This window comes from Luteimonas viscosa (assembly GCF_008244685.1).
GTDB lineage: Bacteria > Pseudomonadota > Gammaproteobacteria > Xanthomonadales > Xanthomonadaceae > Luteimonas > Luteimonas viscosa.
Map to the genome: position 1 here is coordinate 971821 of NZ_VTFT01000001.1, position 55569 is coordinate 1027389.

Sequence of the window (55569 nt, forward strand, 5' to 3'; positions counted from 1 at the left end):
ACTGGCTGCCTCGTTGATGCCTTCCAGCTGCTTGGCGATGATCTCCGAACGGTCGCCGGACACCAGCTGCTGCAGGGTGCGACGGTTGATCTCGTTGCGCAGCGAGTCCTTGATGATCGGGGCCAGGCGTTCGCTGGCCAGGTCCATCTGCCCGCCGGTGGCGCGGTAGAAGTCGGCGACGTCGCTGATCAGGCCGATCGCGACGAAGTCCACGCTCACGTCCTTGCGCTCGGAGGTGAGGTAGCGCTCGGGCGAGAATTCGGCGGCGTAGAAACGGCGGTCGAACACGCGCGCCGATTCGATCAGCGGGATCTTGAAGTGCAGGCCGGGGCCGATGTCGGTGCGGGCGACGCGGCCGAGGTTGAGCACCAGCCCCGTCTGGCCCTCGCGCACGACGTAGACCGAGCCGAGCAGGCCCAGCAGCACGATCACCGCGATCGGGATGATCAGGTTGAGTCTCATCGGGTGCCTCCTTCGCCGCGCGCGGCCCGGGTCGGGCGCGGCAGGCTCTCGTCGGGCGTGGCGCCGACCGGGGGCGACACGATGTCGGCCGGCAGCACCGGCGGCGCCGAACTGTCGCTGCTGCCGCCGCCGGCAGGCTGGTTCATCGGCACGTAGATCAGCTGGCGGCCGTCTCCGCCGATCACCTTGCGGTTGTCGGCCAGCACCTGCTGCAGGGTCTCCAGCCACAGGCGCCTGCGGGTCACGTCCGGCGCGTTGCGATAGGCGTCGAGCAGCAGGGTGAAGCGTTCGGCGTCACCGGTGGCGCGGGCGACCGAGGCGGTCTTGTAACCCTCGGCGGTGGTGCGCAGGCGCTGGGCGTCGCCGCGCGCCTCGGGCACCACGCGGGCGGCGTAGGCGCGCGCCTCGTTGACCAGGCGCTCGTTGGTCTGCTGGGCGCTGTTGACCTCGTCGAAGGCGGGCTTGACCTGTTCCGGCGGGCGCGCGTCCTGCAGGTTGAGTTCGGTCACGACCAGGCCGGTGCGGTAGGCCTCGAGCGAGGCCTGCAGCGCGGTCGAGGCGGCCACCGACAGCGGGCCGCGCGCGTTGAGCGCGGTGTCGAGGTCGGCGCGGCCGATCTGCTCGCGCACCGAGCTCTGCGCGATCTGCTCGAGCACGCGCACCGCGTTCTGGGTGCCGAACAGGAACATTTCCGGATCGGCCACGCGGTACTGCACGTTGAACGAGACGGTGACGATGTTCTCGTCGCTGGTCAGCACCGGCAGGCTGTTGCTGAAGGTGCGCACGCTGGTGGCGTCGACCTTGGTGACGCGCTCGATCGGCCACGGCATCTTGAAGTTCGGACCCGGCTGCATGACCCGCGCCACCTCGCCGAAGCGCAGCACCACGCCGCGCTGCTGTTCGCCGATCAGCACGAAGCAGTTGAACACCAGCCACACCACCAGGGCGATGCCGATCCAGCGCAGCGGGTTGCCGCCGCCACCGCCGCCGCCGAACAGGTCGCGCAGGCGGTTGCCGATGTCGCCCAGTCCGTTGCCGCCACGGCGCCGCTTCGGCGGCCAGGGATTGCGGCCGTTGTTGCCCGGGCGCTCGCGCTCGGGTGGGCGGTCGTCGTTGTTCTTGCCGGGAATGTTCCAGGCCATGCCTGCTCCAGTCGGGTGGTCGCGCCGCCCCCGGGAGGGGATGGCGCTGCTTGCAGCGGCTCGCGGACGCGGGGGTCGCATGGCGCGGATGCCGGCATCCGGCGCGTCATGCCCACCCTGCGGCAGCGGGTCGATTAGTTTACAGGGTGGGGTCGGCGGCGAGTTCGGGCAAGAGCGGACGCAGGGCGGCGCCGTCGGGCTGCGCGGCCAGTCGCGCGGCATCGGCCTCGGACAGGTCGATGCTCAGGCGCCAGCCGCTCTCGTCCTGCGACTCGCCGCGCACCGCGTCGAGCTGGTGCAGGCGGGCGCGCAGGCGGCCGGCCGCGGACGGCAGGTCGATGTCGGCGACGATCCGCCGCTGCGCCAGCCGTGCCGAGAGCGCGTTGCGCAGCAGGTCCAGGCCGAGGCCGTCGCGGGCGGAGATCCACACCCTCTCGCGACCGGGGCCGGAGAGCGCGTCCGGCGCGTCCGGTCCGGTGCCGGCGTCGGCACGGTCGTGGCGCGCGACCGCGCCTTCGATGCGGTCGATCTTGTTGAACACCAGCAGCTGCGGGATGTCGCCGGCACCGATCTCGCCCAGCACCGCCTCCACCTGTCCCATGCGCTCCTCGCGCAGCGGGTCGGCGGCGTCGATCACGTGCAGCAGCAGGTCGGCCTCGCGCGCCTCGGTGAGGGTGGCGCGGAACGCGGCGACCAGTTCATGCGGCAGGTCGCGCACGAAACCGACCGTATCGGCCAGCACCACCGGTCCGCTGGGCAGCCCGATCCGGCGCACGGTGGGGTCGAGGGTGGCGAACAGCTTGTCGGCGGCGTAGGCGTCGGCGCCGCTCAGGGCGTTGAACAGGGTCGACTTGCCGGCGTTGGTGTAGCCGACCAGCGCGACCCGCGGCATCTCGCTGCGCACCCGCGCGCGCCGCATCTGGGTGCGCTGCACTTCCACCTTGTCCAGGCGCTTCTGCAGCTGGTCGACGCGCTTCTGCAGCAGCCGGCGGTCGGTCTCGAGCTGGGTCTCGCCGGGGCCGCGCAGGCCGATCGAACCGCCGCGCTGGCGCTCCAGGTGGGTCCAGCCCCGCACCAGGCGCGTGGCCATGTGCTTGAGCTGGGCCAGTTCGACCTGCAGCTTGCCCTCGGCGCTGCGGGCGCGCTGGGCGAAGATGTCGAGGATCAGGCCGGTACGGTCGACGACGCGCCGCTCCAGCAGCTTCTCGAGGTTGCGCTCCTGGCCGGGGCTCAGATGGTGGTTGACCAGCACCAGGTCGGCGCCGGACGCCTCGCAGGCGGCCTTGACCTCTTCGAGCTTGCCGCTGCCGATCAGGGTGGCGGGATTGGGCTTGTCGATCCGGGCGGTCAGCAGGGTGGCCACGCTGGCGCCGGCCGAACGCGCGAGTTCGGCGAACTCCTCCAGCTCGGCCTCGTCGGGTGCGCCTCCGGCATGGGGCTGGATCAGCAGGGCGTGCTCGCCCTTGCGGGAGCGTTCGAACAGTTGGGTCGGCATCGGGACTCGGCGGGTGGCTCAGCCACTGGACATGGAGGCCGCCGGGCCCGACTTCAACCACGGGCGCGCGATGCGCGCCCGCATCCGGCCGCTCAGGCGGTTTCGGCGGTCAGGTCCTCGGCGCCCTCGCCGGCCTGGACCACGCCCCCGCCCGGCCCCACGCGCACGTTGCGCGCCGGTACCACGGTGGAGATGGCGTGCTTGTAGACCATCTGGCTGACCGTGTTGCGCAGCAACACGACGAACTGGTCGAAGGACTCGATGACGCCCTGGAGCTTGATGCCGTTGACCAGGTAGATCGACACCGGCACGCGTTCGCGCCGCAGCGCATTCAGGAAAGGATCCTGCAAGGATTGCCCCTTGGACATTGCTGTTTCCCCAGCTTGGTTATTGTTGTGTCCGGCGGGGCACCCTTGGCAGGCCTCCCCGGCCGCATCGCCCGACCCGCGTTCTTCCCCGACGGCGGCGACATACGGATGGTACACAACCCGTACGCGCACGCGCGGCGCGGGGGTGATTCGAATCACGGATTGCGCCTGCCGGGCGTCGGCCGGGGCTGAAGGCGGGGCATTTCGGGGATCCGGGAGGCCCGACCGCCCTGTGGCTGCCGCCAGCGCAGGGACGCCGCCACGTGCGGCCCGGGGAATGCTGCGGGCGCGCAGCGCGGAACTGCGCGACCGGGCCGGTCGAGTGCGTCGGGTGACTTACGAGGTGCCGAGGAAGCGGCGGACCGCGGCGTCGAGGTCCGCGCCCTGCGCGGCTGGGTCGAACCATCGCGCGTCGAGCTCGCCGCGCAGCCAGGTGAGCTGGCGTTTCGCGAGCTGGCGGGTGGCGAAGATCGCGCGCTCGCGGAACTGCGCGGCGTCGCCTGCGCCGTCGAGGTGTTCCCAGGCCTGGCGGTAGCCGACGGCGCGGATCGCCGGCAGGTCGAGCGGCGCCGGATGGGCGCGCAACTGCGGCAGGGCGCGCAGGGTCCGCACCTCGTCGAGGAAGCCGGCGGCGAGCATCGCGTCCAGGCGCGCGGCGATGCGCGCATGCAGCACCGTGCGCTGGTGCGGTGCAACCACCAGCTTGAGCACCTTCACCGGCAGGCGCGGCGATGCCGGCGGCCCGCGCTGCCAGTCGCTGATCGCGCGGCCGCTGAGGCGGAACACTTCCAGTGCGCGCGCGATGCGCTGCGGATCGGCGGGCGCGATCCTCGCGGCGGCGGCCGGATCGACGGTCGCGAGCTGTGCGTGCAATGCCGGCCAGCCGCGCTCGCGCGCCTCGGCCGCGATTGCGGCGCGCAGGGCCGGATCGGCGTCGGGCATCGGCGACAGCCCGTGCAGCAATGCGCGGAAGTACAGGCCGGTGCCACCGGCGAGGATCGGCAGGCGGCCGCGGGCGAGGATGCCGTCGATCGCGGCGCGGGCGTCGCGCGCGAACTCGGCGGCGGAATAGGCCTGCCAGGGATCGCGCAGGTCGATCAGGTGGTGGGGTGCGCGCGCGCGTTCGGCGGCGTCGGGTTTAGCGGCGCCGATGTCGAGCCCGCGGTAGACCAGGGCCGAATCGACGCTGACGATCTCGCCGCCGAAGCGCTGCGCCCAGTCGAGCGATAGCGCGGTCTTGCCCGAGGCGGTGGGGCCCATGAGGGCGATGGCGGGCGGGCGGGTGTCGACGGGCATCGGGGGGATTATCGATGCCGGGGCGGTGGAAGGGGTCCGGATTGCGGGAAGAATCGCGCTGGACGCGGAATCCAGGGGGCCTGCACTGCCGCAACGTTGCCGTGAAGGCTGTGCTTTCAGAGCTGTCGCGCCGGGGAGCGCCCCCATCCGCCTTCGGCACCTTCCCCCGCAAAGCGGGGGAAGGAACAGCCAGGTTCGTCGCGACATCTCCAACTTCTCGACGTCGAACACCCTAGCTGTCCTTCCCCGGTTTTACGGGGGAAGGAACAGCCGGGCTTGTCACGACATCACCAACTTCTCGACGTCGAGCACCCTTGTTGTCCCTCCCCGTTGTTGCCCCCGCCCCCGTTTCACCGGGGAAGGTAGTTGCGCGCAAGCGGTGGAAGGGTTGCCACCGGAAGCGGAAGGGACCGGCACTGGCGCAACCCCACCGTGACGGCTCGCGCGTTCATCGCTGCGTCCACCACGGGAGTCCCGCCATGCAACGCACCGTCCTCGCCGCTGCCCTGTTCGCCGCCATCGCCCTGTCCGCCTGCAGTTCCGCGCCGGACGGGCGCGGGGCGCAATCGCCCTCCTCCGCGCCCGTCGACGACCTGGAACGCCAGGCATCTGTGCCGCCTCCTCCCCCGCCCGTGCCACCCGCCCCGCCGGCCGAAATTGCGCTCGCCAAAGCCCGAGGCGCCGAAGCCCGCGACGCGGATGCCGCACGCGCGCACCTCGACCAGGTCGTGGTGAGCGGCACACGGATGCGCGCCGAAGAGGCCATGGCCGTGGGCATGCTTGCCGCGCCGGCGCCAGCCTCCGCGCCGCTGCTCTACGAGATGGTCGCGCCGCCGCCGCAGTCGCAGCCGGCGAACACCGAGAACTACGCCGAGCGCGAGGACAACCCGGTGCAGCGCGTGGCCGAGCAGCCGGTGTCCACCTTCTCGATCGACGTCGACACCGGCAGCTACAGCAACGTGCGGCGCATGGTGCGCCAGGGCGTGCGGCCGCCGACGGACGCGGTGCGCGCGGAGGAGTTCATCAACTACTTCGACTACGGCCATCCCGGCCCGGATTCGCTGGACACGCCGTTCCGCGCCACCACCGAGGTGGCGCCGGCGCCGTGGGACGCGCGCCGGCACCTGCTGATGATCGGGATCAAGGGCTTCGACGTGCCGAAGGCCGAGCTGCCGCCAGCCAACCTCGTGTTCCTGTTCGATACCTCGGGTTCGATGAATTCGCCGGACAAGCTGCCGCTGCTCAAGCAGTCGTTCGCGGAACTCACCGGGCAGCTGCGGGCGCGGGACCGGGTGTCGATCGTGGTCTACGCCGGTTCCGCGGGCCTGGTGCTGCCGCCGACGGCCGGCGACCGCAAGGACGAGATCCTCGCCGCGCTCGACCGGCTCGAAGCCGGGGGCAGCACCAACGGCGGCGACGGCATCCGCCTGGCCTACGCGATGGCGCGGCGCGGGTTCGTCGAGGGCGGCGTCAACCGCGTGATCCTGGCCACGGACGGCGACTTCAACGTCGGCACCGTCGACGGCGGTTCGCTGGAGACGATGGTCGCCGACCAGCGCAAGTCCGGCATCGCCCTGACCACGCTCGGCTTCGGCACCGGCAACTACAACGACCACCTGGCCGAACGCCTGGCCGACGCCGGCGACGGCAACCACGCCTACATCGACACCTTGCAGGAGGCGCGCAAGGTGCTGGTGGAGGAAATGTCCTCGACCCTGCTGACGATCGCGCAGGACGTGAAGATCCAGGTCGAGTTCAACCCCGCGCAGGTGGCCGAGTACCGCCTGATCGGCTACGAGAACCGGATGCTGGCGCGCGAGGACTTCGCCAACGACAAGGTCGACGCCGGCGACATCGGTGCCGGGCACGAGGTCACCGCCCTGTACGAGATCACGCTGGCCGGCTCCGGCGCGGAGCGGTTGCCGCCGTTGCGCTACGGCGAGGCGCAGCCGGCAACGCGCAGCGCGCAGTCCGGCGAACTGGCGCACCTGCGCCTGCGCTACAAGCGCCCCGGCGAAACCGCGAGCCGGTTGATCGAAACGCCGATCCTGCGCAGCGCGATCCGCGCGCAGCCCGGCGAGTCGATGCGCTTCGCGGCGAGCGTGGCGGCCTGGGCGGATGCGCTGCGCGGCGGCGAGAACCTGGCGCAATGGGACTGGACCGCGATCGCCGGCGGCGCGCGCGCGGCGCAGGGCGCCGACCGCTGGCGCCTGCGCGCGGAGTTCGTGGACCTGGTGGAGGCCTCGCGGGCGCTGGTGGCCGACGGCGAAGGCGCCGCCGGCGAACCGCAGGTCAGCGCGATCTCGCGCTGACGGCGGCAGGCCGCGCCTTCGGGGCGCGGCCTTCGACCTGCGCCACCGGCCGCCCGAACAGGTAGCCCTGGCCGTAGGCGCAGCCCAGGCCGGTGAGCAACTGGCGCTGGTGCTCGGTCTCCACGCCCTCGCCGATGGTGTCGATGCCGAGCGTGCCGGCCAGGGCGAGGATGGCGCGCACCAGGGCCAGGCTCTCGGCGTGGGTTTCGCCGGACAGGCCGGCGATGAAGCTCTGGTCGATTTTCAGCGCCTGGATCGGGAACCGGTGCAGGTACGACAGCGCCGAGAAACCGGTGCCGAAGTCGTCGAGCAACGCCAGCACGCCCTCGGCACGCAGGGTATTGAGGATGCGCGCTGCGCGCGGCGCGTCGTCGAGCAGTGCGCCCTCGGTGATCTCGATCCGCAACCGGTGCGGATCGACCCGCGCGTCGCCGATGATGCGCAGCAGGCGCTCGGCGAAGTCGTCGGCGTGGAAGTGCCTGGGCGACACGTTGATCGACACGTAGCCTTCGAGGTGCCGCCCCATCCACGCTACCACGCGCTGGTACAGCAGCCAGTCGACCTGTTCGATCAGGCCACTGTCCTCGCACACGCGCAGGAACTCCGACGGCGGCAGCGCGCCGTGCAGTTCGTGCTTCCAGCGCAGCAGCGCCTCGTGCCCGACCACGACGCCGTCGGCCAGGCGCACGATCGGCTGGAAATGCGGCTCGAACGCGTCGCGCTGGATCGCGCGGCGCAGGTCGGCCTCGAGGTCGAGCAGGCGCATCGCCTCGGCGCGCATCTCCTCGTCGAAGCGCTCGCTGCGGTCGCGTCCGCGCGCCTTGGCGCGGTACATCGCCGCGTCGGCGTCGCGCAGCAGCTCGTCGGCGTGGCGGTAGCGCGGCTGCCACAGCGCGATGCCGATGCTGGCCGAGGGGAAAAGCTCGCGCCCGGCCACCCACATCGAGCGGCCGAGCTTCTTCAGGATCTTGGTGGAGATGTCGGTGGCGACGTCGGCATCGGCGACCGCATCGAGCACGATCGCGAACTCGTCGCCGCCCAGCCGCGCGACCACGTCCTCGACCCCGATCGCGCCGCGGATGCGGCGGCCGACCTCGATCAGCATCGCATCGCCGGCGGCATGGCCCATCGAATCGTTGATCAGCTTGAAGCGGTCGAGGTCGAGGAACAGCACCGCGAACGGCAGCCGGCCCGGCTCGTACATCTGCAGCATCATGCTGTCGAGGCGGTCGAGCAGGAACACGCGGTTGGGCAGGCCGGTGAGGTGGTCGTGGCGCGCCTGGTGGGTCAGGCGCTGCTGCGCGCGCACGCGCTCGCCGATCTGCGCGCGCAGTTCGCGATTGGCCTGTTCCAGTTCGCGGGTACGCGCCTCGACCCGGAACTCGAGCTCGGCATGGGTGGCCTTGAGCGATTCCTGCGCACGCTTGCGCGCCAGCGCACCGTCGACGTGGTGGGCGACGAAGGTCAGCAGTTCCTGGTCGGCGGGAGTGAAGGCGACGTCCGCGCTGTAGCTCTGCACCGCGATCACGCCGACCGTGGCGCCGTCGCGCGTCAGCGGCACCCCCAGCCAGCAGTGCGCGAGCGAGCCGTGGCCGCGCATCTGCCCGGCGCTCTCGAGCTGGGCCATGCCGTAGCGGTCGACCAGCAGCGCCTGCCCGGTGCGGATCACGTACTCGGTCAGGCCGCGGCCGAGCCGGCGCGGCCGCCGCACCGGATCGCGCTCGTCCACCGAATAGGGGAATTCCAGCCGCGCGCCGTCCTCGCTCAGCAGCGCGATGTAGAAGTTGCGCGCGTCGAGCAGTTCGTCGATCACGCCGTGGACCTCGGCGTAGAAGCGCTCGATGCTGCCGGCGGTGATCGACAGTTCGCTGATCCGGAACAGCGCGCGCTGCAGGCGCTCGGCGCGCTCGCGCTCGACGATCTCCGCCTCCAGCACCCAGTTGGCGTGCTGCAGCTCGCGGGTGCGCTCGTCCACCCGCCGTTCCAGGTCGTCCTGCGCGGTCTTGCGGTCGAGCGCGGTGAGGATGTGCTGGGCGACGAATTCCAGCAGCGCCCGGTCCTCGTGGGTGTAGCGCCGTGGCTGGTCGTAGCTCTGCACCACGATCGCGCCGCTGACGTAGCCTTCGCGGCGCATCGGCACCCCCAGCCAGTCGGCGCTGTCGGGGCCGTGCGCGGGATCCTTGTCCACGCCCAGCGAGCTGCGGATCTGCGCCGACGGCCCCAGCATCGGCTGGCCGTGGCGCAGCATCGCCACGGTCAGGCTGTTGGGCATCTCGCAGACGGGGATCTCCTCGTCGGGATCGGCCACCCACGGATCGCGCTCGTCGACGAAGTACAGGAAACGGACGGTCTCGCGCACGTCGTCATAGCGCACGATGTAGAAGTTGTCCGCCGGCATCAGGGTGCCGACGACGGCGTGGATCCGCGCCAGCATCTCCTGCATGTCGAGGCTGGCGCCGGACAGGTCCGCGATCTCGAACAGCGCCTGGCGCAGGCGCTCGGACTTGCGCAGCCCTTCGATGCGCGACTGCGCGCGCGCGCTGGAGAAGGTGGCGTCGATGGTGCTGCGGGCCAGCGCCAGCCAGCCCTCGCGCAGGGCGTTGGGAAGCTGCCGGCCGGGCTGCGCGACTAGGGCGACGCGGGTGGCGTCGAGGGTCCAGGCGGCGCTGATGTCGTAACCGTCGGCGCCGGGCGGCTCGCCGCCGAGCATGCCGTCGACCGCCGCGGCATGCGCCGGCGTGGCGGCTGCGCTGCGCGAGGCGCCGGCACCGAGCAGCGGATCGTTCCAGCCGACCGCGACGGTCGCGCCCGCAGGCAGGGTGCGCGCGAGCAGCGGCGCGATGGCGTCCAGTCCCGCGTCCGTCTGGGGACCGGGCAGGTTCGCCTCGGTGGCTGGGACATTCACGGGTTCGGCATCTCCATTCAGGGAGCATAACGAGATTCGGCCCCGGCTCCGGCAACCCCTCGGCCGGCGCCGATCCGTTAGCTTCGACATGTCGATCGCCATCGCCCACCTGCCCCTTCCCCGATGGTCCCGGCGCCGCGGCCCCGGCTTCCCGCCGGCCGGGGCAGGCCTTACCCTGCTGCGGGTGAACGAGGCCGCCCCCGACGATCCGCCCGAGCCCGGCGACGAAGCGCTGATGCTCGCCTATGCGGCCGGCGACGTGGGCGCGTTCGAATCGCTCTACGGGCGCCACCGCCTGCGCCTGTACCGCTACCTGCTGCGGCAGCTGCGCGACGGCGCACTGGCCGACGAGCTGTTCCAGGACATCTGGCAGAAGGTGATCAGCGCGCGCGCGAACTGGACGCCCGAGGCCGCGTTCGCGACCTGGCTGTACCGGATCGCGCACAACCGCCTGGCCGACCACTGGCGGGCGCTGCAGCACCGTCCGCCGGCGCCGGTGGACGCCGACGAGCGCACCGCGCGCGTGCCCGACCCGGACACGCCGGAGCGGCAGCTGTCGGAATTCGAGCAGCGCCGGCAGTTGCAGGTGGCGCTGGACGCATTGCCGCCCGAGCAGCGCGAGGTGATCGTGCTGCGGCTGGAGCAGGAACTGAGCCTGGAGGAGATCGGCGAGGTGACCGGGGTCGGCCGGGAAACGGTGAAATCGCGCCTGCGCTACGCGATGGACAAGCTGCGCGCACAGCTCGGCGCGGGGGTGGGGGCATGAGCCGCCGCGACCACGAGCCGCTGACGCCGGAAGAACGCGAACTCGCCGCGCGGCTGTCGCGGCTGGATCCGCATGCGGCGCCGCCGGCGGCGCTCGACGCGGCGATCCTGGCTGCGGCGCGCGCGCAGCCACACGGCGAGGGCGCGCCCGCCACGCGTGCGCAGAGGCGACCACGTCGCCCGCGCTGGCCGGTCGGGCTGGGGATCGCGGCCTCGCTGGCGGTGGCGGTCGGCGTCGCCTGGCAACTTCGCCCCTTGCCCGAGAGCCGGGCGCTGTCCGCGCCTTCCGAACTCGAAATGCCGCAGGCCGTGATCGCCGAGCCTGCGCCGGCGGGCGCCGCGATCACGCCGCCGGAGGCGACCGGCGAGGCCGAAGACACGCCTGCGGCCGAAAACGGCGGCGCCACCGTCGCGGCAGACGAGGCCCGGGCCCCGTCCGGACCTGAAGGCTCCGCGCCCAGCCGCAGCCCCCCCGCCGTCGCGCGCGACCAGCACGAAATCGCGGTGGCCGCCGACCGGGCCGCGACCGACGCCGCCGCCCGTCAGGACGCCAGGCGCAAGGCCGAAGTCGAAGCCGAGGCCGGCAGGGCCGAGGCGTCGGCACGGCGCGCCGCTGCGCAGCCGGCCGCTGCGCTAGCGGAGGACGCCGATGCGATGGACATCGTCTTCGACCAGGCCACACCACCGCCCCCTCCGCCCCCTCCGCCCCCCGCGCCGCCGGCCCCGCCGGCACCGGCCGCCGATGACACCGGCTTCGTCCCGGCGCCGCCCGCCCCGCAAAGCGCGTCGCGCCCGGAAGAAGACGAGGACGCGTCGCACGCGCGCAGGCGGCGTCCCGATCCCGACCCCGCCGCCGAACCGTCGGAGGCCGCCGCCGAAGCCGCTGCGATCGACCAGATCATCGTGACCGGGACGCGGATCGAGCCGGCACCGGCGACGCTCGACGCGCTCGCCGACCAGCCGCTCGACGACCGCCCGCCGGCCTCGGCCGATTCTCCCGCGGTGCGCACAAGCTGGCTGCAGCGCATCCGCGAGCTGCGCGACGCGGGCCAGATGGACGAGGCGCGCGCCAGCCTGCGCGAGTTCGTGCGCCGCCACCCCGAGGCCGAGGTCCCCGACGACCTGCGCCCGCTGCTGGGCGAATGAGCCTGGACACGCTGGCCGCGCCGGCGCAACACGCCATCGAGGTCCGGCACAGCCGCTTCCTGGCGAACGCCGCGCCCATCGCCTCGGTGGAGGACGCGGCCGACTTCCTCCGTCACGCCTCGCTCGCCGACGCCAGCCACAACTGCTGGGCCTGGCGGCTGGGCGGCGACTACCGCAGCAGCGACGACCACGAACCGGCCGGCACCGCGGGACGCCCGATCCTGGCCGCGATCGACGGGCAGGGCTTCGACCGGGTGGCGGTGGTGGTCAGCCGCTGGTTCGGCGGCATCAAGCTCGGCGCCGGCGGCCTGGTGCGTGCCTACGGCGGCGCGGCGGCCGAATGCCTGCGCCTGGCGCCGCGACTGGCGCTGGTCGAAACCGCGCGGGTGCGCGTGCACGTGGCGTTCGGGGACGTTTCGACGCTGCACCAGTTGCTGCCCGTGTTCGCGGCGAACAAGCTCGACGAGGAATTCGACGCCACCGGCGCCTGCATCGCCCTGGAACTGCCCGCAAGCGCGCTCGCGGACTTGAAAACCCGGCTGCGCGACGCCACCCGTGACCGGGCACGTTTCGAAGACGAAGGCTGATGGCGTTTTCCCACGACCGGCGCGGCGGCGCCCCAGGCACCCCGCCCATCGCGCCGGATGCGCCTTCGCCGAAGGTTCCGCTCGGTTCGCTGCGCACGCTGTGGCCGTTCGTCATGCGCCAGAAGGGGCTGTTCTTCGCCTGGCTGCTGGCGCTGGTGGCCTCCTCCGGCGCGACCCTGGCGCTGCCGGTCGCGGTGCGCCACATCATCGACCGGGGCTTCAGCAGCGGCAGCAACATCGACGCGACCTTCGCGATGGTCCTGCTGGTCGCGCTGGCGCTGGCGCTGGCCACCGCCGCGCGCTTCTTCTTCGTCTCCCTGCTGGGCGAGCGCGTGGTCGCCGACCTGCGCAACCGGCTCTACGGGCACCTGGTCGGGCTCGACCAGGCCTTCTTCGAACGCAACCGCAGCGGCGAACTGGTGTCGCGACTCAGCGCCGACACCGAACTGCTGCGCAGCGTGATCGGCACCACCATGTCGGTCGCGCTGCGCAGCACGGTGACCGTGCTCGGCAGCGTGGTCATGCTGCTGGTGACCAGCCCGAAGCTGGCGGTGTGGGCGCTGGTGGGAATCCCGCTGCTGGTGCTGCCGCTGGTGCTGGGCGGGCGCCGGCTGCAGAAGATCTCGCGCCAGAGCCAGGACCGGGTCGCCGATGCCAACGCGCTGGCCGCCGAATCCCTGGGCGCGATCCGCACGGTGCAGGCGCACGCGCGCGAAGCGTACGAACGCGGCCGGTTCACCGATGCGGTCGCGCTGTCGGTCGCCACCGCGCGCAAGCGCATCGGCGTGCAGTCGCTGGTCACCGCGGTGGCCATCTCGCTGATCTTCGGCGCGATCATCCTGGTGCTGTGGTCGGGCGCGCACGACGTGATCCGCGGCGACATGACCGCCGGCACGCTCGGCCAGTTCGTGCTCTACGCCCTGCTCGGCGCCGGCTCGGTCGGTGCGCTGGCGGAAGTCTGGAACGAGCTGCAGCGCGCGGCCGGCGGCATGGGCCGGATCGGCGAACTGCTGGACGAACGCGGCGGAATCGCGGCGCCGGCGCATCCGGACCCGTTGCCACGCCCGCTGCGCGGCGAACTGCGCTTCGACGACGTCTCGTTCCACTACCCGACGCGCCCCGACGCCCCGGCATTGCAGGCGTTCTCGCTGCGCGTCGCGCCCGGCGAAACCGTGGCCCTGGTCGGCCCTTCCGGAGCGGGCAAGAGCACCGTGTTCTCGGTGCTGCTGCGCTTCCACGATCCGCAGGCGGGCCGGGTCTCGGTCGACGGCGTCGACGTGCGCCGGCTCGATCCGGCCGAACTGCGCGAGGCGATCGCGCTGGTGCCGCAGCAGCCTGCGATCTTCGCCGCCAGCGCGCGCGAGAACATCCGCTACGGCCGGCTCGAGGCGAACGACGCCGAGATCGAGGCCGCCGCGCGCTCGGCCGAGGCGCACGAATTCCTCTCCGCGCTCCCGGCCGGCTACGACGAGCAGCTCGGCGAGCGCGGCGCGCGCCTGTCCGGCGGCCAGCAGCAACGCATCGCCATCGCCCGGGCCCTGCTCAAGGACGCGCCGATCCTGCTGCTCGACGAAGCCACCTCCGCGCTCGACGCGCAGAGCGAACGCGCGGTGCAGACCGCGCTCGAGCACCTGATGGAAGGCCGCACCACGCTGGTGATCGCGCACCGGCTGGCCACGATCCTCAAGGCCGACCGCATCGTGGTGATGGACCAGGGGCGGATCGTCGCCCAGGGCACCCACGCCGAGTTGCTGGCGCAGGACGGCCTCTACGCGCAGCTGGCGCGGCTGCAGTTCATCGACTGACGCGGTTCCGCCAACTCAGGCGGACGCGGCGACGAGCTGCCTGCGCCATTCGCGTGGCGAGCGCCCGGTCTGGGCCTTGAACGCGCGCGACAACGCCGCCTCGCTGCCGTAGCCGATCTGCGGGGCGACGATCTTCAGCGGGCGCCCGCGCCGCAGCGCCTGCTGCGCCAGGCCGATGCGCCAGCCCTGCAGGTACTGGCCGGGGGTGGTGCCCACCGCCTCGCGGAAGCTGGCCGCGAACACGCTGCGCGACATGCCGGCGGCCTGCGCCAGTTCGTCCAGCGTCCAGTCCTTCGCTGGCGCCTCGTGCATCGCCACCAGCGCGTTGCGCAGGCGCGGATGCGACAGCCCCGACAGCAACCCGCCCTGCACCTCGCCACTCTCCATCAGCTGGCGCAGGATCTGGATCATCACCACCTCGAACAGGCGCTCGACCAGCGCCACGCGCCCGCAGCGGTGTTCGAACGCTTCCTCGAACAGCAGCGCCAGCACCGGCGCCGCGCCACCGACCTCATCCAGCGGCAGGCACACCACCGGCGGCAACGCCGCGGCGATGGGATTGCCCGCGCCACCCTCGAAGGCCAGGTGCGCGCAGACCATGTCCGCGCCGCGCTCGGGATCGGTGACGAAGCGGTGGGTCAGCGGCCGCGGATACAGCAGCAGGCTGGGGCGGTCCACGCGCAGCGATTCGCGGCCGTGGACCACCTCGACCACGCCTTCGCGCACCAGGTGCAACTGGCCGTGCTCGCCGTCGCTCTCCACGGTGTTGATGCCGCATAGCGGGCCGGTATTGAACACCTGGGCGCTGACCGGGAAGTGGGTCATGAGGGCGGCGAGCCTGTCGGCCATTGCGGACTCCTGGTCAATTTTTCAGGACTTTACATCACCAACGGTCCCGGCTGGGCGCGCACAGTACGCCTCACCGGGGAGACCCCCGGCCCCACCACCCCACCCGACAGGAAATCCCGCCATGTCCATCGAGAAGATCCTCTACACCGCCAGCGCCACCGCCACCGGCGGCCGCGACGGCCGCGCCATCGCCGAAGGCGGCGCGCTCGACATCGCCTTGTCCACGCCCCGCGAGCTCGGTGGCGCCGGCGGCCCCGGCACCAATCCCGAGCAGCTGTTCGCCGCGGGCTATTCGGCCTGCTTCCTCGGTGCGCTCCGGTTCGTCGCCGGCAGGCAGAAGGTGGCCCTGCCCGCGGCCACCACCGTCACCGGCCGGGTCGGCATTGGCCCGACCGCGACCGGCTTCGGCATCGAGGCCGCGCTCACGGTCTCCGCACCGGGCGTGGCGCGCGACAAGCTGCAGTCCCTGGTCGAGCAGGCGCATGCCGTGTGCCCGTACTCGAACGCCACGCGCGGAAACATCGACGTCTCGCTGTCGATCGCCGACTGATCCATCGACACCACCCAACCCCGCATCCAACCCCGGAGACACCGCCATGAACGCCATCACCCGCACCTTCGCCGCCAGCCTGCTGGCGATCGCCCTCCACGCCGGTACGGCCCACGCCGCGCAGCCGCAAGCCGGCGACCTCCAGGCCGCCGCCCGTGCCGCCACCATCGAAGGCAGCACCGTCGTCACCGCCGACGGCGTGCGCCTGTACTACAAGGACTGGGGCCCCAAGGACGGCCCGGTCGTGACCTTCAGCCATGGCTGGCCGCTGAGCTCGGACAGCTGGGAATCGCAGATGCTGTTCCTGGCCGACCAGGGCTACCGCGTGGTCGCGCACGACCGCCGCGGCCACGGCCGCTCCAGCCAGCCCTGGGACGGCAACGACATGGACCACTACGCCGACGATCTGGCGGCGGTGATCACCGCGCTCGACCTGCGCGACGTCACCGTGGTCGGCTTCTCCACCGGCGGCGGCGAAGTGGCGCGCTACATCGGCCGCCACGGCACGGCGCGGGTGAAGAAGGCGGTGCTGGTGGGTGCGGTCACGCCTTTCATGCTGCGCACCACCGACAACCCGGACGGCGCCCCGATCGAGTTGTTCGACGGCTTCCGCAAGGCCGCACGGGAAAATCGCGCGCAGCAGTACCTGGACATCGCCTCGGGTCCGTTCTTCGGCTTCAACCGGCCCGGCGCCACGCCCAGCGCAGGCCTCGTCCAGAATTTCTACGTGCAGGGCATGCAGGCCGGGCACAGGAACACGTACGACTCGATCGCCGCGTTCTCGGCCACCGACTTCCGCGGCGACCTGGCGAAGTTCGACGTGCCGACGCTGGTGATCCATGGCGGCGACGACCAGATCGTGCCGCCGGCGATGTCGGCCCAGCTCGTCCCGCGCCACGTGAAGCATGCCGAGGTGATCCTCTACCCCGGCGCGCCGCACGGCATCACCGACACCCACAAGGACCGGCTCAACCAGGACCTGCTGGACTTCCTGCGCGAGTGAGGCACCGCCGCTTATTGCCGATCCGCCCAGAGGACGCATGCCCCGGCATGGGTCCTCATTTTTGGCTCTTCTCCCCTATGAGGGAGAAGTGATCGGCGACGGAGAACTCCCTGTCCCGACTTCGGATCGACGCCGCGTCCTGGCGCGGCTCACAGTTGCTCTAGCCGCGTTGGCCCGATGGCCAACTCCATCGAAGCCGCGCCAATGATGGCCTATGGGCGTTCCGGCTCGCGGGTTGCGGAAAAGCAGCGCATGGCTGCGCTGCGCGGGGCGAATCAGGCCATCCCGCCGCGCCGCGCAGGAGCTCAAGCCGCGCGCGCCAACGCCCGGCAATGCGCAGCGGTGTCCTCGTCCACCGGGAAACAGCATTCGATGTGCAGCTCGTCCAGGGTGACATCGCGCGGCATCGCGAACGTGGTGATCGTGGAGAAGAACCGCAACATGCCGTCGCCGCAGCGGAGCTGCGTGGTCAGCAGCGGCGACGGTGCGCGCGACAGGTCGCGCAGGCGCCAGCGCGCCGGAACCCCGGGATAGGCGAGCATCTCGTCGAGCAGCGCACGCGCGCTGTCGTCGGTCGGCGCGGCGGCAACCCGATCGTGCAGGTGGTGCACCAGTTCGCCGGCCACCTCTTCCCAGTTGACGATGGCGCGGCGCAGGGCGGCCGGGTCGAAGAACTGGCGCATGATGTTGCGGTGGGCGCTGTCGCTTCCGAGCACGGCGCGGTTCACGCGCGCGGCGGCGCCATTTTCCCGCAGCACGTCCCAGTGCCGGTTGATCAGGAACGCGGGGTACGGTTCCTGCTGCGCGAGGATCGCGTCGATCGCCTGGTCGATCCGCGCCAGCGACAGCGCATGCAACGCGCTTTCCGGATACGCCGGCGCGTAGCCAGCGGCCAGCAGCAGCGCATTGCGTTCGCGCAGCGGCATCTCCAGCGCGTCGGCCAGGCGCGCCAGCAGTTCCCGGCCCGGCTGCGCCTTGCCGGTCTCGATGCAGCTCAGATGGCGGGTGGAGATGCCCGCCGACAGCGCGAGGTCGAGCTGGCTGGCGCGTCGCGCGGCGCGCCATTCGCGCAGCAGCGTCCCCACCGGCGCGGCGGTTGCGGGATCGGCCTGGCGGACACGGCTGCTCTGCATGCCCCGAGCATAAGCCGCGCGTGTTCCGGCGCGCCATGACCTGCGGGGTCATGCCGGCATGACCGTGCGCGTCATTGCCGCCATGCCCCCGATCGAACAATCTTCCGCCGCACCACAGCCACCACACACCATCCACTTCCCGGGAGCGATGCATGGGCACGCAAGTCGACAAGGCCGTTCTGTTCCGTTCGCTGCACGCCGGCGCGCAGCCGCTGGTGCTGTACAACGCCTGGGACCCGGGCAGCGCTCGCGCGGTGGCGGAGTCGGGCGCGCACGCGATCGCCACCGGCAGCTGGTCGGTGGCCGCGGCCCACGGCTACGCCGACGGCGAGCGCATGCCGCTGGCGCTGGCGCTGGACAACCTCGCGCGGATCGTCGCGGCGACCACGCTGCCGGTCACGGTCGACCTCGAGGGCGGCTATGGCGAAACGGCCGAGGAGGTGGGCGTCACCGTCGCCCGGTCGATCGAAGCGGGCGCGGTGGGCTGCAACCTCGAGGACAGCCATCCCGCGGGCGGTGGCCTGCGCGGGATCGCGGACCAGGCCGCGCGCCTGGCGCAGGCACGCGCGGCAGCGGAGACCGCAGGCGTGCCGCTGTTCGTCAATGCGCGTACCGACGTGTTCCTGCAGTCGCCGCCGGACGCGCACGACGCGGCGATGGTCGAACGCGCGCTCGAGCGCGCACGGGCATACGCAGAAGCAGGGGCGAATGGCCTGTTCGTGCCGGGACTGGCCGACGACGCGCTGATCGCCATGCTGGTGCAGGCCTCGCCGCTGCCGGTCAACGTCATGGCGGGTCCGGGCACGCCGTCGCTGTCGCGCCTCGCCGCGCTGCGCGTGGCGCGCGTCAGCCATGGCCCCGGGCCCTATCTCGCGGCGATGGGCGCGCTCGCACAGGCGGCCAGGCAGGCGGCAGCGATCGACGCCTGAAGCTCACTCCGGCGCCGCGTGCGCCACCAGGTGATCGAGCACCGCGCGTACCGCCGGCAGCATCCCCCGCCGGTGCGGCATCACCACGGTGGTGGTCACCTCGCCCGCCTGCCAGTCGGGCAGCACGCGCCGCAACGCACCGGACGCGATCGCGTCGCGGCACATGGGCGCGGGCAACGGCGCGATGCCCAGGCCGTGCGCGGCCGCGGACAGCAGCACCACCGATTCGTTCGCCGTCATCCGCGGACGCGGCGCGACCCGCACGCGGCGGCCGTTGCGGTCATCGAGGGCCCATTCCCGCGCATGGCTGCCGACCAGCACGCCGTCGTGCGACTGCAGGTCCTCCGGCGTTCGTGGTTCGCCGCGCGCGGACAGGTAGCCCGGCGCGGCGACCAGCACCACCGGCTCCACATGCAGCGGCCGCTGCACGAGGCCGGAATCGGGCAAGGGCGCGAAATGGCTGCGCACCGCGAGGTCGTAACCCTCCTGCACCAGGTCGACGAAGCGGTCGGTCACGTCGAGATCCAGCCGCAGTTGCGGATATCGGGCCGCGATCCGCGGCAGCAGGCCGGCGAGCAGCCCCTGCGCCACCGGCATGGACGCGGTGAGGCGGACCGTTCCGCTGGGCTCGGCGACGCGCCGGCGCACCACGTCTTCGGCGGCCTCCATCTCGATCCGGGCCGCCCGCGCATGCTCGTGGAAATCGCGTCCGACCTCGGTCAGCTGGAAGCTGCGCGAGGTGCGCTGGATGAGGCGCACGCCGAGCGCGGCCTCGAGCTGCGCCACGCGCTTGCTGATCGTCGACTTGGGGACGCCGAGCTGTCGCGAAGCCGCAGCGAAACCGCCGTGTTCGACCGCGGCGGCGAACAACAGCAGGTCGTTGGGGTTCATTGGCAATGTCTGCATTCATGGACGATAAGTCCATTTATCGCCGACTACCGGGTCGAAGTCCACGCCGGTACCGTGGCCGCTCCTCCACTTCTCCCCGATGCCATGTCCCCGATCCTGTTCTACGGCGTGCCCTCCGGCTGCTCGTTCGGCGCCCTCGTCGCCCTGGAATGGCTGGGCCGACCCTACCGGTTGTGCCGCATCGCCATGCCCGAAGGCTTCACCGAGGCCTTCCGCCGCATCAACCCGGTGCTGGAAACGCCCGCCCTGCTGACCGCGGAGGGCGCCGCGCTCAGCGAGAGCGTGGCCATCCTCAACCACATCGCCGCCTCCGGCATCGACCGCGGCCTCGGCTTCGCCCAGGGCACGCGCGATTTCGACCGCCTCAACCGCATGCTGGCGTGGCTCAACACCACCTTCTTCAACGCGTTCGCGCCGCTGTGGCACCTGGTCGATCACGCGTTGCCCGAAGCGGACGAGGCCGCGCTGCGCGGGTACGGCCGAGACCAGGTGGCGCTGGCGCACGCCCAGCTCGAGGCCATGCTCGGCGAGCGCGAATGGCTGCTGGGCGACCGCCGCTCGCTGGCCGACGCCTACTTCGCCGGCATCGCACGCTGGACCAAGTATCACGATGTCGTCGACCGCAAGGACCATCCCCGCGTGCAGCGCCTGTTCGACAGGCTGCAGGCCGATCCCGCCGTGGTCTTCGCCCACGCCATCGAACGCGGCGAGTCCCCGGCCGGTGGCGGCGGGTTCCTGGGCCACGTGACGCTGGAACAGGCGTTGGGCGAGCTGCGCGTCGAGGCGTGAGCGCCGGCGGGTTCCCCGCTCAGCCCGGGCAGGCCCGGGCGAGCAGGTCGCCCGCCGGTGCGTCGTCGGGCAGCAGGCCGAAGACCAGCCCGCGCGCGCCGCCGAGCCGGCTGCGGCAGAACGTCGCCGCGGCGGGAGATCCGGCGCACAGCAGCACGGCGGCCTGCAGCAGCAGCGCCATGTCCGCCACACGCCGGCGCGCATCGGCCTCGGCGGCCGGCCTTGCCAGGTCCGCGCGCAGGGCCGCGAGCGCGGCATCGAAGCCGGCGTCGATGCCCGCCGCCGGCTCCAGGCGCGCCAGCAGCGCCTCACCGGTCGCCGGATCGCGCGCCAGCGCGCGCAGCACGTCCAGGCACTGGATGTTGCCGCTGCCTTCCCAGATCGAGTTCAGCGGCGCCTGCCGGTACAGGCGCGGCAGCAGCGATTCCTCGACGTATCCGGCGCCCCCCAGGCATTCCTGCGCCTCGTTGACGAAGCCCGGTGCGCGCTTGCAGATCCAGAACTTGCCGATCGCGGTGGCGATGCGGGCGAACGCGGCCTGCGCCGGATCGCGCGGCGCGGTATCCACCGCATGCGCCACCTGCATCGCCAGCGCCGTGGCTGCCTCGGACTCGAGCGCGAGGTCGGCCAGCACGTTGCGCATCAGCGGCTGATCGGCCAGCGCCTTGCCGAAGGCATGCCGGTGCCGGCAGTGGTGCAGCGCCTGCGCCAGCGCCATCCGCATCAGCCCGGCCGAGCCGAGCATGCAGTCGAGCCGGGTCAGCATCACCATCCCGATGATGGTGGCCACGCCGCGCCCCTCGTCGCCGATGCGGTGCGCACGCGCGGCATCGAACTCGATCTCCGACGAGGCGTTGCTCCAGTCGCCGAGTTTGTCCTTCAGCCGCATCAGGCGGAAGCCGTTGAGCTCGCCGCCCGGCAGGCGCCGCGGCAGCAGGAAGCAGGTCAGCCCGCCTGGCGCCTGCGCCAGCACCAGGAAACCGTCGCTCATCGGTGCGGAGAAGAACCACTTGTGGCCGCGCAGCAGGTACTCGTCGCCCCCGGGCAACGGTGTCGCGGTCGTGGTGTTGGCGCGCACGTCGCTGCCGCCCTGCTTCTCGGTCATGCCCATGCCGACGGTGACGCCGGCCTTGTCCGCCATCGGCAGGTCGCGCGGGTCGTAGCGGCAGGCGGCCACCTTCTCCACCCAGCCATGCAGGGCCGGCGCGCGTGCGAGCACCGGCACCGCCGCATGGGTCATGGTCAGGGGGCAACTGCTGCCCGGTTCGGCCTGGTAGTGCAGGTAGCCCAGCGCCGCGCGCGCGACATGCGCGCCGGGTACCGGCTGCGCCCACGACAGGCCGGCGACGCCGTGTCCGATCGCGGCCTCCATCACCCGGTGGTAATGCGGATGGAACTCGACCGTGTCGATGCGATGGCCGCCGCGGTCGTGCGTGCGCAGGCGCGGACGGTCGCGATGCGCATCGTACGACCACGCGAGCAGGTCGCCGCCGGCGAGCGCGCCATACGCCGCGACCCGGTCGGCGAACGCCGCACCGCCTTCGCGCGCCAGGGCCTCGCGCAGCACCACATCGTCGCGCCACAGGTCGCGCGGGCCGAATTCCGGTGGCTGGTTGGAGACCTCGTGGGTGGCAGATCCGGTCATGACGCGATCCTCCCTTGGTCGCGGCGGCGCACGCCATCGGCCAGCGCGTCGACGAAGCCTTCGTCGAGCGCGATCCGGCCGAACAGGCCCTGCTGGGTGCCGCTCAGCACCCGCAGCATATGCGTTCTGCCCAGCGGGAGCCTGCCGGCCGGCAGCAGCGCGAGATCGCGCAGCTTCGCCACGCTGTCGTGCCCGGACTGGAACATCGGCGTCAGCCAGCGGCTCCACCGCTGGTAGATGGCCACGTGGCGGACGCGCTCGCGCTGGAACGCGGCCAGCATGTCCGGCAGCGGGTCGCCGGACCGCAACGCATCGGCCAGCGCCATCGCATCCAGCAGCGCCATGTTCACGCCCTGCCCCAACTGCGGGCTCATCGCATGCGCGGCGTCGCCGATGAGCACGGCACTGCCGCGATGCCATTGCGTGAGCACCGCATCGCGATAGCTGGCGCGCGCCAATTGCGCGGGCGTGGCGATCGCATCGACCAGCGGCGCGATCTCCGGCCAGATGCCCTGCACCTCGGCCTTCCACGCATCGAGGCCAGCATCGCGCCAGGCGTCGAACGTCGCGATCGGCAGGCTCCAGAAGAAGCCCAGCCTCGGCATGGCGTCTCCGGGGCGCGTGCCCACCGGCAGCAGCCCTATCATCCTGCGCGCGGCGACGTAGCGCTGCCGCAGCTGACGCAGGTGCGGCCAGCCGGAGGCCGGCAACAGGCACCACAACGCGCCCCAGGGATACGGCTGGTCGAGCCGGACGCGTCCGAGCCGCGAGCGCAGCAGCGAGCCCGCGCCGTCGGCCACGACCACCAGGTCGTAGGGGCCGTGGCGTGCGCCGGTGTCGTCGCACAGCGTGCGTCCGTCGTCGTCCAGCGCGACGATGCGCATGCCCGCACGCACGTCCCCATGTCCGTCGAATGCGTCGGCCAGGATCGAGAACAGGGTGCCACGCTGCAGCCCGATCCCCGCCAGTCGCGGATCGAGCGTGGCGTAGCGCATGTCCATGACCGCGCGCCCGCAGGGCGTGTCGCCGAACAGGCGCTCGACCACCGCGCCATGCTCCAGCACCCGCGCCAGCAGCCCCATCCGCCACAGCACCTGCAGGCCGCTGGGCTGCAGCAGGAAGCCGGCGCCGACAGGCCCGGGCACCGGCACCCGCTCGAACACTTCCACCGCATGCCCGTCGCGCGACAGCAGCACCGCCGCGCACTGGCCGGCGCTGCCGTAGCCGACGATCGCGATGCGCAGGCGCTTCATGCGACCGTCCCGCGCGCAGAAAAAAGCCCCGCCAGGGCGGGGCCGGAAAATTCCGTTGCCGACATGGTCAGACGACCGGTTGCACCCCTGCCGCCTGCGCACCCTTCGGACCCTGGGTGACTTCGTACTGGACCCGCTGGCCTTCCTGCAGGCTGCGGAACCCCTTCGAGTCGATCGCCGAGTAGTGGACGAAGACATCGGCGGTGCCGTCTTCCGGCGCGATGAACCCGAACCCCTTGGCGTCGTTGAACCACTTCACTGTGCCGTATTGCATGACTCGCGAACCTCGTGATGGCTGGTGGCGCCCGGCCGGGCTTGCAAGGCGTCCGGCGGGGCCCGCCGAGTATGCAAAGCCCGCCGGGTCGATGCAATCACCCGGTCAGCAGCGCGGACACCAGCGCCGGCACCCCGGAGGAGGCCGCGGCGACGTTGTCGAGCACGTCCTGCAGGGTGATCGCTTCGTCCGGATCCGGACCCGCGCCGGCCGCCCAGTTGGCGACGATCGCGAGGCAGGCGTATTCGAGTCCCAGTTCGCGCGCGAGCCCCGCTTCGGGCATTCCGGTCATGCCGACCAGGTCGCAGCCGTCGCGGCGCAGGCGCGCGATCTCGGCCTTCGTCTCCAGACGCGGACCCTGGGTGGCGCCGTAGCAGCCGCCGTCGACGAGCACGACGCCGGCGACCTGCGCCGCTTCGAGCACGCGGCGCCGCAGCGCCGGCGTGTAGGGGTCGCCGAAATCGACGTGCAGCACCTCCGTGCCGGGCTCCTCGCAGAGCGTGGACACGCGCCCCCAGGTGTAGTCGATCAGCTGGTCGGGGCACGCCAGCACGCGCGGGGCGAAGCGTTCGGTGATGCCGCCGACGGTATTGAGCGCCAGCACCCGGGTCGCGCCCAGCGCCTGCAGCGCGGCGAGGTTGGCGCGGTAGTTCACCTGGTGCGGCGGCACCGAATGGCCCTCGCCATGGCGCGCGAGGAACGCGACCCGCCGCCCGTCGAGCGTGCCGACCCGCACGGGCCCGGACAGCGCGCCGTAGCGGGTGACCGGCTGGTGGGTCTCGACGTCCTGCAGGTCGGCGAGCGCGTAGAGGCCGGTGCCGCCGATGACGGCGAGGGAGGGAGCGGGGTTCATGGGGTTGGAGAGCGATTTGGTGGTTCGGGGAGGATACAGCCGCATCGCGAAGGACACTCATGTGGCGGAATGTTCGTGCCCTGACCGCATCGGATCGTTCGGCGGCACAAGTCGCTTGTTTCGCCAGAATTCGTTACTCAAGAGCTTCCGTCCGCCTGAGGCGGCCGGGTTCATTTCTTTTGGAAAGCGCCAAAAGAAACGAACCAAAGAAAAACGCTTTCCCCGCAAAGGCACAAGCTCGCGGCTGACACAGGATCGAGATTTTCCGACTCGCCATCCATGGCTCGGTCGGAAAACGCCGCACATCCTGTGCGGCGCCCTCCGGGTCTGGTGAGTTCTGCAGGCGATTCCACAACAAGCGCTGCATGTAACGCTTCTGTCTCTGCAGGGACGGCGATGATTCAACACAAGGACTCCCTTTGCCAAAAGCGTCTTATCGCCTCCCGACTGGCGAGGCGAAGACGCGCGTTCCGCGCTTTTCGAAAGTGATGCGCCTGCGTGGGTCGGTAACCCGGAGGGCGGCGCGCAGGACGCGCGCCTTTTTCGCCACGGCATGGATGCCGTGTCGAAGAATTCCGTCATCGGGCCAGATCGCGAGCTTGTGCACTTGCGGGGAAAGCGTTTTTCTTTGGTTCGTTTCTTTTGACGCTCATCAAAAGAAATGAACTCGCTCGCCGCAAGGCGAGCGAAAGCTGTTGCCTCTCACGAGAATGCAGCCGCGCCCAGAACGGTCAAACGCCCGCTCCGGCGAGCGCAGGTCAGGTCAGGTCAGAATTTGCGACAAAAGCAGCAGCACACCATCAGCAGCCACTACTCCCCCACATCCCCCAACGCATAAATCCCCGGCAGATTCCGCCCCTGCTCATGGAAATCCATCCCGAACCCGAACACGTAGCGGTCGGGAACTTCCACGCCCACGTAGTCGGCGCAGATGCCCTCCACGCAGCGGTCGTGCGCCTTGGTCGCCAGCACCGCGACGCGCACGTCGGCCGCGCCCTGGTCCTCGCACCAGTACTTCACCGCCTTGAGCGTGTGGCCCTCGTCGAGGATGTCGTCGGCCAGCAGCACGCGGCGGCCGCGCATCGGCGTCGCCGGCCGGTGCAGCCAGGCCAGGCCGGAGCCGGTGGTGTTGCCGCGGTAGCGGGTGGCGTGCAGGTAATCGAATTCCAGGTCGAGGCCGCGTTCGCCGAGCGCGAACGCGAGCTGCGCGGCGAACGGCAGGCCGCCATGCATGACGGTGATGAACAGCGGCGGCAGCTCGTCGTCGACGTACTCGGGACAGATGGCGTCGGCCATCTCCTCGATCGCGTCTTCCAGCGCGTCGCGATCGTGGATAAGCTCGGCGCTGTCGAGCACGTCGGAGAGCCTCGGCACGTTCATGCGGTCTGTCCCAGTCGGGTCGCGAGTTGTGCTTGCGTGCCGCTGTAGCGGGCGTCGGCCAGCAGGCCATCCCAGCCCAGGCCACCACGGCCGAGCAACCCGACCAGGGCCATGGTGTTGAGCTTGCGATCCCTGACCGCCGCCAGCGATTCGTCGACCAGTTCCGGATGGCAGACCAGCACGACGTCGCAGCCCGCGTCCAGGTGCGCGTCGACGCGGGCCTTGATCCCGCCGGCGGAAAACGCGGCGGCCATGCCGATGTCGTCCGAGAACACCACGCCGCGGAAACCCATCTCTCCGCGCAACATGTCGTTGATCCAGAACGGCGAATAGCCGGCCGGTTCCGGCGCAACCTGCGGATACACGACATGCGCCAGCATCACCGCGTCGGCGCCGGCCTCGATCCCGGCCACGAAAGGCACCAGGTCGTGCGCCCGGATCGCGTCGAGCGGACGGTCGTCGACGGCATCGTCGAAGTGCGTGTCCTCGCGCACCGTGCCGTGCCCCGGGAAATGCTTGAGCGTGGCGGCCATGCCCACAGCGTGCATGCCGCGCACGTAGGCGCGCGTGAACTCGGCGACGACCCGGGGATCGTCCGAGAACGCGCGGTTGCCGATCGCGAGGTTGCCGTGGCCGACATCGACCACCGGCGCGAAGCTCAGGTCGACGCCGGTGGCGCGGATCTCGCTGGCCATCAGCCAGGCGTGTTCCTCGGCCAGCTTCAGCGCGGCGTCCGGATCCTGCGCATACAGGCGGCCGAAGCCGTCGAGCGGCGGCAGGTCGCTGAACCCTTCGCGGAAGCGCTGCACGCGGCCGCCTTCCTGGTCGACGCAGATCAGCACCGGGCGCGGCGCCGCCTCGCGGATCGCGGCGCACAGGTCCATCACCTGCGATCTCGAACTGAAGTTGCGCTTGAACAGGATGACGCCCGCGCAGGCATCGTTCTGCAGCCACTCGCGCTCCTGCGCGGTGAGTTCCATGCCGGCAACGCCGATCACGAGCATCCCTGGGGTCTCCATCGCGTGCGCGGCTGCGCACGGGCGGCATTGTCGCAGATGGCCGGGTTGCGGGCGCGGCGCGGGCGCACCCTTCGCCACCGCACGGAGCCGATCCTCCGGAACGGATGCTTCACCAGCCGCGGGCGCAGGGCTCGCTTTCCCGGCTCGTGCTGCCCGGGCCCCTCACCGCCTGCATCGGCTCCGGCGGCGGTCAGCCCCGCTCCGCGACGTCCCATCGCGCATACGGACGCGAGGCCAGCGCGAGGTTGTAGTAGCGCGGTTCGTCGGTCACCTCCCGTCCGACCCAGGCGGGCGCGGCGAAGGCCTCGTCGGCGCGCGCGAGTTCGATCTCCGCGACGACCAGGCCGGCGTTATCGCCGAGGAACTCGTCGACCTCCCACAGGTGGCCTTCGTGGTGCACGAGGTGCCGGCGCTTGTCGATCACGCCGGCCACGCAAAGGGCAAGCAGCGCACGCGCATCGTCGAGCGGGATCGGATAGTCGAACTCCTGCCGGGTATGGCCGGACTCGCGCGACTTCAGGTTGAGGAAGGCCGCCTCGCCCTGGATGCGGACACGTACCGAGACCTTCTGACCGCCATGTTCGAGCGAGCCGATGGTGTTGAGGTAGCCCTGCGCGATCGGCAGGACCGCATGCGCCTGTGCACGCCAGCCATCGCCGGAGACCAGGAACTTGCGTTCGATTTCGAGGGGCATGGGGATTCGGGATTCTGGATTCTGGATTCTGGATTCTGGATTCGGGATTCTGGATTCTGGATTCTGGATTCTGGATTCGGGATTCGGGATTCGGGATTCGGGATTCGGGATTCGTCAGAGCATACGCAGCGTTCGTTGCCGGCGAGTGAGTCCGATTTTCTTCGCAAGGAAAGGAAGAAGGTCAACTGCGGTCCGACGGATCCGGTGGCACGCCGCGCTCTTCCGAATCACCAATCACCAATCACGGCTTCTTCTCGAACAAGGCGATCGATTCCACGTGCGCGGTCTGCGGGAACATGTCCATCGCGCCGGCGCTGCGCAGGGTCCAGCCGAGCTCGTTGACCAGGTAGCCGGCATCGCGCGCGAGCGAGCCGGGATGGCAGCTGACGTACACGATGCGGCCGAAGCGTTCCAGCGGCAGCTGCCTGAGCACCTCGATCGCGCCCGAACGCGGCGGGTCGAGCAGCAGCTTGTCGAACCCCTGGCGCATCCAGGACGTGCCGCGCTGGTCCCGGGTGAGATCCGCCGGGTGGAAAGTCGCGTTGTCCAGCCCGTTGAGCGCCGCGTTCTCCCGTGCCCGCGCCACCAGGGCCGCCTCGCCCTCCACGCCCACCACCTCCGCCGCGATACGCGCCATCGGCAGGGTGAAGTTGCCGAGGCCGCAGAACAGGTCGAGCACGCGGTCGCCGGCCCGCAGGTCGAGCAGTTCGAAGGTACGCGCGATCATCGCTTCGTTGAGCCGGGCGTTGACCTGGATGAAATCCAGCGGCCGGAAGGCCAGCGTCACGTTCCACGGTTCCAGCCGGAACGACAGCGCGGGTTGCGCCGGCCACAGCGGACGCACCGAATCCACGCCCCCGGGCTGCAGGTACATCGCCACGCGGTTGCGCTCGGCGAACCCGCGCAACGCCTCGAGATCCGCCTCGCACAGCGGCTGCAAGTGGCGCAGCACCAGCGCCACGCCGTCGACACCGGGGGTCGGGTCGCCGACGATGAACTCGATCTGCGGGATCTCGCGCCGTGCCTGCAATGCATCGACCAGCGTCGACAGCGGCACGATCAGCGCAGCCACGGCCGGGACCACGGTATGGCATTCCCGCAGGTCGGCCACGAAGCGCGGATCGCGTTCGCGGAAGCCGACCAGGGTCTTGCCCTTCTTCTCCACCCGGCGCACCGAGAACCGGCCCTTGCGCCGGTAGTGCCAGGCCCCACCGGTCAGCGGCGGCAGCACTTCGCCGGGGGAGACATGGCCGATGCGCTCGAAGTTCTCCAGCAGCACGCGCTGCTTGGCCATGATCTGCCGCGACTCGTCGAGATGCTGCAGCGCGCAGCCGCCGCACACGCCGAAATGCGCGCAGCGCGGCAGCACGCGGTCGGACGAGGCCTGCAGCACCTGCAGCGTGTCGGCCTCGTCGAAATGCCGCGAGCGCGCGACCTGCTTCGCCAGCACCCGCTCGCCTGGCAGCGCGCCGGCCACGAACACGGTCTTGCCGGCGTTCGCATGCCCGGCTTCGCGACGTGCGACGCCGCGGCCGTCGTGGCTCAGGTCGAGGATCTCGAGTTCGAACGGGGTCTGGTCGATCCGGGCCACGTGGCGTCAGGGCTGCGTGCGGGGCCGCGCATTGTCGCAGAAACAGGCTTTTCCGGGCCGTTGCACGACGGCCCGCAACTCGCATCGCCGGGTGCCGGCCGGCGCATGGCCGGCCGTCGCTCGCGCGGCTACTTCTGCTTCCAGGCCCCGCCCTGCTGGTACCACCAGCCGGGACGCGCGCTCGCGATCCACTGCCGGGCGAATACGTCGCGGATCTGCGATTCCCACTCCGGATGGCCGTTGGCGACCGCGATCTCGCGGTACACCGCCTTACGGTCGCGGTTGTCGTCGGCGACCGCGGCATTGACCGCGACCCGGTCCTTGATCGCCAGCTTCGACGCGTCGCGCACCACCACCGTGCCGTCGCCCGCGAAGCCGAGCGCGCCGGAATCGAAATGCGGGCGCAGGGTCGAGTTGAAGCGCGATTCCATGCGCGACTGGATCGCCTGGATCGCCGGCGTGCGGATGCTGATGTCGGGTTGCGACTGCGCCTGCGCCGAGCCGATGCCGAGCAGCATCCACGGATCGAAACGCGGCTGGCGCAGGGCCATGCCGCCGTCACCCGGCGGCGTCGATTCCGGGGATTCCTGCTCGACCTCGTCGCCGATCACGTTCTCGACGAACTCGCGGGCCGCCTCGCGCGCCTCGGCGGCGGGGAAATAGACGTTGATGGTGACGCAGGCGCACAGCGCCAGCGCGAAGAGGATCGGCATTCCCATCAGGCGACGCATGCGAGGCTCCCGTTAGCGTTGGCGTTCTTCTCTTGCTTGCTTGAATGGCCGACTCGCGACGGCCCTGTCATTCCACCACCGGCGCGACGTCGCCGGAGGCCACTGCGGCCAGGCGTTCCACCAGCGTCGGCCAATCGACGTCGCGGTTGAATCCGACCACCTGCAGCTTCGGCACGCCCGCGCCTTCGACGATAGTAAAGCCCTCGCCCGCTGAATGCAGGCCCGACATCCGGCAGACCTCGTTCGCCAGCCGGCAACCGATCCCCATGCGGCGATAGCCGAAATCGTCGAACAGGCCGATCAGGCGCCCCTGCAGGCTGCTCACGAACGAGGCGTCGCCGACGCTGGAGATGTCCTGCACCGCGCGCTGGCTGATGCGCTGGCGCACGCCGGCGCGCGGCTGCGTGTGCAGCTCGGCATCGAAGGCGGTGGCGGTCCAGTCGACCAGGCGCAGGTCGTCGATGCGGCCATGCAGGCGGCCGGTGATGCTGCCGAAGTCGAACACTTCGGTGATGCCGAGCAGGTCGAGATCGTGCAGCGAAAGATCGGCCGAGAGCGTCGGGGCGACGCCGAACGGACGCTCCATCGCCAGGGCGCCCACGTCGACGCGGCCCTCGAACAGTTGCATCGACAGGCCGCCGTCGAACTCGAGCCGCTCATCCGCATAGCGGGCGCTCGGAATGCTTCCGCCGAGCGTGCCGCGGAACGCCGGCCAGCCCAGTGCCTGCGCGAGCTGGCCCAGATCGAGCGCCTCGAGTTCCAGGCCGAAGCCCAGACGCAGCCCGGACCCGGCTCGCGGCGGTTGCAGGGTGAACCCGTCGAGCCGCACCTTGCCACCGAGCATCGCCAGGTCCGCCGCTTCGCGCAGGCGCAGGGTGCCCGCTTCGCTGCGCATCGGCAGGCGGATCGGACCGAAGGCGAGGTCGTAGAGGGCACCGTCACGCCATCGCAGTTCGCTCTCCACGGCGGCCCCGGAAGCGTGGCGCAGGGTGCCGTGCAGGCCGTCGATGCGGAAACGCTGCTGCGGATCGTGCACGTCGACCGCATCGAAGTCGGCGTCGAACGACACGACTTCGCCCGCGTCGACCCGCAGCCGCAGCCCCGCCGATCCTGCGAGCTGCAGGCCGGACAGCCCCGCGAGGCCGAGCCAGCCCGACAGGTACCGCTCGGGCAGCGCACCCAGCGCCTGGCTGCGCGCGTCCAGTTCCAGCTGCCGCAGGCCGCCATCGGCCGCCAGCCCGGCGCTGCCCTCGACCGACAACGTGTCCGCGTCCTGCCACGCGAGCCGCGGCATGGCCCATCCGCCGCCCGGCAACTGGCGGGCATCGACGGCGAACCGGACCGGTCGCGCGCCCAGCGCGAGATAGGTGTTGCCCACCAGCACTTCGCCGTCGCGCAGGTCGCCCTCGATCGCCACCAGCGCGCCGGCGCCGTCGGGCTGCCGATAGTCGAATACGATGCTGCCGTCGATGTCGCCGACGGCGACGCTGGCGTCCTGCGATTCCAGCGCCACGCCCGTCAGCGCGAGCCTGCCTTCGACACGCAGTGGCCGGTCGGCCGGCGTGTGCAGCGCGATCGCACCGTCGGCCACGCCCGCATCAAGCCGACCCGCGGCCCACGCTTGCGCGAGCAGGGCTTGCGCCCATGCCAGCGGCACCCGCTCCAGCCGCAGCTGCGTGGCATCGGGCGCCGCGGCGTTGCGGTGCACGGCCAGGCGCGCGCCGCGCTGCGAGAGCACCGCGTCCGTGCGCGCGGACGACAGGTCCACGGACAGGTGCATCGGCGCGCCCGCCTGCCCACGCAGCGGCCCGGCGCACCGCCAGGCATCGTCATCGGCACGTGCGAGCGGGCACTGCCAGCGCACGTCTTCGTAGCGATAACCCAGCGCATCCGCCTCGATCCGCGCGGCCTCGACCCGCAACTCGCCGCTTGTCGCGCCGGCGGGCCAATGCAGCCGCACCCGCACGTCGCGAAGTTCGACTCCCGGCGCCCGGATCGTGGCGATGCTCGCGGTTGCGGTACGTGCCTGGACCTGGCAGGCGGCGAGCGCCATCAGCAACAGGGTTAAGATGCGGGCAGGCATCGGCCGAGCATATCCGCTGCGCAGGGAGGCGACGATGAACCCCAGGATCCTGCTGGTCGAGGACGACCCCACCAGCCGCGCCTTCCTCCTGGCCGCGACCGAGGCCTTGCCGGCCCTGGTCGATCTCGCCGGCAGCGTGGCCGAAGCCCGGGAGCTCGCCACCCGCCACGCGCATGCGCTGTGGCTGATCGACGCGCACCTGCCCGACGGCAGCGGCAGCGAGTTGCTGCGGGAACTGCGCGAACGCGGGCTGTCCACGCCGGCGATCGCGCATACGGCCTCGCGCGAGCGCGCCGAACATGCCGCCCTGCTCGCCGCCGGCTTCGACAGCACCCTCGCCAAGCCGCTTCCGGCCGGCGCCTGGACGGACGCGCTGCGGCTTGCCCTCGCCGACGAGGGGGGCGCGGAAGTCGTCGCGACGGAGGGCGAAACGCCCACCGACGCGCGCGCCATGCCGGTATGGGACCAGGCACAGGCGCTCGCGGCACTCGCCGGCGATGCCGGCAATGTCGCGGCGCTGCGCGCACTGTTCATCGCCGAACTGCCGGCGACGCGCGACGCGGTGGCCTCCGCTGCCAGCCGCGGTGATGTGGGCGCTCTCAACGGCACCCTGCACCGGCTGCGCGCCGGCTGCGGCTTCGTCGGCGCGGCGCGGCTGGACGCGGCGGCGGTGCGATTGCGTGAAGCGCCGGCGTCGGACGCGGCGCTGCAGGGCTTCCTGACCGCGGTTCAGGACACGCTTTCTTCGTCCTGACCGCGGCGGCGCGCGGCCAGCCGGGCGAGGTCCGCCGCCAGCTCCCAGGATTTCAGCCCGCGGGGTCCCAGGTGCTGTGCCAGTACGTCGCGCATCGCGCGGCGGAGGCTGTCGAGATCGGCCGGATCGGGCTTGCGGTCGTCTCCGAGCGCGATCAGCGCGCTGCCGGTGGCGTAGCGCCCGCGGGACTCGCCGACGCGTTCTCCGAGCACGCGCCGCGGCCCGTGCTCCGGGTCCAGCCGGTAGCGGGCCGCGGGATCGATGTCGCCGCCGTCGCCGTCGCGCGCCCAGTCGAATCCGACCCCGAGCGCGTCCAGCAGGTCGCGTTCGAAACGGCGCAGGGTCCACGCCAGGTCGGCGGCATCGTGCAGCCGCGCGCGCACTTCGCCGTAAAGCACGTAGAGCGCGGAATGCGGATCCTGCCGCGGCGCCAGGCGCAGGACCAGCTCGTTGACGTAGAACGCGGCGAGCGCGGCATGGCCCGGCAACGGCGGCGCAGCATCGATCGCTTCCACCGACGTCAGCTGGGCCAGCTCGCCGCGCTGCACGGCCTCGATGCGCACGTGCTGCAACGGTTGCAGTGCCGCGAACTGGGCCTGTTTCCTCGGTCCGCGCACGCCACGCGCGACCAGGCCGAGGCGTCCATGCGATTCGCTGAGCAGGTCGACCAGCAGGCTGGTCTCGCGCCACGGCCGCGCATGCAGGACGTAGCCGCGTTCGCCCGTGTAGCGCACCGTCAGCGGTCGGCGAACGCGGCGACGACCCGGCTGCCGGTCGTCGTCGGGCCGGGCGCACGCCGGCCGGGCCTGCAGTCGTTCGAGGCCTGCGGCGCCCCGGCCAGACCTGGTACCCGCAGCTTGCCGCAGGGGTGGCCTTCGGGCGTCATGGTCGCTTCGTGTCGCATCGCCCGGCGCGCTCCTGGGCGGATCTCAGTCGCCGTATCCGAGGCTGCGCAGCGCGGATTCGTCGTCCGACCAGCCCTCGCGCACGCGCACCCAGGTCTGCAGGAACACCTTGGCGTCGAACAGCTGCTCCATGCGTTCGCGCGCGCGCTTGCCGATGTCGCGCAGGCGGGTGCCGCCCTTGCCGATCACGATCGCCTTCTGGCCCTCGCGCTCGACCCAGATCACCGCGCCGATGCGGTACATCACGCCGGCCTTCGGCGAGGGCTCCTCGGTGAACGACTCGATCTCCACCGTGGTGGCATAGGGCAGTTCGGCGCCGAGCTGGCGCATCAGCTGTTCGCGCACCAGTTCGCCGGCGAGGAAGCGCTGGCTGCGGTCGGTGAGTTCGTCCTCGCCGTACAGCGCCGGCTGCACGGGCAGTTGCGCCAGCAGCGAGGCGACCAGCGGCTCCAGGCCCTGGCGCTTGAGCGCGGACACCGGATGCACCGCCGCGAACTCGCGCCCTTCGTTGACCCGCTGCAGGTAGGGCAGCAGGCTCGACTTGTCGGCGACCCGGTCGACCTGGTTGACCACCAGCACCACCGGCAGGCCGCTGGCGCGCAGGGTGTCGTAGGCCAGGGTGTCCTCGTCGTCCCAGCGCCCGGCCTCGACCACCAGGGCGGCGGCGTCGACGCCCTCGATCGCGCCGCGCGCGGCGCGGTTGAGCACCCGGTTGAGCGCGGTGGAGGCGCGCTTGCCGTCGTCGCGGTGCAGGCCCGGGGTATCGACCAGCACGATCTGGCCGCCGGGCACGGTGGCGATCCCGAGCAGGCGGTGGCGCGTGGTCTGCGGCCGGTTGGAGACGATGCTGAGATTGGCCCCGACCAGCGCGTTGACCAGGGTCGACTTGCCGACGTTCGGCCGGCCGATGACCGCGACATGCCCGGCCCGATGCGTTTCGTTGCTCATGCCGCATTGTCCGCGCGCGGACGGGGCCAGGGCAAATCGGTGCGAGCGCCGGCTCAGCCGCCGGGCAGCTGGCGCAGCACCGCCTCGGCGGCCACCTGCTCGGCGGCGCGGCGCGAGCCCCCTTCGCCCTCCCCCGACATCGCCGGGTCGGACAGCACGCAGGCCACCACGAACACGCGGGCGTGTTCCTCGCCGGCTTCGGATCGCAGCACGTACTGTGGCAGGGGCTTCTGCCGCGCCTGCAGCCACTCCTGCAGGCGGGTCTTGGCGTCCTTGCCGACCTTGCTGGCCGGGACCGCCGACACCGCCTCCTCGAACCAGGGCAATACGATGCGGCGGCAGGTGTCGAAGCCCGCATCGAGGTAGATCGCGGCGATGACCGCTTCCAGGGCGTCGGAAAGGATCGAGTCGCGGCGGTGCCCGCCCGACTTCATCTCGCCCGGCCCCAGGACCAGCCGCTCGCCGACCTGCAGCCGCCTGGCGACCGCGGCCAGGGAGGATTCGCGCACCAGTTCGGCGCGTGCGCGCGTGAGCGAGCCCTCGTCGGCCTTGGGCCAGCGTGCGTACAGCGCCTCGGCGACGATCAGCCCGAGCAGCGCGTCGCCGAGGAACTCGAGGCGCTCGTTGTGCGGCGCGCCCGCGCTGCGATGGGTGAGGGCCTGTCCGAGCAGCGCTGGCTGCGCGAAGACATGTCCCGCGAAGCCTTGGACGGCCAGGTCAGTTGGGGTCGGCACCGGTGCCGGTCAGCATCTGCGTGGCCTCGAACCGACCTACTGCATCGAGGTTCGCCACCAGCGGCTCGCGGACTTCGTACTTCACGTCCATCTGCCAGCCGTTGTCCACGCGCTGGATCTTGACGTGTTCCTTTTTCACGTGTGCCGAGTAACTGATGTTCAGACGGCGAAAGAACAGGTCCTGGATCCTCGCCGGCGGGTAGTTGCCTACGCCAGGTTCGGCGGCAAGACTCTTCAGTGCGGACTTGACCGAGTAGTACTCGGAGTACATCGGGAAAAGCTTGAACCCGATGAACAGGAAGAAGCCCACCACGCCCGCGACGATGATGAACCCCAGCAACGTGATGCCGCCCTGCTTGCGACGCGTCTTCATGCCTCGATCCCCCGTTGATCCCAATGTCGCCGGCCCCGCGATGACAGCCTCCGCCCGGCCCTACGGAATGCTGCCGCCGATCCGGCTCCAGTCGACCCAGCCCGGCGCGCTGGAGTCGAGGTTCATCCACACCAGGAACGCCTTGCCGCGCAGCTGGCTTTCGGGCAGCGTACCCCAAAACCGGCTGTCGTCGCTGCGGTCGCGGTTGTCGCCCATCACGAAATACTCGCCCTGCGGCACGCGCCACTCGCCCTCGCCCGGGTCGAATCCGCCGGGGCGCCGGGTCTCGAGGACCTGGTGGGTCCGTCCCGGCATGGTTTCCTCCAGAAGGCCGGCTCCGGTCATCTCGTGGCCGCGGCCGACGCCGACATACTCGCGCGGCGGGCCGTAGGCGAACGGTTCGCCGTTCACGTAGACCGTGTTGTCGCGGTAAGCCACGACGTCGCCCGGCAGGCCGACCACGCGCTTGATCCAGTCCTGGTCGGGATGGTGCGGCGGACGGAACACCACCACGTCGCCGCGCTCGGGCTCGCCCAGCGCGATCACCTTGCGGTTGTTGATCGGCAGGCGGATGCCGTAGGTGAACTTGTTGACCAGGATGAAGTCGCCGACCAGCAGGGTCGGCATCATCGAGCTGGACGGGATCCGGAACGGCTCGGCGATGAAGCTGCGAAGGATCAGCACGAAGAACAGCACCGGGAAGAACGCCCGCGCGTAATCGACGACGACCGGCTCCTTCTGCTCGAGCAACCCGCCGCGCCGCGCGCGCCGCCTGGCGAACAACAGCCTGTCCAGCAGCCAGGTAATGCCCGTGGCGAAGGTCAGGACGACCAGCGCGACCTCGAACCATTTCATCATGTCACGCCATCCCCTACTTGTTGTCCACCTGCAGCACCGCGAGGAACGCCTCCTGCGGGATCTCGACGCGGCCCACCTGCTTCATCCGCTTCTTGCCTTCCTTCTGCTTCTCCAGAAGCTTCTTCTTGCGGCTGATGTCGCCGCCATAGCACTTGGCCAGCACGTTCTTGCGCAGCGCCTTGACCGTGGTCCGGGCGATGACCTGCGAACCGATCGCCGCCTGGATCGCCACGTCGAACTGCTGGCGCGGGATCAGCTCCTTCATCCGCTCGGTCAGTTCGCGTCCGCGGCGGTCGGCGTGGGTGCGGTGGACGATGATCGACAGCGCATCGACCTTGTCGCCGTTGATCAGCGTGTCCACGCGCACGAACGGGCCGGCGTCGAAGCGCAGGAAGTGGTAGTCGAGCGAGGCATAGCCGCGGCTGACCGACTTGAGGCGGTCGAAGAAGTCGAGCACGACCTCGGCCATCGGCAGTTCGTAGCTGATCTGCACCTGGCTGCCGAGGTACTGCAGGCCGACCTGGCTGCCGCGCTTCTCCTCGCACAGGGTGATGACGTTGCCGACGTAGTCCGGCGGGGTGAGGATGTTGGCGCGGATGATCGGCTCGCGGATCTCCTCGACCTTGTTCACCGGCGGCAGCTTGGCCGGGTTGTCGAGCGGCATCACCTCGCCGTCGGTCAACAGCACCTCGTAGACCACGGTCGGCGCGGTGCTGATGAGGTTGAGGTCGTACTCGCGCTCGAGCCGCTCCTGCACGATCTCCATGTGCAGCATGCCCAGGAAGCCGCAGCGGAAACCGAAGCCCATCGCCTCGGAGCTCTCCGGCTCGAAGCGCAGCGCGGCGTCGTTGAGGCGCAGCTTGTCCAGGGCCTCGCGCAGGTCGGGGTAATCCTCCGCGTCGACCGGGAACAGGCCCGCGAACACCCGCGGCTGCATCTCCTGGAAGCCCGGCAACGGTTTCGTCGCGGGGTCGGCGGCCAGGGTCAGCGTGTCGCCGACCGGCGCGCCGTGCACGTCCTTGATCGAGGCGTTGATCCAGCCCACTTCGCCGGCGCCGAGCTTCTTCAGTTCCTTGCGCTTGGGCGTGAACACGCCGACCTTGTCCACCTGGTGCGTGCGCCCGGTCGACATCACCAGGATCTTGCTGCCGGGTGCGATCTCCCCCTGCATCACCCGCACCAGCGACACCACGCCGAGGTAGTTGTCGAACCACGAGTCGATGATCAGCGCCTGCAGCTTGTCGGTGTCGCGCGGCACCGGCGGCGGGATGCGATGGACGATCGCCTCGAGCACGTCGCCGACGTTCAGGCCGGTCTTCGCGCTGACGGCGATGGCATCGGTGGCGTCGATGCCGATCACCGCCTCGATCTCTGCCTTGGCGCGTTCGATGTCGGCGGTGGGCAGGTCGATCTTGTTGAGCACCGGCACCACTTCCAGGCCCTGCTCGACCGCGGTGTAGCAGTTGGCGACCGACTGCGCCTCCACGCCCTGGGCGGCGTCCACCACCAGCAGCGCGCCCTCGCACGCGGCCAGCGAGCGGCTGACCTCGTAGCTGAAGTCGACGTGGCCCGGGGTATCGATGAAGTTGAGCTGGTAGGTATTGCCGTCGGCGGCCGTGTACGGCAGCGACACCGACTGCGCCTTGATGGTGATTCCGCGCTCGCGCTCGATCGGGTTCGAGTCGAGCACCTGCGCCTCCATCTCGCGGGCCTGGAGCCCGCCGCAGAGCTGGATGATGCGGTCTGCCAGGGTCGACTTGCCGTGGTCGACGTGGGCGATGATGGAGAAGTTGCGGATCAGCCGCATCGGATCGGACATAGGGATGCGGGGGCCGCGCAGTCTTCGGGACAACGCGGGATTATCGCATAGGGCGGGCCCCGGCCTGCCGCCCGGAGGTCATGCGCGGGCCGCGGCACGGGGGCGAGACATGCCCGGCCCCGCAGCCGTGCCGCGACGACGAGGCCGCCCCGGATGCCGACGGCACGACCCGCCGATGGCTGGCGAACCGAGGGGTGGGCCGGCACCCGCCCCGGCTCACTCGTCCGCGTCGGGCGTGATCGCGACGAAGCGGCTGCCGCCGCCGGGGCTGCGCACCAGCAGCATGACCGTCTGGCCCGGCTCCACATCGCGCAGTTCACGCGCCAGCGCGGCGGCACTGCCGACAGGCTTGCGACCCACGCGCAGCACCACGTCACCGGGCGAGAGCCCTGCCTCGCGCGCCGCCATGCCCTCGACACGGGCGATGCCGACGCCTTCGTTCGCATCCAGGCCAAGCTGGCGCCGCTGCGCGTCGGTGAGATCCTGCGTGACCAGGCCCAGCGCGTTAGCGCCGGCCGAAGGCGCCCCCGAGGGAGCGCCGGGCCGCGCCGCACCGGCGTCCGCCACCGCACCCTCGTCGAGTTCGCTCAGGGTCACGTCGAACGTGCGCTCGCGACCCTCGCGGAGCACGCCGATCTTCATCTTCGTGCCCGGGACCTTGTTGCCGACGATCGGCGGCAGGTCGCTGGGCTGGCGGATCGCGATGCCATCGGCGCTGCGGATCACGTCGCCCGGCTCGATGCCGGCCTTGTCCGCCGCGCTGTCCGGCACCACCTCGGTGACCAGCGCACCGAGCGTATCGGGCAGGCCGAAGCCGCGCGCCTGCTCGGTCGTGATGGCGGAGCGCGAGAACACCACGCCCAGCTGCCCGCGCTGCACCCGCCCGGTTTCCTTCAGCTGCCCGACCACGTTCATCGCCACGTCGATCGGGATCGCGAAGCTCACGCCCATGTAGCCGCCGGAATTGCTGAAGATCTGCGAGTTGATGCCGATCACCTCGCCAGCGGTGTTGAGCAGCGGGCCGCCCGAATTGCCCTGGTTGATGGCGACGTCGGTCTGGATGAAGGGCACGTACTGCTGGTTGGCGTAGGGATTGCTGCGGCCGACCGCGCTGACGATGCCGGCGGTGACCGATTGCTCGAGCCCGAACGGCGAGCCGATCGCCACCGCCCACTGCCCGGGCTTGACCGCCGATCCATTGGCGGTGCGCAGCACCGGCAGCCCCTCGCCGTCGATCTTCAGCAACGCAACGTCCGAACGCTCGTCGCTCCCCACCACCTTGGCGGTGAACTCGCGCAGGTCGCTCATCGTCACCGTGACCTCGTCGGCATTGTCGATGACGTGGTGGTTGGTGAGCACGTAGCCGTCGTCGGAGATCAGGAAGCCGGTGCCCATCGCGCGCCCGCGCGGCGCAGGGCCCTGGCCGCCGGGCCCGGGCATCTGGAAACCGGGTCCGAAGAAGCGGCGGAAGATCTCGGGGATCTGCTCATCGCCCGGGAAAGCCTCGTCAGGCGTCTGTGCGCCCCGGGCGGCAGCACGGCGGCCGCCCATCGTGGTGTCGATCTTCACCACCGCCGGGCCGACCTGTTCGACCAGGCGGGTGAAGTCCGGGAGTCCGGTGACCAGCGGGCTGGCGGGCACTGCGGTCGGCTGGGCTGCGAGCGGCGCCGCCGCGGGGCCGGCATCGGGAGCCGTCTGCGCGGTGGCGATCGGCAGTACCACGGCGGTGGTCGCCGCGGACGCGAGCAGGATGAGGACGAAGGCAGGCACCGGGGTTTTCATCGGGACAGTCTCTCGACTCGATCGTTGGGGAACTGGACTGGCGCCGTGGGGGCGCCAGTCGCCTCGCACTGCGGGGCGCGCACGCTGGCGCCGTCAGGGCTGCGGTGGTGTGGCCGCGGCCGCCTGATCGCCCGCCCCGCTCACGGGCCACGGACCATCGGCCGCGACACCGGGCCGGAACGGCTCGAACGCGGGCTCGCGCGGCGCCAGGCTGCCGCCGGCGACCGTGTACGTGCCGGCGGCGGGCAGCAGCGACCGCGGCCACGGCCGCGCCGTGGCGGTGGCAGGCATGGCGAAGGGGTCCGCGCCCGCCGCGACGGCATCCGGCAACTCCACGAGCAGCGGTGGCGTACTGGCGGCGACCGCCACCGCGGGCATCTCGGCCTGCACGGCGGCTGGCTGCACTTGCGCATCCCGGGGCGCGCGCAGCTGGCGCACCCGGGCGATGGCAGGTGGCTGTTCGCGGTTGCGCCGCTCGCCCGCGCGACGCGGCACTTCCGCGAGCGCCACCGCGGTGGCAGCCAGTGCGGTGGCGGGATCGGGCGCAGGCGCCGGCGAATCGGGGCGCTCGCCGGCGTCGGCGAGCGCATCGTCCACGGCCGTCGGCGCCGGACCCGCCGACACGGCAGCGGGCGAGGAGGACTGTGCCACCAGCGGCGCCGCGGCAGCCGGTTCCGGCATCGCGCCAGGTTCCGGCAACTGGCGGGTGGCGAAGACCGCAAGCAGCGCGACCGAGGCCGCGATCGCGGCGCCACCGCCCCAGCGGGCAAGCCGCGGGCGGCTGCCCCCTGCGACGGCGACGGCGGCGGGCTCCGCGGCGGTGGAGGCCAGGGACAGCGCCACACGCTGCGCGAAATCGACCGGCAGCAGGTCGTTGCGCAGGCCACGCAGGACATCGCCCCCCACCTGCCACCGCTCCCAGCACGCCGCCAGTTCGGTGTCGTGCTGCAACCGGCGCAGCATGAACTTCGCCTCGTCCGGCGAGAGTTCGCCGTCGAGCATCGCCGACAGCTGCTGACGGTGGTACACGAACAGCTTGTCCGGGTCCGGGCCGATCTGCAGGGTCTCGTTGTCGTCGATGGGGGTCATCGTGCCGCGCGCTCCGTTCCGGTATCGCTGTCCAACAGGGGTTTCATCTCGTGGTCGATCGCCTCGCGCGCCCGGAAGATGCGCGAACGCACCGTGCCGATCGGGCAGCCCATGCGCTCGGCGATCTCCTCGTAGCTCAGGCCGTCGACCTCGCGCAGCGTGATCGCCAGCCGCAGTTCCTCGGGCAGTGCTTCGACCGCGCGCATCACGGTTTGTTCCAGCTGCTGGCGCATCAGTTCACGTTCCGGCGTGTCGCCGTCGCGCAGGCGGATGCCGGAATCGAACTGCTCGGCATCCTCGATCTCGATGTCGCCGCCCGGCGGGCGGCGGTGGCTGGCGACGAGATGATTCTTGGCGGTGTTCACGGCGATCCGGTGCAGCCAGGTATAGAACTGGGCATCGCCGCGGAAATTCCCGATCGCGCGATACGCGCGGATGAAGGTTTCCTGGGCGACGTCCTGGACTTCGCTCCAGTCGCCGACATAGCGGCCGATCAGCGCCGCGATCCGGTGCTGGTACTTGCGCACCAGCAGGTCGAAGGCCGCGCTGTCGCCGCGCTGCACGCGCTTGACCAGCTCGAGGTCCAGTTGTTGGGTGTCGATCTCGGCCATCGGGCCCGGCGCTCCTTGTCGCCCGGCCTTCCGACCGGAGCTGTGACCTGTTGCAGGGGGGGGAAGTTCCGTCCCCGAGTCTGCTCGATCTGGGGACAGGCAGCCCCTGCCGCAAGCCATGCAGCCCGGCAGGGCCGCAATCCGTCCTTCAGCGGGCGTTGCCGGCGCCGATTTGACGGCGGCGAAACAAGCCCGGGATCATAAAGGGCTTCCCATACGTTAACGGATGGTCCCGCATGATCGCTGGCCTCGATGGACTGCGCTTCAGCCACTGGCAGGTCGAGCTCCGCCCGGACGGCGTGCTGGTGCTGTCGTTCGACCGCGAAGGCGAGTCGGTCAACACCTTCGCCCAGGACGTCCTGATCGAACTGGAGGCGCTGCTGGAGCGCCTTGCGCTGGATGCGCCCAAGGCGCTGGTGCTGCGTTCGGCCAAGCAGAAGGGCTTCATCGCCGGCGCCGACATCCGCGAGTTCGCCGAGTTCGACCGCAAGGGCACGATCGGCGATTCGATCCGGCGCGGACAACAGGCGTTCCAGCGCCTGGCCGAGCTGCCCTGCCCCACGGTGTCCGCGATCCACGGCTTCTGCATGGGCGGCGGCACCGAGATCTCGCTGGCCTGCGACTACCGCATCGCCAGCAGCGATCCGTCCACCCGCATCGGCCTGCCCGAGGTGAAGCTGGGCATCTATCCCGGCTGGGGCGGCAGCGTGCGCCTGCCGCGTCTGGTCGGCGCGCCGGCGGCGATGGACGTGATGCTGACCGGGCGCACGCTGTCGGCGTCGTCGGCGAAGGCGATGGGCGTGGTCGACAAGGTGGTCGAGCCGGCGCTGCTGGTGGACGAGGCCGCCAGACTCGCGCTCGAAGGTCGCGAACGCCCGTTCAGGCAGCGCTTCCTGGGCTGGATCACCAACACCTGGCCCGTGCGCCAGGTACTGGCGCCCGTGCTGGTCAAGCAGGTCGCGCGCAAGGCCCGCAAGGAGCACTACCCGGCTCCGTACGCGCTGATCGAGACCTGGCGCCGCAGCGGTGGCGGGATCCAGTCGCGTCTGTCGGCCGAGCGCAAATCGGTGGTCAAGCTCGCCGGCACCCCGACCGCGCGCAACCTCACCCGCGTGTTCTTCCTGCAGGAGCGGCTCAAGGGGCTCGGCGGAAAGGAACCGCACGGCATCGCCCACGTGCACGTGGTCGGCGCCGGGGTGATGGGCGGCGACATCGCCGCGTGGTCCGCCTACAAGGGCTTCCAGGTGACGCTGCAGGACCGCGAGCAGAAATACATCGACGGCGCGCTGGCGCGCGCGCAGGACCTGTTCGCGAAGAAGGTCAGGGACGAGGCGAAGCGGCCCGAAGTCGCCGCGCGGCTGAAGTCGGACCTCGCCGGCGAGGGCATCCCCGGCGCCGATCTCGTGATCGAGGCGATCATCGAGCAGGCGCAGGCCAAGCGCGAGCTCTACGCCACCGTCGAACCGCGACTCGAGCCCGACGCGCTGCTGACCAGCAACACCTCCTCCATTCCGCTCGAAGAACTGACCGGCCATATCGCGCGTCCCGCGCGGTTCGCCGGCCTGCACTACTTCAACCCGGTGGCGCTGATGCCGCTGGTGGAGATCGTGCGCCACGACGCGATGGACCCGCAGACCGAGCAGCGCCTCGCCGCGTTCTGCAAGGCGCTCGACAAGCTGCCGGTGCCGGTCGCCGGCACGCCCGGCTTCCTGGTCAACCGCCTGCTGTTTCCGTACATGCTGGAAGCCGCGCTCGCGTATTCCGAGGGCATCCCTGGCCCGGTCATCGACAGGGCCGCGGTGAAGTACGGCATGCCGATGGGGCCGATCGAACTGATCGATACCGTCGGGCTCGACGTCGCCTACGGCGTCGGCCAGGAACTGGCGCCTTTCCTCGGGTTGTCGATCCCGCCGGCGCTGGCCAACCCGCCCGAACAGGGCAGGCGCGGCAAGAAGGACGGCCAGGGCCTGTACGCCTGGGAACGGACCGACAAGGGCAGCAAGCCGAAGAAGCCCGAGGTGCCGAAGGACTACAAGGCGCCCGACGACCTCGAGGATCGCCTGATCCTGCCGCTGCTCAACGAAGCCGTGGCCGCGCTGCACGACGGCGTGGTCGAGGATGCGGACCTGCTCGACGCCGGCGTGATCTTCGGTACGGGCTACGCGCCGTTCCGCGGCGGTCCGATCCAGACCATCCGCGAAACCGGAGTCGACGCACTGCTCGCCCGGCTCGAGTCGCTGCGGGCGAAACACGGCGACCGCTTCGCGCCGCGCCCGGGCTGGGACAATCCCGCATTGCGGCAGGCGGGCTGACCGCCCCCGCGCATCCGGCGATCTACTCGGCTGGCGATATGGCGGGTGCCTGCCCGCCCTCGATGCCGAGCGCCACGAGCGCCTGCGCGAGCGCGCTGCGTTGCGCTTCGAGCTCGTCGGGGCCGTCGTAGGCGAACACCGTCCAGGTCTCGCCCGCGCGCATCGTTTCTCCGGGTGCGAGGCTGCGCATCGGCGCGTGCACTTCCAGTTCCAGCAACCCGGCATCGGGATCGGCGTGGTGCCAGTCGAGGTAGAGTTCGACCTGGCCGTGTTCGGGATCGATGGCTTCGTCCGGCTGGCGCTCGAACCGGATCAGCAGCAGTTGCCCGGCGTTGAAGCCGGCGATCCAGCCCGCGGACGGCGCGATGAAGATCTTCCCGCGCCGTCCGCGCTTGCCCGGCGGCGGCGGATCGAGGCGCAGCGAGTAGACACCATCCTCCCACCACGCGACGGGACCGGCGTAGACCTCGGTCTCGTCGGCGCGCAGCCGCGCATCTTCCGGCGCCGCCACCGGCACGAACACCCGGCTGCCGGCAGGCAGGCGGGTGTTGAACCACAGGTCGCGGCGCACCTCGCGGTCGCGGATGTTGACCGCTTCGGCCGACAGTTCCAGCGTCGCCGGCGCCGTGCCGGACAGCCGGAACGCCTGGGTCGCCTGCAGTCCGCTCACCGGGCTGGGCATGCCCTCGAGCACCAGCCGGTCCGCAGCCTGCTCGACGATGCGGTTGCGCGCGTTCGCCAGCCATGGATCCGGTGGCCATTGCGCGGCGGCGGCGCGGCGCTGCGGATTGACGTCCTGGTCGAGCCACCAGCGCGATTGCGGGCCGGTCCAGAGCTCGTGGCCCATGTAGGGGATGTTCTCGCCGTCCGCCGCGGGCACCGGATCGGGCACGGCATCGACCGCCGCGCCCACCTTCAGCAGGTTCGGACGGCCGGGCAGCGACACATGCACGATGCGCCCGCCCAGGGCCGGCGCAATCTCGACCTGCAGGTGCCCGTCGTCCAGCCGGACGCGCTCGGCGCCGGCCACTACGAAGGCCGGGAGACAGAGCAACGCCGCCACCAGTATCCCGACGACCGGAAGGCGCGGTCGCATCGCCCTCACATCGTGTGCGTGGGCTTGTCCGCGGTCAGCGTGCCCGCGAGCAGGGTTTCGATCCGGTTCTTCACCGTCTCGCCTTCCGGGGTATCGGCGAACTGCACGCCGACGCCGGCGATGCGCGCGCCCTGGGCACCGGTCGGGGTCACCCAGACCACCTTGCCGGCCACCGGCAGCCGGTCGCTGGACTCGGGCAGGGTCAGCAGCAGGAACACCTCGTCGCCGAGGAAGTAGCGCTTGGACGTGGGAACGAAGATGCCGCCGTACTTCAGGTACGGCATGTACGCGCTGTACAACTGGGTCTTGTCCTTCAGCGCCAGCGACAGGATGCCCTGCCGTGCGCCGCCCGCGGTGCTGCTCATCGGTAAGTCCTCGATCCCGTCCCGGCGCGCTGCACTTCGTCGCCGCGCCATGCAAGCAGCAGTTCCGCGACCGCGAGATCCGCGCGCACCGTGGTGCGCAGCAGGTCGCGGGTGCGGTTGGCCGCATCGAACCACCGCGCCAGCTTCCGGATTCGCGCCGGATCGGTCAACCCCGCGGCTTCGGCCAGTGCCAGGTCGGCGGCATGGCGCAGGCGAAGCGCCGCGTCCTCGTCGGCGACCCAGCGTTGCGCGGTCTCGATCGGCGCGGCATCGCCACGCGCGAGCCTGGCCAGGTCGCCGGCCACGTCCTTGCGCAGTTGCAGGCCGCCGTCGCGCAGCCAGGCATCGGCGAGGCCGGGATGCCCGCGCGCCGCATCCAGCGCCTCGACCGCTGCCTTGTCGGCGTGACCGCTGGCGCGCAGCCACGCCAGCGCCTCGTCACGGGGCGGCAGACGCAGCTCCAGCCGCTGGCAGCGGCTGCGGATGGTCGCGGGCAGGCGTGCAGGATTGGATGCGATCAGCCACAGGTAACGGCCCGGCTGCGGCTCCTCCAGGGTCTTGAGCAGGGCGTTCGCGGCCGAGGCGTTGAGCGCGTCGGCCGGATCGACGATCGCCACCTGCGCGCCACCGTACTGCGACGTGAGCGAGAGCTTCTCCGACAGTTCCCGGATCTGCTCGATCACGATCTCGGTGCGCAGCCTGGTGCCTTCACGGTTGGGCTGCAGAGTCACCACGGTGAAATCCGGATGGGTCCCGGCCGCGATCAGATGCGCCGCGCGCGGCATGTGCGCATCCAGCAGGTGGGCGGCGAGCCGTTCGGCGACCGCGCGCTTGCCGAGCCGGGCCGGGCCGCAGACCAGCAGCGCGTGGCCCAGCCGGCCGTCGGCGAGCGAGGCCAGCGCCTGGTCGTGCGCACGCTGCTGCCAGGGCGCCAGTGGATCGGTCATGCGCGTTTCCGCCACTCGCGCAGATGCCGTACCGCCTCGACCGCCACCTCGCCGACGCCCTGCGAGGCGTCGACCACCCGGAAGCGACCCGGCTCCGCGGCGGCGCGCGCGCGATACGTCGCCCGCACGCGCTCGAAGAACTCGTCGCGCTCGGATTCGATCCGGTCGGGCACCAGGTCGCGTCCGCGCGTGCGCTCGCGCCCGCGCGCCACGTCGACGTCGAGCAGCAGGGTCAGTCCCGGCTGCAGCCCGACCACGCGCCGTTCCAGTTCCGCGATCCAGTCCGCGTCGAGTCCGCGGCCACCGCCCTGGTAGGCGTAGCTCGAATCGGTGAAGCGGTCGCACAGCACCCATGCGCCGCGCGCCAGCGCCGGCGCGATCGTCTCGCGCACGTGCTGCGCGCGCGCGGCGAACATCAGCAGCAGTTCCGCCTCGGCCGACGGCGCCACGTGCGCGGGATCCAGCAGCAGGCCGCGGATCTTCTCCGCCAGCGGCGTGCCGCCGGGTTCGCGGGTCGCCACGATCTCGTCGCCGCCCTCGCGCAGTGCCTCGCGCAGCGCGTTGAGCACGGTGGTCTTGCCGGCGCCCTCGCCGCCTTCCAGCGAAACGAAACGCGGATGGGACGGCACGCGCGGGAGACGACCGGCGGATACACGGGGCGATTCCGGGTGCGAGGCCGTCGCCGTCTCGCCAGGGACGGCAGCTGACGCCTTGCGCGTGGATCCTGATCCGCTCATCGCGGCCCGAACTGTTCGCGATAACGGCGCACGTACTGGCGCACGGCGGCGTTGTGCTCGTCGAGCGTGCGCGAGAACACATGGCGGCCGCTGCCGTCGCCGACCGCGACGAAATACAGCGTGTCGCCGTCGGCCGGGTTGGTCGCGGCGCGGATCGCGTCGACCCCGGCCATCGCGATCGGGGTCGGCGGCAGGCCGTCGCGGGTGTAGGTGTTGTAGGGGGTGTCGGCGAGCAGGTCGGCGCGGCGGATGTTGCCGTCGTAGGCGCTGCCCATGCCGTAGATCACCGTCGGATCGGTCTGCAGGCGCATGCCGAGCTTCAGCCGGCGCGTGAACACGCCGCCGATCTGCGCGCGCTCCTCGGCGATCCCGGTTTCCTTCTCGATGATCGAGGCCAGCACCAGCGCTTCGTCGGCGTTGTCCAGCGGAATGTCGGCGGCACGCGATTCCCACGCGGCCTGCAGCGCCCGCTCGAGCGCGGCGTTCGCGCGCCGCAGCAGGTCGAGGTCGCTGTCGCCGCGCGTGTAGACATAAGTTTCCGGCAGGAACCGGCCCTCGGGATGCGTGCCGGGATGGCCGAGGGCTTCCATCAGCGCGGCGTCGTCGAGCTCGCCGATCGTCTGCACCAGCGGATTCGCCTTCGCCAGCGCCGCGCGCAGCTCGCGGATGTTCCAGCCCTCGACCACCGTGAAGCGGTAGCTGACCACCTTGCCGTCGCGCATCCGCTCGAGCAGCAGGCGCGGCGTCAACGCCGGGTCGAGCGCGTATTCGCCGACCTGGATGCGGCCGTCCGCACCGAGCTGGCGCGCCAGCAACTGCCATTCGGCGTCGTGGCCTTGCGTCGCGCCCGCTTCCCGCAGCTTGCCCAGCACGCGCGCGAACGAGTCACCGCGCTCCACCACCAGCGCCGCGCCATCCCGCATGCCCGACAGCGGCGCGTCGGCGAAACCGGTGTAGCGGTCGTACAGCCAGTAGCCGGCGGCGCCCGCCAGCAGTGCGGACAGCATGAACAACAGGCCCAGGCCGCGCCTGCGCCTGCCCTCAGCGGCCATGCGGCAGCTCCATCGATGGGGATCGCCCGGTCATCGGCTCAGGATACCTGCCCCGGCACCGGTCGGGACCAGCGCCTGCAGCATGCCGCGCGCCTTGGCCCGGGTTTCGTCGAGTTCGCGCTGCGGATCGGAATCGGCCACGATCCCCGCGCCGGTGCGGAAACGCACGCGCGCGCCTTCGACCTCGGCACTGCGGATCAGGATGTTCAGGTCGAGGTCGCCGTCCCGGTTCAGCCAGCCCATCGCGCCGGTGTAGGCGCCGCGCCCGGTGCGTTCGAGCTCGGCGATGACCTGCATGCAGCGCACCTTGGGGCAGCCGGTGATGGTGCCACCGGGGAACACGGCGGCGATCACCTGGCCGGGCGTCGCCTCGCCGTGCAGTCTCCCGCGCACGTTGCTGACGATGTGATGGACGTGCGCGTAACTCTCGATCGTCATCAGCTCGTCGACCTCGACGCTGCCCGGCACGCACACGCGCCCGAGGTCGTTGCGCTCCAGGTCGACCAGCATCACGTGTTCGGCGCGCTCCTTGGGATGCCCGATCAGTTCGCGCACGCGGGCGCCTTCGTCGTCGCCGGGAATGCGCGGCCGGGTGCCGGCGATCGGCCGGGTCTCGACCACGTCGCCGCGCACCGAGACCAGGCGCTCGGGCGAGGCGCTGACCACCGCCCAGCCGGGACCGGCGTACAGACCCGAGAACGGCGCGGGATTGGCCTCGCGCAGGCGCGCATAGAGACGCGCGGGGTCCATCGGCGCATCGAACCTCGCGCGCCAGCCGCGCGACAGGTTGACCTGGAACACATCGCCGGCGGCGAGGTAGTCGAGGATGCGGCCGACGCCCCCGACAAAGCGCCCGGGCTCGTCCTCCTCCACGTCCGTGGGCGGTTGCCACGCGGGCATCGCTGCGAGCCGGTTCGCGCGGGCGAGATCGTCGTCGATGGTGTCGAGCATCGCCGCGTCGCCGGATTCGACTACCGCGATGCACTCGCCGCTCGCGTGGTCGCGCAATACCGCGGCGGGACAGCGCAACGCCTGCGCCACCGGCAGGCCTCCCTCGGCCGCGGGCAGTTGCAGGACCGGCTCGACCTGGTGCGCGAGCTCGTAACCCAGCAGCAGCGCCCAGCCGCCACGGAACGGCCATCGCGGCTCCTCGCGTGCCAGCCGCAGCGATCGCCATGCACGATCGAGCGCGTCCAGGAATGTGCCTGCGAGCGCCTGGCCGGCCTGGTCGCGCGTGATGCCGTCCGGCGCGAGGGTCAGGGACTGGCCCGCCGTCATCAGAAGCAGGTCCCAGCGCCCCTGCGCGGTGCCGTGCGCAACCGACTGCAGCAGCAGCGGATAGCGCGCGGGCGCCAGCCGATGCAGCGACAACAGGTCGGTGGTGGTCGGGAGGGGGCGGGTGACCAGCATGCAACGCCGTGGGGCGATATCCCGGTTCGGGAGAGCAAGGATAAGAGCAAACGCATCGCGGCAGGACGCGAGCGGGCAAACTCGTCGGGCTGCCGGGGATCGCGACTGCATTCCCGAAGCCTCGATCTCAGAATCTTCCATCCGCCTGCGGCGGCCGGGTTCATTTCTTTTGATGGCGCCACTGCGCGCGCAGCGCACGCGAACAGCGAAGCTGGCCCGAAGGGCGAGGCCGCAGGCAGAGTCAAAGAAACGAACCAAAGAAAAACGCTCTCCCCGCAAGTGCACAAGCTCTCAACTGATACCGTCTCGAGATTTTCCGACTCGCCATCCATGGCTCGGTCGGAAAACGCCGCACATCCATGTGCGGCGCCCTCCGGGTCTGGAGGTTCGCGCGGTCGTTTGCCAAGAGAGTGACATTCCCTCGCTTGATCTCCGCGATTCGCCGAGTGATCCGTAGACCCGGAGGGCGGCGCGCAGGACGCGCGCCGTTTTTCGCCACGGCATGGATGCCGTGTCGAAAAATCCCGTTCCCGTCTCCGGTCGAGAGCTTGTGCACTTGCGAGAAAGCGCCTTTTGTTTGGTTCGTTTCTTTTGGCGCTTCAAAAGAAATGAACCCGCTCGCCTACGGCGAGCGGAAGCTCTTGCCTCAGATCTGTAGGCCAAAAACCCCAACGGATCACGGGTCACGAATACGACGACCCTCTCCCGATCACACCGGAATCGATCAGACCCGCTTGAACACCAGCGTCCCGTTGGTGCCGCCAAACCCGAACGAGTTCGACAACGCGATGTCGATCTTCGCCTCGCGCGCCGTGTGCGGCACGTAGTCGAGGTCGCAGCCTTCGGAAGGGTTGTCGAGGTTGATCGTCGGCGGGATCACGCCGGCATGGATCGCCATCGCCGAGAACACCGCCTCGACCCCGCCGGCCGCACCCAGCAGGTGCCCGGTCATCGACTTGGTCGAGCTGACCATCAGCTTCGACGCATGCGCGCCGAACACCGACTTGATGCCCATCGTCTCGGCCAGGTCACCTTGCGGCGTGGATGTGCCATGCGCGTTGATGTACCCGACCTCGGACGGATCGATTCCGGCATCCCGGATCGCCGCGACCATGCAGCGCGCGCCGCCCTCGCCGTTCTCGCTGGGCGCGGTCATGTGGTGGGCGTCGCCGCTCATGCCGAAGCCCGCGAGCTCGGCGTAGATGCGGGCGCCGCGAGCCTTCGCGCGCTCGAACTCTTCCAGCACCAGCACGCCCGCGCCGTCGCCCATCACGAAGCCGTCGCGGTCCTTGTCCCATGGCCGCGAAGCCGCTTGCGGATCGTCGTTGCGCGTGGACAGCGCCTTCATCGCGCAGAAGCCGCCGACAGAGGTCGGGGTGGTCGCGAACTCGGCGCCGCCGGCGATCATCGCGTCGGCATCGCCGTACTGGATCATCCGCGCCGCCAGCCCGATGTTGTGGGTGGCGGTGGTGCAGGCGGTGACCACGGCGATGTTCGGGCCTTTCGCGCCGGTGATGATCGAGACATGGCCGGAGATCATGTTGATGATCGTGCTCGGCACGTAGAACGGCGAGATCTTGCGCGGGCCGCCCTCGTGGTACTTGATCGAGGTGTCCTCGATGCCCTTCAGGCCGCCGATGCCGGCGCCGATCGCCACGCCGATGCGGTCGGCCGCTTCGCCCGACACTTCCAAGCCGGCGTCGGCGATCGACATCAATGCCGCGGCGACCCCGTAGTGCACGAAGGGGTCCATCTTCTTGATGTCCTTCGCGGCGATCCACTGCGAGGCGTCGAAATCCTTGACCTGCCCGGCGATGCGGGTCGCGAATGCGGACGCGTCGAAATGGGTGATCGGCCCGATGCCGGACCGGCCGTTGACGATACCGTCCCAGCTCGACGCCAGGTCGTTGCCGAGTGGCGACAGGATGCCGATGCCGGTGATGGCGACGCGGCGCTTGGACATGGTCGACTCTCTCCTCGCTGCATGGGGGACGGCGCTGCACGCCACGCTGCGGCGCGCCGCAAAACACGCGAGGCCGCAATGCGGCCCCGGTGTTGTTTCAGGTCGACCGGTTCACCGGTCGACGGATGGCATCGCCTGCGCGGCTACGCCGGGCCGTATGCGACCGGGCGTGGAGCCGACCGGCATCACGCCTTGACGTGGGCCTTGATGTAGTCGATCGCCTGCTGCACCGAGGTGATCTTCTCGGCTTCCTCGTCGGGGATCTCGCACTCGAACTCTTCTTCGAGCGCCATCACCAGTTCGACGGTGTCGAGCGAATCCGCGCCGAGATCGTCGACGAAGGAAGCGCTGGCGCTGACTTCCTCTTCCTTCACACCCAGTTGTTCGACCACGATCTTCTTGACGCGTTCTTCGATGCTGCTCATTGGCTGTTGGCTCCGCGAAAGGCTGTTACGGTGGCAAGTGTAAGGGCTGGACCGGGGCGAGGATAGCGCGTTGCCGCCGCGCGGCCCCGGGGTTGTGGATCCGGACCGGGAAACCGGTCACGCAATCCCTTTGGAATCGGCAACTTAGGGCGTGACGCGGCAACGCCGCACCACCCCCGGATCGTTTCCCTCAGGGCATGTACATGCCGCCGTTGACGTGCAGGGTTTCGCCGGTGATGTAGCCGGCGCCGGGACCGGCGAGGAACGCGACCGCACTGGCGATGTCCGCGGCCTGGCCGAGGCGGCCGAGCGCGATCTGGCCGACCAGCGCGCTCTTCGCGTCTTCCGGCAGCACCGCGGTCATGTCGGTCTCGATGAAGCCGGGGGCGACCACGTTCACGGTGACGCCGCGCGAACCGATCTCCTTCGCCAGCGACTTGCTGAACGCGATGATGCCGGCCTTGGCCGCGGCGTAGTTGCTCTGCCCGGCGTTGCCGGTGACGCCGACCACCGAGGCGATGCTGATGATGCGGCCCTTGCGCGCCTTCATCATGCCGCGCATCACCGCTTTCGAGGCGCGGTAGACGCTGGTGAGGTTGGTGTCGAGGATCGCCTGCCAGTCCTCGTCCTTCATCCGCATCAGCAGGTTGTCGCGGGTGATGCCGGCGTTGTTGACCAGGACCGAGATCGCGCCGACGTCCTTGCCGATCGAATCGACCAGCGCCTCGATCGCGCCGGGCACGGCCACGTCGAGTACGCGCCCATAGCCCCCATGCGTCGCGAGCCGCGAGCCGATCGCCTGCGCACCGGCTTCCGAGGTGGCGGTGCCGACGACGGTCGCGCCCTGCGCGGCCAGCAGGTCGGCGATCGCGGCCCCGATGCCGCGGCTGGCGCCGGTCACCAGCGCGATCTCGCCTTGCAGGGGTTGGGTCATGGCAGCTCCCTTTCGTTCGAGCGTTGGAGGATCAGGCGGCCGCCCAGTCGGCGAGCGCGGACTCGAAGTCGCCGACCCCGCCGATGGAGCGCGCATCCAGGTCCCTGTCGATGCGCCTGGCGAGTCCGGTCAACACCTTGCCCGGGCCGCACTCGGCGACGCGCGTGGCGCCCCGGGCCGCGAGCGCGCGCACGCAGCCGGTCCACTGCACCGGCAGGTAGAGCTGGCGCACCAGCGCATCCCGGATCGCCTGTACGCCCTGGTGCACTTCCGCGTCCACGTTCTGCACGACGGGCAGCACCGGTTCCCGCCAGGCCAGGCCGGCCATCGTTTCCGACAGCCGGTTCGCGGCCTCGCGCATCATCGGCGTGTGCGAAGGCACGCTGACGGCGAGCTTCACGGTCTTGCGCACGCCCCTTTCCGCGAGCAGCGCCAGCGCGCGCTCGACCGCTGCGGCATCGCCGCCGATCACGATCTGGCCGGGCGAGTTGTAGTTCGCGGGCACGACCACGTCGCTGTGCGAGGCGGCCTTGCAGACCTCCTCCACCAGCGCGTCCTCGGCGCCGATCACGGCGGCCATCGCGCCGGTGCCGGCGGGTGCGGCGTCCTGCATCAGCTGGCCGCGGATGCGCACCAGATGGGCGCCGTCCTTCAGCGAAAGCGCACCGGCCGCGACCAGCGCCGCATACTCGCCCAGGCTGTGGCCGGCCAGCAGGGCGGGCTGCGCGCCGCCCTTCGCCTGCCATGCACGCCACACCGCGACCCCGGCTGCCAGCAGCGCGGGCTGCGTGTACTCGGTACGGTTGAGCTGTTCCTCCGGCCCACCCTGCGACAAGGCCCACAGGTCGACGCCGGCGCCGCCCGACGCCTCGTCGAATGTCTCGCGCACGACGCGATGCAGTTCCGAGAGTTCCGCGAGCATGCCCACCGACTGCGAGCCCTGCCCCGGGAACACGAACGCGAGTTGCGGATCGGTCACGCCGGCTTCCGGAGGAAAAACAGGGCGCGATGATACGGGCAAAGTGCGGGCCTCGTCTGTACCGGGGCGTATGCCGCGCGGGGATGATCCCTGGAAACCCGGCGTCGCTTGGGGCCGTCGCCGAACCCCGGGCGTTTCCCTCCAGGGTTGTCCTGGCGGGCCTGCCGGCAGCGCACCCTCCTCTTCTTACATCGGCGCATCCCATTTGTCATTCCGACTGCAGGGAGAAATCCCGGGGCAGCAGTCCGCAATGGCGACGGCAGGATTTCTCCCTGCGGTCGAAATGACAGTGGAAGCCGGATCGAAACGGGAAGTGGCGATGACCCATACCCGCGCGCGCCTGCCGGCGCGCCCGCAGGTACAGGATCAGTAGCGCAGCAGCGCCGAGCCCCAGGTGAAGCCGCCGCCGAAGGCTTCGAGCAGGAGCAGCTGGCCGCGCTGGACCTTGCCCGAGCGCACCGCCTCGTCGAGCGCCAGCGGGACCGAGCCCGAGGACGTGTTGCCGTGTTTGTCGACGGTGACAATCACGCGCTCCATCGGCATGTCCAGCCGCTTCGCGGTCGCCTCGATGATGCGCAGGTTGGCCTGGTGCGGGATCAGCCAGTCGATGTCGTGGCGGTCCAGGCCGTTGGCCTCGAGCGTTTCCTCGACCACCGAATCGAGCGCCTTGACCGCGTACTTGAACACTTCGCTGCCGGACATGCGGATGCGCACGCCGGCGTTCTTCTCGCTGGTGTCGAACCCCACCGACACGCCGACCGGGTTCCACAGCAGTTCCTTCTTGCCGCCATCGGCATGCAGGTGGGTGCTGAGGATGCCGGTCTCGGCGTCGGCCTTGAGCACCACCGCGCCGGCGCCGTCGCCGAACAGCACGCAGGTCTCGCGCTCGGTCCAGTCGACCATGCGGGTCAGGGTTTCGGACCCGACGACGAGCACGGTCTTCGCATCGCCGCAGCGGATGAACTTGTCGGCGACCGACAGCGCGTACAGGAAGCCCGAGCACGCGGCGTTGACGTCGAACGCGCCGCAGCCGGCGATGCCCAGCCGCTGCTGCAGCAGGCAGGCCGACGACGGGAAGATCAGGTCGGGCGTGGTGGTGCCGAGGACGATCAGGTCGATCTCCTCCGCCGCCACGCCGGCCGCCTCCATCGCTCGCAACGAGGCCTGCAGCGCGAGGTCCACCGTGGTCTCGCCTTCGGCGGCGATGTGGCGTTCGCGGATGCCGGTGCGCGACGCGATCCATTCGTCGCTGGTGTCGACGATCTTCGACAGGTCGTCGTTGGTCAGCACCTTGGAGGGCAGGTAGCTGCCGGTACCGGCGATACGGGAAAAGATACGCTCGCTGCTCATCTCGGGGACGGCCCTCGGATCGATGCTGGCGGCCTCCATGCCGCGATGTCGCCGCAGCGCGGGCGCCGTCGGCATGCCGATGTCCACCGGGCCCGCACGCGGGCCCGGGACGGGTCAGTCTTCCTCGACGACCTTGACCTTCGGCTGGATCACCTGCT

General features: G+C 70.9%; 52 protein-coding genes (2 of these 52 cut by a window edge). 11 read left to right on the forward strand and 41 right to left on the reverse strand.

The features are described from left to right. From hflC to miaA, 5 genes are all read right to left on the reverse strand, one after another. Positions 1-462 carry the 5' portion of a protease modulator HflC gene (gene hflC, locus FZO89_RS04435; protein WP_149102118.1) on the reverse strand. 402 nt of this gene lie to the left of the window's left edge, so only the first 462 of its 864 coding nucleotides appear in the window; the start codon lies at positions 460-462; its stop codon lies beyond the left edge, outside the window. After that, a complete protein-coding gene (hflK, locus tag FZO89_RS04440) occupies positions 459-1604 on the reverse strand; it encodes an FtsH protease activity modulator HflK (protein ID WP_149102119.1) in 1146 nt (381 codons plus the stop codon). Before hflK ends, hflC begins: the two co-directional genes overlap by 4 nt. Positions 1605-1743: 139 nt before the next feature. Further along, positions 1744-3087, reverse strand: coding sequence for a ribosome rescue GTPase HflX (gene hflX / locus FZO89_RS04445; protein ID WP_149104034.1), 1344 nt, complete (start codon positions 3085-3087; stop codon positions 1744-1746). 104 nt (positions 3088-3191) lie between these two features. Next, positions 3192-3467: an RNA chaperone Hfq gene (gene hfq, locus FZO89_RS04450; RefSeq protein WP_149102120.1), complete on the reverse strand. Its 276-nt coding sequence runs from the start codon at positions 3465-3467 to the stop codon at positions 3192-3194. Between the two features lie 336 nt (positions 3468-3803). Continuing rightward, the gene (miaA, locus tag FZO89_RS04455; protein ID WP_149102121.1) at positions 3804-4763 is read right to left on the reverse strand and encodes a tRNA (adenosine(37)-N6)-dimethylallyltransferase MiaA; all 960 of its coding nucleotides are present in this window, start codon (positions 4761-4763) and stop codon (positions 3804-3806) included. Positions 4764-5242: 479 nt separating this feature from the next. On the opposite strand from miaA, the gene FZO89_RS04460 reads away from it, so the two are divergent. Beyond that, complete coding sequence (locus FZO89_RS04460) at positions 5243-7075, forward strand: vWA domain-containing protein (protein WP_149102122.1); 1833 nt, start codon at positions 5243-5245, stop codon at positions 7073-7075. On the opposite strand, the gene FZO89_RS04465 is transcribed toward FZO89_RS04460, so the two are convergent. Next, on the reverse strand, positions 7056-9980 hold the full coding sequence (locus FZO89_RS04465; protein WP_262378525.1) for an EAL domain-containing protein: 2925 nt from the start codon (positions 9978-9980) through the stop codon (positions 7056-7058). The two genes, FZO89_RS04460 and FZO89_RS04465, sit on opposite strands and share 20 nt — an antisense overlap. An 88-nt stretch (positions 9981-10068) precedes the next feature. On the opposite strand from FZO89_RS04465, the gene FZO89_RS04470 reads away from it, so the two are divergent. From FZO89_RS04470 to FZO89_RS04485, 4 genes are read left to right on the forward strand one after another with little or no spacing between them, the layout of a single operon-like run. Beyond that, a complete protein-coding gene (locus tag FZO89_RS04470; protein WP_149102124.1) occupies positions 10069-10746 on the forward strand; it encodes an RNA polymerase sigma factor in 678 nt (225 codons plus the stop codon). Next, positions 10743-11891, forward strand: a complete 1149-nt coding sequence (locus tag FZO89_RS04475) for a hypothetical protein (protein ID WP_149102125.1) — start codon at positions 10743-10745, stop codon at positions 11889-11891. Before FZO89_RS04470 ends, FZO89_RS04475 begins: the two co-directional genes overlap by 4 nt. Next, positions 11888-12478, forward strand: a complete 591-nt coding sequence (locus FZO89_RS04480; RefSeq protein ID WP_149102126.1) for an IMPACT family protein — start codon at positions 11888-11890, stop codon at positions 12476-12478. Before FZO89_RS04475 ends, FZO89_RS04480 begins: the two co-directional genes overlap by 4 nt. Continuing rightward, complete coding sequence (locus FZO89_RS04485; protein ID WP_149102127.1) at positions 12478-14283, forward strand: ABC transporter transmembrane domain-containing protein; 1806 nt, start codon at positions 12478-12480, stop codon at positions 14281-14283. The genes FZO89_RS04480 and FZO89_RS04485 overlap by 1 nt, the downstream gene beginning before the upstream one ends. 15 nt (positions 14284-14298) lie before the next feature. Here FZO89_RS04485 and FZO89_RS04490 read toward each other — a convergent pair whose 3' ends face one another. Then, complete coding sequence (locus FZO89_RS04490) at positions 14299-15132, reverse strand: AraC family transcriptional regulator (RefSeq protein WP_149102128.1); 834 nt, start codon at positions 15130-15132, stop codon at positions 14299-14301. Between the two features lie 121 nt (positions 15133-15253). Here FZO89_RS04490 and FZO89_RS04495 point away from each other — a divergent pair, with 121 nt between their 5' ends. Both FZO89_RS04495 and FZO89_RS04500 read left to right on the forward strand, forming a co-directional pair. Then, on the forward strand, positions 15254-15682 hold the full coding sequence (locus FZO89_RS04495) for an organic hydroperoxide resistance protein (RefSeq protein WP_149102129.1): 429 nt from the start codon (positions 15254-15256) through the stop codon (positions 15680-15682). A 46-nt stretch (positions 15683-15728) separates the two neighbouring features. After that, positions 15729-16685, forward strand: a complete 957-nt coding sequence (locus FZO89_RS04500; protein ID WP_149102130.1) for an alpha/beta fold hydrolase — start codon at positions 15729-15731, stop codon at positions 16683-16685. A 305-nt stretch (positions 16686-16990) separates the two neighbouring features. Here the strand turns inward: FZO89_RS04500 and FZO89_RS04505 are convergent, their stop codons facing one another. Next, the gene (locus FZO89_RS04505) at positions 16991-17818 is read right to left on the reverse strand and encodes a helix-turn-helix domain-containing protein (protein ID WP_149102131.1); all 828 of its coding nucleotides are present in this window, start codon (positions 17816-17818) and stop codon (positions 16991-16993) included. A gap of 152 nt (positions 17819-17970) precedes the next feature. On the opposite strand from FZO89_RS04505, the gene FZO89_RS04510 reads away from it, so the two are divergent. Beyond that, on the forward strand, positions 17971-18747 hold the full coding sequence (locus FZO89_RS04510; protein WP_149102132.1) for an isocitrate lyase/PEP mutase family protein: 777 nt from the start codon (positions 17971-17973) through the stop codon (positions 18745-18747). Positions 18748-18750: 3 nt separating this feature from the next. Here FZO89_RS04510 and FZO89_RS04515 read toward each other — a convergent pair whose 3' ends face one another. Then, entirely contained in the window at positions 18751-19638 is an 888-nt protein-coding gene (locus FZO89_RS04515) for a LysR substrate-binding domain-containing protein (protein ID WP_149102133.1), read from the reverse strand. 102 nt (positions 19639-19740) lie between these two features. Between FZO89_RS04515 and FZO89_RS04520 the strand changes: the two genes are divergently transcribed. After that, positions 19741-20445 (forward strand): glutathione S-transferase family protein, encoded by a 705-nt coding sequence (locus tag FZO89_RS04520; protein WP_149102134.1) that lies wholly within the window; start codon positions 19741-19743, stop codon positions 20443-20445. A 19-nt stretch (positions 20446-20464) separates the two neighbouring features. Here the strand turns inward: FZO89_RS04520 and FZO89_RS04525 are convergent, their stop codons facing one another. The 10 genes from FZO89_RS04525 to FZO89_RS04575 form a co-directional block, all read right to left on the reverse strand. Continuing rightward, positions 20465-22090 carry an acyl-CoA dehydrogenase family protein gene (locus tag FZO89_RS04525; protein WP_149102135.1) on the reverse strand — a complete coding sequence of 542 codons (1626 nt, stop codon included), beginning with the start codon at positions 22088-22090 and terminating at the stop codon, positions 20465-20467. Then, the gene (locus FZO89_RS04530) at positions 22087-23343 is read right to left on the reverse strand and encodes an FAD-dependent oxidoreductase (protein WP_149102136.1); all 1257 of its coding nucleotides are present in this window, start codon (positions 23341-23343) and stop codon (positions 22087-22089) included. Before FZO89_RS04530 ends, FZO89_RS04525 begins: the two co-directional genes overlap by 4 nt. 67 nt (positions 23344-23410) lie before the next feature. After that, on the reverse strand, positions 23411-23617 hold the full coding sequence (locus FZO89_RS04535; protein WP_149102137.1) for a cold-shock protein: 207 nt from the start codon (positions 23615-23617) through the stop codon (positions 23411-23413). Between the two features lie 97 nt (positions 23618-23714). Beyond that, the gene (locus FZO89_RS04540; RefSeq protein ID WP_149102138.1) at positions 23715-24470 is read right to left on the reverse strand and encodes an S-methyl-5'-thioinosine phosphorylase; all 756 of its coding nucleotides are present in this window, start codon (positions 24468-24470) and stop codon (positions 23715-23717) included. Between the two features lie 810 nt (positions 24471-25280). Continuing rightward, positions 25281-25850 carry a hypoxanthine-guanine phosphoribosyltransferase gene (locus tag FZO89_RS04545; protein ID WP_149102139.1) on the reverse strand — a complete coding sequence of 190 codons (570 nt, stop codon included), beginning with the start codon at positions 25848-25850 and terminating at the stop codon, positions 25281-25283. Further along, positions 25847-26854, reverse strand: coding sequence for a beta-N-acetylhexosaminidase (nagZ, locus tag FZO89_RS04550; RefSeq protein WP_149102140.1), 1008 nt, complete (start codon positions 26852-26854; stop codon positions 25847-25849). The genes FZO89_RS04545 and nagZ overlap by 4 nt, the downstream gene beginning before the upstream one ends. Positions 26855-27059: 205 nt before the next feature. Next, positions 27060-27563, reverse strand: a complete 504-nt coding sequence (locus tag FZO89_RS04555; protein WP_149102141.1) for a CYTH domain-containing protein — start codon at positions 27561-27563, stop codon at positions 27060-27062. 241 nt (positions 27564-27804) lie between these two features. Then, positions 27805-29154 carry a 23S rRNA (uracil(1939)-C(5))-methyltransferase RlmD gene (rlmD, locus tag FZO89_RS04565; protein WP_149102143.1) on the reverse strand — a complete coding sequence of 450 codons (1350 nt, stop codon included), beginning with the start codon at positions 29152-29154 and terminating at the stop codon, positions 27805-27807. A 128-nt stretch (positions 29155-29282) separates the two neighbouring features. Then, positions 29283-29885, reverse strand: a complete 603-nt coding sequence (locus FZO89_RS04570) for a YdbL family probable chaperone protein (RefSeq protein ID WP_149102144.1) — start codon at positions 29883-29885, stop codon at positions 29283-29285. A 67-nt stretch (positions 29886-29952) separates the two neighbouring features. Next, positions 29953-31968, reverse strand: coding sequence for a hypothetical protein (locus FZO89_RS04575; RefSeq protein WP_149102145.1), 2016 nt, complete (start codon positions 31966-31968; stop codon positions 29953-29955). Positions 31969-32002: 34 nt separating this feature from the next. Between FZO89_RS04575 and FZO89_RS04580 the strand changes: the two genes are divergently transcribed. After that, positions 32003-32722 (forward strand): response regulator, encoded by a 720-nt coding sequence (locus FZO89_RS04580; RefSeq protein ID WP_149102146.1) that lies wholly within the window; start codon positions 32003-32005, stop codon positions 32720-32722. On the opposite strand, the gene recO is transcribed toward FZO89_RS04580, so the two are convergent. The 10 genes from recO to rpoE all read right to left on the reverse strand — a co-directional run bounded on the left by recO (position 32698) and on the right by rpoE (position 41841). Then, entirely contained in the window at positions 32698-33456 is a 759-nt protein-coding gene (gene recO, locus FZO89_RS04585) for a DNA repair protein RecO (RefSeq protein ID WP_149102147.1), read from the reverse strand. The two genes, FZO89_RS04580 and recO, sit on opposite strands and share 25 nt — an antisense overlap. A gap of 2 nt (positions 33457-33458) precedes the next feature. Next, positions 33459-33608: a hypothetical protein gene (locus FZO89_RS18455; RefSeq protein WP_187471041.1), complete on the reverse strand. Its 150-nt coding sequence runs from the start codon at positions 33606-33608 to the stop codon at positions 33459-33461. Positions 33609-33651: 43 nt separating this feature from the next. Beyond that, positions 33652-34575 carry a GTPase Era gene (era, locus tag FZO89_RS04590; RefSeq protein ID WP_149102148.1) on the reverse strand — a complete coding sequence of 308 codons (924 nt, stop codon included), beginning with the start codon at positions 34573-34575 and terminating at the stop codon, positions 33652-33654. Positions 34576-34628: 53 nt separating this feature from the next. Beyond that, positions 34629-35309 carry a ribonuclease III gene (gene rnc, locus FZO89_RS04595; RefSeq protein ID WP_425480417.1) on the reverse strand — a complete coding sequence of 227 codons (681 nt, stop codon included), beginning with the start codon at positions 35307-35309 and terminating at the stop codon, positions 34629-34631. Continuing rightward, a complete protein-coding gene (locus tag FZO89_RS04600) occupies positions 35293-35682 on the reverse strand; it encodes a DUF4845 domain-containing protein (RefSeq protein WP_149102149.1) in 390 nt (129 codons plus the stop codon). The genes rnc and FZO89_RS04600 overlap by 17 nt, the downstream gene beginning before the upstream one ends. 60 nt (positions 35683-35742) lie before the next feature. Beyond that, positions 35743-36537 (reverse strand): signal peptidase I, encoded by a 795-nt coding sequence (lepB, locus tag FZO89_RS04605; RefSeq protein WP_149104036.1) that lies wholly within the window; start codon positions 36535-36537, stop codon positions 35743-35745. A gap of 16 nt (positions 36538-36553) precedes the next feature. Beyond that, positions 36554-38347: a translation elongation factor 4 gene (lepA, locus tag FZO89_RS04610; protein ID WP_149104037.1), complete on the reverse strand. Its 1794-nt coding sequence runs from the start codon at positions 38345-38347 to the stop codon at positions 36554-36556. Positions 38348-38575: 228 nt separating this feature from the next. Next, complete coding sequence (locus tag FZO89_RS04615; protein WP_149102150.1) at positions 38576-40141, reverse strand: Do family serine endopeptidase; 1566 nt, start codon at positions 40139-40141, stop codon at positions 38576-38578. Positions 40142-40234: 93 nt separating this feature from the next. Beyond that, positions 40235-41230 (reverse strand): sigma-E factor negative regulatory protein, encoded by a 996-nt coding sequence (locus FZO89_RS04620; protein ID WP_149102151.1) that lies wholly within the window; start codon positions 41228-41230, stop codon positions 40235-40237. Continuing rightward, positions 41227-41841 carry an RNA polymerase sigma factor RpoE gene (rpoE, locus tag FZO89_RS04625; RefSeq protein WP_149102152.1) on the reverse strand — a complete coding sequence of 205 codons (615 nt, stop codon included), beginning with the start codon at positions 41839-41841 and terminating at the stop codon, positions 41227-41229. The genes FZO89_RS04620 and rpoE overlap by 4 nt, the downstream gene beginning before the upstream one ends. A 236-nt stretch (positions 41842-42077) precedes the next feature. Here rpoE and FZO89_RS04630 point away from each other — a divergent pair, with 236 nt between their 5' ends. Then, positions 42078-44153, forward strand: coding sequence for a 3-hydroxyacyl-CoA dehydrogenase NAD-binding domain-containing protein (locus tag FZO89_RS04630; protein ID WP_149102153.1), 2076 nt, complete (start codon positions 42078-42080; stop codon positions 44151-44153). A gap of 22 nt (positions 44154-44175) precedes the next feature. Here the strand turns inward: FZO89_RS04630 and FZO89_RS04635 are convergent, their stop codons facing one another. The 12 genes from FZO89_RS04635 to rpmF form a co-directional block, all read right to left on the reverse strand. Continuing rightward, on the reverse strand, positions 44176-45249 hold the full coding sequence (locus FZO89_RS04635; RefSeq protein ID WP_149102154.1) for a DUF4380 domain-containing protein: 1074 nt from the start codon (positions 45247-45249) through the stop codon (positions 44176-44178). A gap of 5 nt (positions 45250-45254) precedes the next feature. Continuing rightward, positions 45255-45614 carry a PilZ domain-containing protein gene (locus FZO89_RS04640; RefSeq protein ID WP_149102155.1) on the reverse strand — a complete coding sequence of 120 codons (360 nt, stop codon included), beginning with the start codon at positions 45612-45614 and terminating at the stop codon, positions 45255-45257. After that, complete coding sequence (locus FZO89_RS04645; protein ID WP_149102156.1) at positions 45611-46561, reverse strand: DNA polymerase III subunit delta'; 951 nt, start codon at positions 46559-46561, stop codon at positions 45611-45613. Before FZO89_RS04645 ends, FZO89_RS04640 begins: the two co-directional genes overlap by 4 nt. After that, positions 46558-47190: a dTMP kinase gene (tmk, locus tag FZO89_RS04650; protein ID WP_262378526.1), complete on the reverse strand. Its 633-nt coding sequence runs from the start codon at positions 47188-47190 to the stop codon at positions 46558-46560. Before tmk ends, FZO89_RS04645 begins: the two co-directional genes overlap by 4 nt. Before the next feature lie 104 nt (positions 47191-47294). Beyond that, positions 47295-48350: an endolytic transglycosylase MltG gene (mltG, locus tag FZO89_RS04655; protein ID WP_149102158.1), complete on the reverse strand. Its 1056-nt coding sequence runs from the start codon at positions 48348-48350 to the stop codon at positions 47295-47297. A gap of 30 nt (positions 48351-48380) precedes the next feature. Continuing rightward, positions 48381-49760 (reverse strand): aminodeoxychorismate synthase component I, encoded by a 1380-nt coding sequence (locus tag FZO89_RS04660; RefSeq protein WP_149102159.1) that lies wholly within the window; start codon positions 49758-49760, stop codon positions 48381-48383. Positions 49761-50484: 724 nt separating this feature from the next. Continuing rightward, entirely contained in the window at positions 50485-51723 is a 1239-nt protein-coding gene (gene fabF, locus FZO89_RS04665) for a beta-ketoacyl-ACP synthase II (RefSeq protein ID WP_149102160.1), read from the reverse strand. Positions 51724-51908: 185 nt separating this feature from the next. Further along, positions 51909-52148: an acyl carrier protein gene (gene acpP / locus FZO89_RS04670; protein ID WP_146387575.1), complete on the reverse strand. Its 240-nt coding sequence runs from the start codon at positions 52146-52148 to the stop codon at positions 51909-51911. Between the two features lie 190 nt (positions 52149-52338). Then, a complete protein-coding gene (gene fabG, locus FZO89_RS04675) occupies positions 52339-53082 on the reverse strand; it encodes a 3-oxoacyl-ACP reductase FabG (RefSeq protein ID WP_149102161.1) in 744 nt (247 codons plus the stop codon). A 31-nt stretch (positions 53083-53113) separates the two neighbouring features. Further along, positions 53114-54061, reverse strand: a complete 948-nt coding sequence (gene fabD, locus FZO89_RS04680) for an ACP S-malonyltransferase (RefSeq protein ID WP_149102162.1) — start codon at positions 54059-54061, stop codon at positions 53114-53116. A 366-nt stretch (positions 54062-54427) separates the two neighbouring features. After that, positions 54428-55411, reverse strand: coding sequence for a beta-ketoacyl-ACP synthase III (locus tag FZO89_RS04685; RefSeq protein WP_149104038.1), 984 nt, complete (start codon positions 55409-55411; stop codon positions 54428-54430). 114 nt (positions 55412-55525) lie between these two features. After that, on the reverse strand, positions 55526-55569 hold the 3' end of the coding sequence (rpmF, locus tag FZO89_RS04690) for a 50S ribosomal protein L32 (protein ID WP_149102163.1). The gene runs 151 nt beyond the window's last position; the window shows 44 of its 195 coding nt (coding positions 152-195); its start codon lies off the right edge, out of view; the stop codon is at positions 55526-55528.

Bases quoted from the DNA above. Each gene is read 5' to 3' on its own strand.
- hflK (WP_149102119.1), bottom strand. From the start codon at position 1,604: ATGGCCTGGAACATTCCCGGCAAGAACAACGACGACCGCCCACCCGAG.
- hfq (WP_149102120.1), bottom strand. From the start codon at position 3,467: ATGTCCAAGGGGCAATCCTTGCAGGATCCTTTCCTGAATGCGCTGCGG.
- miaA (WP_149102121.1), bottom strand. From the start codon at position 4,763: ATGCCCGTCGACACCCGCCCGCCCGCCATCGCCCTCATGGGCCCCACC.
- FZO89_RS04460 (WP_149102122.1), top strand. From the start codon at position 5,243: ATGCAACGCACCGTCCTCGCCGCTGCCCTGTTCGCCGCCATCGCCCTG.
- FZO89_RS04470 (WP_149102124.1), top strand. From the start codon at position 10,069: ATGTCGATCGCCATCGCCCACCTGCCCCTTCCCCGATGGTCCCGGCGC.
- FZO89_RS04475 (WP_149102125.1), top strand. From the start codon at position 10,743: ATGAGCCGCCGCGACCACGAGCCGCTGACGCCGGAAGAACGCGAACTC.
- FZO89_RS04480 (WP_149102126.1), top strand. From the start codon at position 11,888: ATGAGCCTGGACACGCTGGCCGCGCCGGCGCAACACGCCATCGAGGTC.
- FZO89_RS04485 (WP_149102127.1), top strand. From the start codon at position 12,478: ATGGCGTTTTCCCACGACCGGCGCGGCGGCGCCCCAGGCACCCCGCCC.
- FZO89_RS04490 (WP_149102128.1), bottom strand. From the start codon at position 15,132: ATGGCCGACAGGCTCGCCGCCCTCATGACCCACTTCCCGGTCAGCGCC.
- FZO89_RS04495 (WP_149102129.1), top strand. From the start codon at position 15,254: ATGTCCATCGAGAAGATCCTCTACACCGCCAGCGCCACCGCCACCGGC.
- FZO89_RS04500 (WP_149102130.1), top strand. From the start codon at position 15,729: ATGAACGCCATCACCCGCACCTTCGCCGCCAGCCTGCTGGCGATCGCC.
- FZO89_RS04505 (WP_149102131.1), bottom strand. From the start codon at position 17,818: ATGCAGAGCAGCCGTGTCCGCCAGGCCGATCCCGCAACCGCCGCGCCG.
- FZO89_RS04510 (WP_149102132.1), top strand. From the start codon at position 17,971: ATGGGCACGCAAGTCGACAAGGCCGTTCTGTTCCGTTCGCTGCACGCC.
- FZO89_RS04515 (WP_149102133.1), bottom strand. From the start codon at position 19,638: ATGAACCCCAACGACCTGCTGTTGTTCGCCGCCGCGGTCGAACACGGC.
- FZO89_RS04520 (WP_149102134.1), top strand. From the start codon at position 19,741: ATGTCCCCGATCCTGTTCTACGGCGTGCCCTCCGGCTGCTCGTTCGGC.
- FZO89_RS04525 (WP_149102135.1), bottom strand. From the start codon at position 22,090: ATGACCGGATCTGCCACCCACGAGGTCTCCAACCAGCCACCGGAATTC.
- FZO89_RS04530 (WP_149102136.1), bottom strand. From the start codon at position 23,343: ATGAAGCGCCTGCGCATCGCGATCGTCGGCTACGGCAGCGCCGGCCAG.
- FZO89_RS04535 (WP_149102137.1), bottom strand. From the start codon at position 23,617: ATGCAATACGGCACAGTGAAGTGGTTCAACGACGCCAAGGGGTTCGGG.
- FZO89_RS04540 (WP_149102138.1), bottom strand. From the start codon at position 24,470: ATGAACCCCGCTCCCTCCCTCGCCGTCATCGGCGGCACCGGCCTCTAC.
- FZO89_RS04545 (WP_149102139.1), bottom strand. From the start codon at position 25,850: ATGAACGTGCCGAGGCTCTCCGACGTGCTCGACAGCGCCGAGCTTATC.
- nagZ (WP_149102140.1), bottom strand. From the start codon at position 26,854: ATGCTCGTGATCGGCGTTGCCGGCATGGAACTCACCGCGCAGGAGCGC.
- FZO89_RS04555 (WP_149102141.1), bottom strand. From the start codon at position 27,563: ATGCCCCTCGAAATCGAACGCAAGTTCCTGGTCTCCGGCGATGGCTGG.
- FZO89_RS04570 (WP_149102144.1), bottom strand. From the start codon at position 29,885: ATGCGTCGCCTGATGGGAATGCCGATCCTCTTCGCGCTGGCGCTGTGC.
- FZO89_RS04575 (WP_149102145.1), bottom strand. From the start codon at position 31,968: ATGCCTGCCCGCATCTTAACCCTGTTGCTGATGGCGCTCGCCGCCTGC.
- FZO89_RS04580 (WP_149102146.1), top strand. From the start codon at position 32,003: ATGAACCCCAGGATCCTGCTGGTCGAGGACGACCCCACCAGCCGCGCC.
- FZO89_RS18455 (WP_187471041.1), bottom strand. From the start codon at position 33,608: ATGACGCCCGAAGGCCACCCCTGCGGCAAGCTGCGGGTACCAGGTCTG.
- era (WP_149102148.1), bottom strand. From the start codon at position 34,575: ATGAGCAACGAAACGCATCGGGCCGGGCATGTCGCGGTCATCGGCCGG.
- FZO89_RS04600 (WP_149102149.1), bottom strand. From the start codon at position 35,682: ATGAAGACGCGTCGCAAGCAGGGCGGCATCACGTTGCTGGGGTTCATC.
- lepB (WP_149104036.1), bottom strand. From the start codon at position 36,537: ATGAAATGGTTCGAGGTCGCGCTGGTCGTCCTGACCTTCGCCACGGGC.
- lepA (WP_149104037.1), bottom strand. From the start codon at position 38,347: ATGCGGCTGATCCGCAACTTCTCCATCATCGCCCACGTCGACCACGGC.
- FZO89_RS04615 (WP_149102150.1), bottom strand. From the start codon at position 40,141: ATGAAAACCCCGGTGCCTGCCTTCGTCCTCATCCTGCTCGCGTCCGCG.
- FZO89_RS04620 (WP_149102151.1), bottom strand. From the start codon at position 41,230: ATGACCCCCATCGACGACAACGAGACCCTGCAGATCGGCCCGGACCCG.
- rpoE (WP_149102152.1), bottom strand. From the start codon at position 41,841: ATGGCCGAGATCGACACCCAACAACTGGACCTCGAGCTGGTCAAGCGC.
- FZO89_RS04630 (WP_149102153.1), top strand. From the start codon at position 42,078: ATGATCGCTGGCCTCGATGGACTGCGCTTCAGCCACTGGCAGGTCGAG.
- FZO89_RS04635 (WP_149102154.1), bottom strand. From the start codon at position 45,249: ATGCGACCGCGCCTTCCGGTCGTCGGGATACTGGTGGCGGCGTTGCTC.
- FZO89_RS04640 (WP_149102155.1), bottom strand. From the start codon at position 45,614: ATGAGCAGCACCGCGGGCGGCGCACGGCAGGGCATCCTGTCGCTGGCG.
- FZO89_RS04645 (WP_149102156.1), bottom strand. From the start codon at position 46,561: ATGACCGATCCACTGGCGCCCTGGCAGCAGCGTGCGCACGACCAGGCG.
- mltG (WP_149102158.1), bottom strand. From the start codon at position 48,350: ATGGCCGCTGAGGGCAGGCGCAGGCGCGGCCTGGGCCTGTTGTTCATG.
- FZO89_RS04660 (WP_149102159.1), bottom strand. From the start codon at position 49,760: ATGCTGGTCACCCGCCCCCTCCCGACCACCACCGACCTGTTGTCGCTG.
- fabF (WP_149102160.1), bottom strand. From the start codon at position 51,723: ATGTCCAAGCGCCGCGTCGCCATCACCGGCATCGGCATCCTGTCGCCA.
- acpP (WP_146387575.1), bottom strand. From the start codon at position 52,148: ATGAGCAGCATCGAAGAACGCGTCAAGAAGATCGTGGTCGAACAACTG.
- fabG (WP_149102161.1), bottom strand. From the start codon at position 53,082: ATGACCCAACCCCTGCAAGGCGAGATCGCGCTGGTGACCGGCGCCAGC.
- FZO89_RS04685 (WP_149104038.1), bottom strand. From the start codon at position 55,411: ATGAGCAGCGAGCGTATCTTTTCCCGTATCGCCGGTACCGGCAGCTAC.